At 71.6% G+C, this 57671-nt stretch carries 5 protein-coding genes (1 of these 5 running past the window's edge); all 5 read right to left on the bottom strand.

The annotated features are described in order from the left end of the window. Tightly spaced (at most 13 nt apart), the 5 genes in view from AC30NL_RS10690 to AC30NL_RS10670 form a layout consistent with a single transcriptional unit that may run on beyond the window. A protein-coding gene (locus tag AC30NL_RS10690; RefSeq protein WP_489463985.1) for an amino acid adenylation domain-containing protein crosses the window boundary here: on the bottom strand, window positions 1-7498 show its 5' portion. Its footprint begins 1700 nt before the window's first position; the window shows 7498 of its 9198 coding nt (coding positions 1-7498); its start codon is at window positions 7496-7498; its stop codon lies beyond the left edge, outside the window. A 13-nt stretch (window positions 7499-7511) separates the two neighbouring features. Beyond that, window positions 7512-15086, bottom strand: coding sequence for an amino acid adenylation domain-containing protein (locus AC30NL_RS10685; RefSeq protein WP_489463984.1), 7575 nt, complete (start codon window positions 15084-15086; stop codon window positions 7512-7514). Continuing rightward, complete coding sequence (locus AC30NL_RS10680) at window positions 15083-26098, bottom strand: SDR family NAD(P)-dependent oxidoreductase (RefSeq protein ID WP_489463983.1); 11016 nt, start codon at window positions 26096-26098, stop codon at window positions 15083-15085. The genes AC30NL_RS10685 and AC30NL_RS10680 overlap by 4 nt, the downstream gene beginning before the upstream one ends. Then, window positions 26086-48138, bottom strand: coding sequence for an amino acid adenylation domain-containing protein (locus AC30NL_RS10675; protein ID WP_489463982.1), 22053 nt, complete (start codon window positions 48136-48138; stop codon window positions 26086-26088). Before AC30NL_RS10675 ends, AC30NL_RS10680 begins: the two co-directional genes overlap by 13 nt. Before the next feature lie 2 nt (window positions 48139-48140). Continuing rightward, entirely contained in the window at window positions 48141-57563 is a 9423-nt protein-coding gene (locus AC30NL_RS10670; protein ID WP_489463981.1) for a beta-ketoacyl synthase N-terminal-like domain-containing protein, read from the bottom strand. Between the last annotated feature and the right edge of the window lie 108 nt (window positions 57564-57671).

Below are 57671 nucleotides of genomic sequence, written 5' to 3'. Positions count from 1 at the left end.
TCAGCGGCAGTGCCTCCAGCACCACGAAGATGTTGGGCACCATGTATTCGGCCAGCGTGCGCGACAGGTGCTGCTTCACGCCACGCGACAACTCCTGGCCCAGCCGGGCGATCTGCGGGTGGTTGGTCCAGTAGGTCTGGGCATAGGGGCTGCGCGCCTGCACGGCGGGCAGCTCGCTGCGGCCGAAGAGCAGGTCCACGCCATCGGGAACGTCCTGCGACCAGGTGGCTTCGCAGCGGTAGCCTCGGGCCGCGGCATGCTCGATCAGCGCGTCGAAGGCCTCGACCTCCTGCCTGGCCTGTTCGGACCAGCGGCTGGGCCCCAGCGGATCGACCCGTTGGCCCGCCGGTGCGCGGCCCGGCACGTCGGCGGCCGCCACGTCCTCGCGGATGCGGGGGTTGCGCAGCCCATGCACGCCAAAGCGCTCGGGGGCGCCGCGCTCCAGCAGCTGGCGCACGTCGTCGGGCGAAGACGCCGGCAACCAGGCCAGTGCCGGGGCCGGCTGCGCCGCGCCCTTGGCGAGCACCACGTCATAGCGGTAGCTCAGCATCTCGTTGTCGCCGAGGCCACGCTTGAGCAGGATGTCCGTGCGGCCGGCGCCGGCAAGCCGCCGCGCCAGGTGCATGAAGAAGCTCGGGCTGACGAGCAGCTCGCCCTCCTGCATGCGGCGGCGGTACAGGCGGCCGGCCAGCGTGGCGGCGGGCACCCCGCCCACCATGCGACTGCGCTCCACCGCGCACAAGTGGGCCGACATCAGGTCGGCGTTGCGCACGTCGCCAATGAAGATGCGGCCACCTTCCTCGATATAGGGCCACAGCCCCTGCAGCGCCTGCTCCAGGTAGGCCCGGCTCGGGTAGTACTGCACGACCGAGTTGATGACCACCGTGTCGAAGGTGCGGCCCGCGAGCGCCGAGAAGTCCAGCGCGTCGCCTTGCGACAGGCTGACGTGATCCCACCGCCGGCGGCTCAGCTCGCGCTGCACGCCGGCCAGGGCCGCGGCGGAGATGTCGCTCGCATGCACCGATTCGCACTCGCCGGCGTAGCGCAGCAGCAGCAGGCCGGAGCCGCAACCGATCTCCAGCACGCGGCGCGGCCGCAGCGCCCGGATGCGCTGCACCGCGCCGTCGACCCATTCCTCCATCTGCGCCTGGGGGATCGCCTCGCCGGTGTAGCTGCTGTTCCAGCCCACCAGGTTCAGGTCGCCCGGCGCGGCATCGTCGTGCCGGCCGCGGGCGTACTCGTCCTCGAACAGCTCGTTCCAGCGCTCCAGGCTGTCGGGCCGCAGCGTCTGCGCGGCGCGCTCGAGGTAGTCCTCGTTCGGGCAGATGTAGGCCACCAGGCGCTTGCTGTCGGAGCCCTGCGCGGCCTCGGTGGCGACCACGGCGCTCCTGAGGTCCGGGTGGGCCTGCAGCGCGCTCTCGATCTCGCCCAGCTCGATGCGGAAGCCGCGCACCTTGACCTGGTCGTCCACGCGGCCCACGAACTCCAGCAGGCCATCGGGCCGCCAGCGCACGATGTCGCCGGTCCGGTACAGGCGCTGGCCCTCGCTGCCCTCGAAGGGCGAGGGCACGAAGCGCTCGCGGGTCAACTCGGGATGCCCGAGATAGCCCCGCGCCACGCCCACGCCGCCCACGCACAGCTCGCCCACCGCGCCGCAGGGCAGCAGGCGCATCCGGCGGTTCACCACATAGGCGGTCGACTGGGCGATCGGGCGGCCGATGGGGATCGGCGCATCCGGCGCGATGTCCTGCGGGATCACGTGGCAGGTGGAGGCGATGCTGTTCTCGGTCGGCCCGTAGCCATTGACCACCGACAGGCCCGGATGGCGCTCGTACAGGGCCAGCACGTCGCGCGCGGAGAAGGCCTCGCCCCCCACGCACAGGCATTGCAGCGGCAGCCGGCGATGGGCCGCCTCCTGCACGAAGGCCGGCAGGAAGGCGGCCGACAGGCACATCATGTTCACCTCGTGGCGCTCGACGTGGTCGAGCAGCTGCACGATGTCCTTGGTCTCGCCTTGGTGCAGCACCAGGCGCCCGCCGTTGAGCAGCGGCCCCAGCACTTCCTGCGAGCCGACGTCGAACGAGATCGACGAATGCTGCAGCATGACCGTGTGCGCGCCGGACGGGCAGTAGTCCGGGTTGCGCACCAGCCGCACCACGCCGCGCTGCTCCACCATCACGCCCTTGGGCCGGCCGGTGGAGCCGGAAGTGAAGATCACGTAGGCCAGGTGGTGCGGCTGCAGCCCGACGTGTTCGCGCGGCAGGTCGTGACCGGGCTGGTTCACCAACACCTTGGCGCCGTCGCTGGCGCGCACGCCCGCGTCGAGGTGGATCACCTCGCCGTCGAAGTCCGGCAGCGTCAGCGCCACCCGTGTCTGGCTGAGCAGCAGCGAGATGCCTGAATCCTGCAGCATGCCGGCGATGCGCTCGCGCGGGTAGGCCGGGTCGATCGGCAAGTAGGCGCCGCCAGCCTTGAGGATGCCGAGCAGCCCCGCCACCATGTCCACCGAGCGTTCCATGCACAGGCCCACCACGGTGTCCGGCCGCACGCCGGCCTCGTGCAGGAAGTGCGCGACCTTGTTGGCCCGCGCATTGAGTTGCGCGTAGCTCAGCTGCTGGGTGCCGAAGACCAGCGCGATCGCGTCGGGCGACCGCAGCACCTGCTCATCGAACAGCCCGGGCAGCACCTGGTCTGCGGGATACGGCGTGTCGGTGCGGTTCCAGTCGACCAGCTGGCGCCGGCGCTCGTCCGCCGGCACGACGTCGATCGACAAGGCCGGCAGGGCTTCGGCGCGCCCTTCCTGCAGGGCATCGGCCAGGCCTTGCAGCGCGGCCTGGAAGCTGCCCGTCACCGTCTCGGTGGAGACGGCTTCGTCGACCTGCACGTTCACCGAGAACGCCGTGCCCAGGTCGTCGACCGACACGCCCAGCGGGTAGTTGGTGCGGTCCACCGAACCGAGCACCCGCACCCCGCTCTCCTGCAGCGGCTCGCCCTCGCCGCCCTCGAAGTGGCGCACGTTGATCATCGAGGTGAACAGCGGCACGTCGCTGCCGAGGCCGCTGCAGCGCTGGGCCATGATCAGCGAGCTCTGCTCGTACTCGATCAGTTCCTTCAGCGCGGCGTCGGTGTCGAGCACCAGCTGCAGGGCGCTCCGGTCCTTCAGCACGACGCGCAGCGGCAGGGTGTTGATGAAGTTGCCCAGCATGCGCTCCACGCCGGGCACGCCCTGCAGCCGGCCCGACAGCACGGTGCCGAACACCACATCGTCGCGCCCGCTCGCGCCGGCCACCACCAGCGACCAGGCGGCATGGAAGAGGCTGGCCGGGCTGATGCGCAGCCGCTGCGCCTGCCGGCGGATCGACGCATCCAGCGCCGCCGGCAGCGAGCGCCGCAGGTCGCGGATGGTGCGGCCGTCGCCGTGCACGTTGGCCAGGCGGAACGGAATCGTCGGCTCCGACACCTCGGCGAGCCGGCGGCGGAAGAAGCCTTCGGCGTCGTTGGTGCGCACCTGGTGCAGCGTGTGGGCCACGAAGTCCCGGTACGGCACCGGCACGGGCCCGATCTGCTCGAGCCGCCCCGCCATCGAGGCGCGCAGCTCGGCAAAGATCAGGCGCAGCGAGCTGGCGTCTTCGATGAGGTGGTGCACGTTCAGCAGGATGAAGCGCCGCTGCGAGGCGGGATCGGCCGCGATCGTCAGCTGGAGCAGCGGCGCCCGGTCGAGCGGCATCCTGCGCGGGCGCTCCAGCAGCGCCTGCGCCTGGGCCATCGCGTCCCGGCCCGGCTCGAGCACCAGATGCTCGATCGGCAGCTCGGCCTGCCGGTACACCACCTGCACCGGCTCGAGCAGGCCGCTGGTGACGACGGCGGTGCGCATCACGTCATGGCGCGCCAGCAGCCGTCGCAGCGCGTTCACGAACGCGTCGCAGGCAACGGGGCCGTCTGCGGCCAGCAGCACCGGGATGATGTAGGGGTCGTTGTCCGGATCGATGAGGTGGTGGAACAGGATGCCCTGCTGCGAGGGCACCAGCGGATAGATGTCCTGCACGTTGGCGGCGCCGTCCGGCACGGTGCCCGCCACGGCATCCAGCTCGCGCTGGTCGAGCGTGACGAGCGTCAGCATGTCGGGCGTGAGCCGCTCGCAGCCGGCGGGCACGCGGTGGGGCGGCACCACGTAGGCCTCGCTCGAAGCGCCCTGTTCGATCTGCGACGCCAGATCCGCCAGCGTGTCGCTGCCGAAGACGCTGCGCACCGTGGCGTCGTAGCCCTTCTCCTTCAGGCGTGCGACCAGCACGGTGATCAGCAGCGAATGGCCGCCGAGTGCGAAGAAGTTGTCGCGCGCGCTGATGCGGCCCGGCTCGAAGCCGAGCAGCTCGGCCCACAACGTGGCCAGCACCCGCTCGGCCTCGGTGGCCGGAGTCACGTACTCGTCGGCCGCGTACGCGGTCTTGTCGGGCGCCGGCAGGGCGCTGCGGTCCAGCTTGCCGTTGGACGTGAGCGGGAAGGCCTGCATCACGACGAAAGCGGTCGGCACCATGTAGTCGGGCAGCCGCTCGCGCAGGTGGCGGCCGAGCGCCTGGTGCAGGTCGTCCTGCAGCGGCTCCCTGGGCACGACGTAGGCCACCAGCTGCTTCTGCCCGGGACGGTCCTCGCGCACCAGCACGACGCAGGACTGCACCTGCGGGCTCTGTGCCAGCTGGGACTCGATCTCGCCGGTCTCGATGCGGAAACCGCGGATCTTCACCTGGTGGTCCGCGCGGCCGATGAACTCCAGGTTGCCGTCGGGCAGCCAACGCGCCAGGTCGCCGGTGCGGTACAGCCGCTCGCCCGGCTGCGCGGCGAAGGGGTCGTCAACGAAGCGCTGCGCCGTCAGCTCGGGGCGGTTCAGGTAGCCGCGGGCGACGCCGGCGCCGCCCACGTACATCTCGCCCGTCACGCCCACGGGCAGCGGCTCCATGTGCTCGGCCAGCACGTACAGGCGCAGGTCGGGCAGCTTGCGGCCGACGATGCTGCGCTGGCCGGCCGCGTCGCCGGCCGACAGCAGCTTGCAGGTCACGTGCACCGTGGTCTCGGTGATGCCGGACATGTTCACCATGTCGATCGACTCGCCATGGCGCTCGAACCACGGCGCAAGGATGGCCGGGTTGAGCGCCTCGCCGCCGAACACCACGGTGCGCAGGCTCAGCCGGCCCCGCTCGGCCTGGTCGACGGCCACCAGTTGCTCGAAGGCCGAGGGCGTCTGGTTCAGCACCGTGACACTCTCGTCGACCAGCAGGCGGTAGAACTCCGACGGCGACTGCGCCACCGTCTTGGGCACCACCACCAGCCGGCCGCCATGCAGCAGCGCGCCCCACAGCTCCCACACCGAGAAGTCGAACGAGAAGGAGTGGAACAGCGTCCAGGTGTCCGAGGCGCCGAAGCGGAACGTCGCCTCGGTGGCATGGAACAGGCGCGCCACGTTGTCGTGCTGCACCAGCACGCCCTTGGGGTGGCCGGTGGAGCCGGACGTGTAGATGACGTAGAGCAGGTTCGAGGGCCGCAGGCCGCTCTCGGCCACCGGGATGTCGGTCTCCGGCTGGCCGGCCAGCAGGTCCTCGCCGCCCTGCCCCGTCCCGTCCAGCAGCACCACGCGCTGCGTGGCCAGGGGCAACCGGGGCGCCAGCGCGGCCTGCGTGAGCAGCAGGCCGGCGCCCGAGTCCTCCAGGATGTAGCGGATGCGCTGCGCCGGATAAGCCGGATCGACCGGCACGTAGGCGCCGCCCGCCTTCACGATGCCCAGCAGGCCCACCACCATCTCGAGCGAGCGCTCCACGCACAGCGCCACCAGCGTGTCGGGCTTCACGCCGAGCCCGCGCAACGCATGGGCCACGCGATTGGCGCGTCGGTTCAGCTCGGCATAGCTCAGCTGCGCGCCGTCGCAACTCACCGCCACGGCATCCGGCGTGCGCGCGACCTGCGCCTCGAAGAGTTCGTGCATGCCTTGCGCCGGCGCATGGTCCGCGCAGGGGTTCCAGGTGCGCACCACCTGCTCGCGCTCCTGCGGGCCCAGCCAGACCAGCCGCGAGACCGGCGCCTGCGGCTCGGCCACCACCGCCTCCAGCAGCGCAACGTAGTGGCGGATCATGCGCTGGACAGTGGCGCGGTCGAACAGGTCGCAGTTGTATTCGATGCTGCCGGCGAGTCCGTCGGGCGTTTCGCGCAAATCCAGCGTGAGGTCGAACTTGGTGATCTTGTAGTCGAAGTCGACGAAGGACACCTCGAGGTCGGCCAGCCGATGGCTGCGCTCGGCCTGCGCCTCCTGCAGCGCGAACATCACATGGAACACCGGCGAATGGCTGAGGCTGCGCTCCAGCTGCAAGGCATCGACCACCGCCTCGAAGGGAACGTCCTGGTGGCCGTAGGCTTCCAGCGCCGTGCGCTTCATGCGGGCCAGCAGCTGCGCGAAGCTCGGCTGGCCGTCCAGGTCGGCGCGCATCACCTGCGTGTTCACGAAGAAGCCGATGAGGTTCTCCACCTCGGGCCGGTTGCGGTTGGCCAGCGGCGTGCCGATCGCGATGTCGGTCTGGCGGCTGTAGCGGTGCAGCAGCACGGCCCACACCGACAGCAGCGTCATGTACAGCGTGCTCTCGTGCGCGCGGCCCAGCGCCTTCAGGCCCTCCAGCAGCGCAGCGCTGCACTGCAGCGGTTCATGGGCGCCGGTGTAGGTCTTCACCGGCGGGCGCGGCCGGTCGGTGGGCAGCATCAGCTGCGGGTCGACGCCGGCGAGCTTCTGCTTCCAGTATTCGATCTGTCGCTCCTGCACCTGCCCGGACAACCACTCGCGCTGCCAGTGCGCATAGTCGGCGTACTGGATCGGCAAGGGCTGCAGCGGCGAAGGCTCGCCGCGCGAGAAGGCACCGTACAGGCTCACCAGCTCACGGAAGAACACGCCCAGCGACCAGCCGTCGGACACGCTGTGGTGCATCGTCACCAGCAGCACGTGCTCCTCGGGCCCGCAGGCGACGAGGCGCATGCGCACCAGGCTGCCGGCGCCGAGGTCGAAGGGCCGCAAGGCCTCGTCCTCGCAGAGGGCACGCAGGTCGGTGCCTTCGGGCAGGGTTTCCTCCTGCACGGCGAAGTTCACCGCCGGCTCGGTGCGCTGGTACGGCACGCCGTCCACCTCCACGAAGCGGGGGCGCAGCGCTTCGTGGCGCTCGACGATGGCCGACAACGCGTGCACCAGCGCCGGCCGGTCGAGCCGGCCGGCCAGCCTCAGCGCCATCGGGATGTTGTAGTGGGCGCTGTGGCCTTCCAACTGCGCCAGGAACCACAGCCGTTGCTGCGCGAACGACAGCGGCGCCGGTTCCTGCGATGCCGGCCGCCGGCCTATCGCCTGCGCCGAGGAAATGTCGACGCCCTGCTGCTTGAGCATGCGAACCAGCGCCTGTTGTTGTTTGGGCGGCAGCGACCGGATGCGTGCCAGCACCGCCTGGATGTCTTGTTGTGTCATGTTCATGTTCATGTTCTTCCCCGGGTCAGATCCGCAAAGAGTCCAGTTCGTCCTCGGACATGTTCTCGACCAGCGCCAGGCTGGCGAGGACGGCGTCGACGTTGTCGGCGATGGCCGCCGGCACCGATTGCGACAGGCGCTCCAACTCGGTGGCCATCTGTTCGAGCGTGGGCAGCTCGAACGCGCACTGGATCGGCAGATCGACGCCGGTGCGCTGCGCGATGCGGTTCACCAACCGGGTGACGAGCAAGGAGTGGCCGCCGCAGGCGAAGAAGTTGCTGTCCGCGCTGAGGCGGGACGGCTCCAGCTCCAGCAGATCGGACCAGATCTCCTGCAGCATGCGCTCCAGCTCGGTGGCGGGTGCGCGGCGATCCGGCGCGCACCCGGCCTGCGTCCCGGGCGCCGGCAGCGCACGCAGGTCGAGCTTGCCGTTGCCGGTCAGCGGTAGTTCGTCCAGCAGCACATAGGCCCCCGGCACCATGTGGGCCGGCAGGCCCGCCCGCAGGCGAGCCTGCACGTCCTCCAGCAGCGCTGCCTCCGACAGCCACGCCGCCGAGGACTGCGCAACGACAACGGGCGCTGCCGCCCCGGCCGGCTCGCGCACCGCATAGAGGTTGTACAGCCGCGTGTCGCGCAGCAGCCGGTTGTCCTGCCCATGGCACACGCGGAAGCCGCGCGAGGCCAGCATGCCCTCGATGAGCGCGAGCCGTCCATCCACGTCGTGCACTTCGACGACCAGCTGCCGGATCTTGGGCCAGTCGTGCTCGCGGATGCCCTGCAGCACCTGAAGCTCGGCGTTCTCCACGTCGACCTTCAGCAGGTCGATCCGCGTGACGCCGCTCTCGGCGATGACATCGGACAGCGGACGCAGCGCGCAGCGGAACTGCTCGCTGTCCAGCCGGGCATCGACCAGCCGCTCGACGTCGGTCTCGCTGACTGCCGCAGGCGCGGTTGCGCTGCCCTCTCCACCGCCGGCGGCCTGCCGGTTCATCAGGAAGGACTTCACCACCTCGTGCGCCTGCTGCGCGGTGGTCATGCTGCTGGAAATCACCGTGTTGTGGCGATAGAAGGTGAAGACCTCCTCGCCCGCCTGCGCGGCCAGGCCGCAGGCGTGCAGCCGGCCCTTCCAGCCGTGCAGTTCGCTGTTCAGGCGCAAGGTGTCGAACACCGGGGGAATCGGCTCGAAGGCATGGATGGTGGCATCGTGGCAGCGCTGGTGCACGAACAGGGAGAACAGGCCGATGTTGGCGCCGGCGTCGAACACGCAGGCACCGTCGGGAAGCGTCACGCCGTGCTTCAGGTAGTCCAGGTGCGTGAAGATCTCGTCGTAGACGAAGTCCGTCTCGCTCTTGTTCTGGTGGAACACCGGCAGCCCGCCGGGCAGGTGGTACAGCCGTGCCATCGCCTGCGGCTCGGTGCGCCGCAGCCGCGCCAGCCGCCGCACGGTGCCGGCCTGCTCCATGCCGGGCACGAGGTACGCGACGAGCCGCTTGTCCTGCTCGCCATGGTCGCGCGCAACCACGCGCGCATCGTCCAGCGCCGGATGCTCGGCCAGGCGCGCCTCGATCTCGCCCAACTCGATGCGGAAGCCGCGGATCTTCACCTGCTGGTCGTTGCGCCCCAGGTACTCGATGGCGCCGTCTGCGAGCTGGCGCCCCAGGTCGCCGGAGCGGTACATCCGCTCGCCCGGCACGCCGCAGAACGGGTCCGCCAGGAAGCGCTGCGCGCTCAGCTCCGGCCGGTTCAGGTAGCCGCGGGCGACACCCGCACCGCCCACGTAGAGTTCGCCGACCGCGCCCAGCGGCACCGGTTGCCGCTGGGCATCGAGCAGGTACAGGCGCAGGTCGGGGATGCGGCGGCCGATCGGGCTGGGGCCTCCGCGCTCGATGTCCTCCAGCGTGATCGGGCGGTAGGTCACGTGCACCGTCGTCTCGGTGATGCCGTACATGTTGACCAGCTGCGTCGCGCGATTGGCCTCGCGCTCGACCCAGGGCTTGAGGCTGGCCAGCTCCAGCGCCTCGCCGCCGAACACCACCACGCGCAGGCGATGCGCGGGCCCCTGCTCGTGCTGCACCGCCGAGAGTTGGCGGAACGCACTGGGCGTCTGGTTCAGCACCGTCACGCCCTCGCGGCACAGCAGGTCGAAGAACGCGCGCGGGTTGCGCGCCACCGCCTGCGGCACCACGACCAGCCGGCCGCCGTGCAGCCAGGCGCCCCAGATCTCCCAGACCGAGAAGTCGAAGGCGACCGAGTGGAACAGCGTCCACACGTCCTGCGGGCCGAGATGGAACCAGGCGTCGGTGGCGGAGAACAGCCGCGTCACGTTGCAGTGCTCCACCATCACGCCCTTGGGCTTTCCGGTGGAGCCGGAGGTGTAGACGATGTAGGCCAGGTGGTGCGGCTTCAGGCCCGTTTCCATGGACGAGAGGTTGCCGGCCGGCAGGCCGGCCCAGCGACTCGCATCGGCCGAGAGGTCCAGGCACGGCACTTCGCCCGCGTCCAGCCCTTCGGCCAGCGGCCCGTCGGTGAGCATCAGCAGCGGAGCGCTGTCTTCCAGCAGGTGGTTCAGCCGCTCGACGGGATAGTCCGGATCCATCGGCACATACGCGCCGCCTGCCTTGAGGATGGCCAGCAGGCCCACCAGCAGCCGCTCGCTGCGCGGCGCGCAAAGCCCCACGCGGGACTCCGGCCCCACGCCCACCGAGGCGAGGTAGCGCGCCAGGCGGTTGGCCTGCGCGTTGAGTTCGCCATAGCTCAGCTGCCGCGATTCGCACACCACCGCCACCGCCTGCGGGTCGCGCGCGACCCGGCGCTCGAACAACTCGTGCAGGCCATGGGGGCCGGCATGGTCGCTCGCCCGGTTCCAGCCGAGCAGCACCTGCTCGCGCAGCGCCGGCGGCAATACCTCGATTTCCGTGGCCGGCCGGGCGCTGGCCTGCTCGTCTTCCAGCGCGGCCACCAGGCCGGCCATCGCATGCAGCACGTAGTCGATCACCAGCCCCGCATCCTGCGACTGCTCGACCTGTGCATCGATCGAGAAGGCATCGCCCAGGTCGTCCACCGACACCGCCAGCGGATAGTTGCTGCGCTCGAGGATGCCGGTCAGCGAGCGGATGCCGAAGGCGGCCAGGTCCGCCTCGTCGATGCGCTCATGGCGTTCGAGATGGCGGTAGTTCAGGATGGTGTTGAACAGCGGCACGCCATGGGCCACGCCGCTGCAATCCTGTGCCAGCGACAGCGGCGCCTGCTCGAAGCGGATCAGTTCGCGCAGCGAGCGCGCGGTGTCCATCACCAGCTCGCGAACGCTGCAGCCTTTCAGCCGGACGCGCACCGGCAGGGTGTTGATGAAGTTGCCCAGCATCCGCTCGATGCCCGGCGTGCCCTGCAGCCGCCCGGACAGCACCGTGCCGAACACCACGTCGTCGCGCTGGCTGCAGGCGGCCGCCACCAGGGCCCATCCTGCATGGAACAGCGCTGCCGGGCTGACCTGCAGGCGGCGAGCCGAAGCACGGATCTGCCGGCCCAGGGCACCGTCCACCTCGCGGCGCAGGTCCAGCACGCGCCGGCCGTCGCCATGCACGTCGTGCAGGTTGAAGGCGATGGTCGGCTCCTCGACGTCGCCCAGCGCTGTGCGGAAGAAGGCACGCGGATCCTCCTGCTGCGACTGCGCGCGCGCAATGAACTCGCGGTACGGCGCGGACGGCGGCAGCCCGCCCTGCCGGCCCGCCAGGTGTGCCACCAGTTCGTGGAACAGCAGGCCCAGCGAGGTCGCGTCGTCGATCAGGTGGTGCATGTTGAAGATGGCGTAGCAGGTGCCGCTGTCGCGGTCCTCGGCCACCTTCAGGCGCATCAGCGGGGCCTGCTCCAGCGGCATCGCCTGCGAGCCCGCCAGCCGCGCCCGTGCCGCGTCCTCGGCACGCTCGCCGGGCGCGACGGCCAAGGCATCGACCTTCAGCCGCGCCTGCCGGCACACCACCTGCACCGGCTGCGCGAGGCCGGCACTGACCACCGCGGTGCGCAGCACCTCGTGCCGGTCGATCACAGACTGCAGCGCCTGGGCAAAGCGCTCCAGGCACGCACGGTCCGCGAAGGAGAACAGTCCGCTGAGCACGTAGGGGTCTCGGCTGTGGTCCTTCAGGTGGTGGAAGAGCATGCCCTCCTGCAAGGCAGCCAGCGGGTAGATGTCCTGCACGTTGGGGGCGCGGCCGGGAATGGCGGCCACGATGCGGTCGATCTCCTCCTGCGACAGCGCCAGCAGCGGCAGCATGGCCGGGGTGATGCGTTCGCAGTCCGCGGGGATCGCGCTCGGCGGCACGGCCTGCGCCTGCTGCGCGCCGCCGCGCTCGATGGCGGCGGCCATGTCGGCCAGCGTCGGGGCGTCGAACAGCGCGCGCAACTCGCAGGCCAGCCCCTGTTGCGCCAGCCGCGCGGCCAGCCGGGGCACGAGCAGGGAGTGCCCTCCCAGCGCGAAGAAGTTGTCGCCGATGCCGATCTGCTGCGCGTCCAGTCCGAGCAGCGCGGCCCAGGCCTGCTGCAGCCGGCGTTCGGTGTCGCTGCGCGGCGCCACGTGCTCGCTGCGCGCGAGCGCCTGCAGGTCCGGCGCGGGCAAGGCCGCGCGGTCGATCTTGCCGTTCGAGGTGAGCGGCAAGGCCGGCAGCACGACGAAGGCGCTGGGCACCATGGTGTCGGGCAGCAGGCCCGAGAGGTGCTGCGCCAGCCGTGCCTGGCAGCCCTGCGGCTGCGCCCCCTCGGCCAGCACCACGTAGGCGGCCAGCTGCTGGCCACCGGCATCGCGGCGCGCCAGCACGACGCAGGCGCGCACGTCGGGGTGCTGGGCCAGCGCGGCCTCGATCTCGCCGAGTTCAACGCGATGGCCGCGGATCTTCACCTGGCCGTCGATGCGGCCGAGGAACTCGAGCTGGCCGTCCGGCAGCCACCTCACCAGGTCGCCGGTGCCGTACATGCGCGACCGTGCACCGCCGAACGGGTTGTCGATGAAATGCAGCGCGCTGAGTTCCGGCCGGTTCAGGTAGCCGCGCGCCAGGCCGTCGCCGGCAATGTAGAGCTGGCCGGCGCATCCGGGCGGCTGCAACTGCCGCTGGTCGTCGAGCACGTAGAGCTGGATGTTCTGGATGGGCTTGCCGATCGGCACCACGCCGCCCGCATGGTCCCGCGGGCAGGGCCAGTGGCTCACGTCGATCGCCGCTTCGGTGGGGCCGTACAGGTTGTACAGCGGTGCCGGGTTCAGCGCGTGGTGCCGCTGCGGCAGCTCCGGCGGCAGCGCCTCGCCACTGCAGAAAATGCGCCGCAGCGTCGTGCAGGCCGACCAGCCGGGCTCGGCGACCGCCAACTCGAGCATCGGCGGCACGAAGTGCAGCGTGGTGACACCCGCCTCGCGGATCAGGGCGAGCAGGCGGCCGGGATCGCGGTGCACGCCCGGCGGCGCCATCACCAGCCGGGCGCCGGCCAGCAGCGGCCAGAAGAACTCCCACACCGAGACGTCGAAGCTGAACGGCGTCTTCTGCAGCACGACGTCGGAGCCGTCCAGGCGGTACTCGTCCTGCATCCACTCGATGCGGTTCACCGCCGCGCGGTGCTCGATCATCACGCCCTTGGGCTGCCCGGTGGAGCCGGAGGTGTAGATCACGTAGGCCAGGTGGCGCGAATCCAGGCCGATGTCGCGCGGCGCGATGTCGGCGTCCGGCTCGGTGGCGAAGAAGTCCGACGCCGGCGCGCCCTGGGCGCCCAGGTCCACGTCCAGCCGCTGCACCGCATCGGCCCAGCGGCCGGCCGCGGCCTTCGGCTGGCACAGCACGAGCCGGGCGCCCGAGTTTTGCAGCATGTAGGCGATGCGCGCCTCCGGATACCCAGGCTCCAGCGGCAGGTAGGCACCCCCGGCCTTCACGATGCCCAGCAAGCCCACCACCATCTCCAGCGAGCGCTCCATGAAGAGACCCACCACGGTGTCCGGCCCCACGCCGTGGCGGCGCAGGCGGTGGGCCAGCTGGTTGGCGCGCTGGTTCAGTTCGGCATAGCTCAGCCGGCCCTCACCGTCGACCAGCGCCGGGCGCTCGCCATGGCGCTGCACCATGCGCTCGAACAGCTGGTGCAGGCAGGCGTGCCCGCTGTAGGCGCGCACCGGGCCGGCAGACAGCGCCAGCAGCTCGCGCCGTTGCGCCTCGGACACCATGGCCTGCGAGCCGACCGGCCTGGCCGGCGCCGCCAGCAGCCCTTCCATCAGCACACGGTAGTGGCCGGCCAGCCGCTCGATGTCGTCCGCGGAGAAGCGCTGCGCGTCGTACTTGAAGCACAGCTGGAAGCGGTCGGGGTGCTCGCAGACCTCGAGCAACAGCTTGAACTCGCCCTCCTGAGACACCTCGTCGATGAACTCCACCGCCTGGCCGAGCGCGGGCCTCGCCTGGCCGTCGGCCGCGAGGTACATCATGTTTTTGTTCTGGAAGGTGTAGGCCACCTGGAACACCGGCGACGCACTGCTGCTGCCTGACGGCAGGTTCAGGTCCTTCACCATGCACGGGAAGGGATAGGCCGCATGGTCCATCGCATCGGCCATCGCGAGCTTCAGCTCGCGCAGGTGGGACGCGAAGTCCTTCTGCCCATCGACGACCTGGCGCACCGGCATCATGTTGACGAAGTAGCCGACGGAGTCGGCCCAGTCGAGGTCCGGCCGGCCCATCGAGGGCACGCCGACGATGATGTCCGACAGGCCCGAGTAGCGTTGCAGCAGCAGTTGATAGACCGCCAGGAAAAACACCGCCGGCTGCACGCCCTGGGCCTGGCAGAACCGGCCGGCCGCGGCCTTCGCGTCGCCGTCGAGCAGGCTGCACCAGGTGGCGCCTTGCGGCCGGGCCCCGGGGGCGGCACGCTCGATGTCCAGCGTGAGCACCGGTAGCGCCTGCGCGCCGCCCAGCACGCGGCGCCAATGCCCGCGGCAGCGCTCGCCTTCCTCGCTCGCGAGGAAATCCGACTCCCAGGCCGGAAAGTCGTTGGCCCTGTCCACCACCGAGGGCAAGGGCCGGCCCTCGGCCAGGGCCTCGTGGCTGGCCATCAGGTCGCGCAGCAGGACCGGCGCGGAAGCGCCATCGAACACCAGGTGGTGGAACACGAGCAGCAGCACGTGCTCGTCGGGCGCGACGGCGAACAGCCGCACCCGGTGCAGCACGGCGCCCAGGTCGAAGGGCCGCCGGGCCTCGGCCTTCAGGAAGGCCGGCAGCTGCCCGGACGGCAGTTCCAGCGGCTGGTGGACGAACTCGGCCTGCCCGCCGCGCTGCACCAGCCAAGGCTCGCCGTCGTGCTCCTGCACCCGGCTCGTGAGCTGCGGGTGCATGGCGAGCACATGCTCGACCGCGCGGCGCAACACGTCGGCCCGCAGCGGGCCTTTCACGCGCAGGCACACCGGTACGTTGTAGATGTCGGACTGCGGGTCCAGCTGGTGCAGCAGCCACAGGCCCTTCTGGCCTTCCGACAGTGGCAGGCGCTGCGGCTCGGCCGCCGCGCGCGTCCGGTAGAACTCCAGCACCTTCTCCGCGCTGTAGCGGCCTTGCTTGAAGCCGGCCAGGATCTCGTTCTCGTTTTTGTTCATGCAACCATTCCTTCGTTCATCAGGTTCTTCACGGCCTCGAGGTCCAGCTGTCCCAGCTTGAACCGCTCCAGGGCCATTCGCTTGAGGGCGTCCATGTCGCCGGGCTGCAGCGTGGCGGCCTCGGGCGCGGGCGGCGGAGGCGGCGATGCGGGCACCTGCGCCCCGGGCGCGTCCGGCTCCGTGACGTGCCGCTGCACCAGCCGTCGCGACAGCGGCGCGATGGCGTTGGCCTCGGTGATGTCCCGCGCACTGAGCCGCATCCCGAAGCGCTTGTGCACCGCACGCTGCAGGCGCGCCCACACGATGGAATCGACGCCCAGGTGTTGCAGGTCGCGGTCCACCGGCACCTGCGGCGCGGGCACGCCCAGGGTGGAGGCGATGAACTCGGCCATGAAGCGCTCGATCTCCGCAGCGGCGGCACCAGGGCCCGCGGCCTGCGAATCGGGCCCATCGGCCGACTGCGATGCAGCGGCTTCACCCGCGGACGTCGCGTCCGCCAAGTCCGCCACGTCGCCGACGGACGGCAGCGACGAATCGAGCCAGCATCGCCGACGTTCGAACGGGTACGTGGGCAGCGCCTGCAGCACGGGCCGGCCCGTGCGCAGCAACTCGTCCCACGGCACTGCGCCGCCCTTGGCCCAGAAGGCGCCCAGGCGCGCGAGGTCCGCGTCGCGGACCAGCGCAGCCACATACTGCGCGGCGTGCGGGCCCGACAACAGCTCGTCGAGCAAAGGCCGGTCTTCCTCGGCGTGGCCTGCATGGAAGGTGCCCGACACGGGCTCGCCCCGACCCTCGCCGGCCGCCAGCCAAGCCTGCAGCCGTTCGCACAACTGCGGCACCGAGGCGGCGACGAAGGCCAGCCTGCAGGCCAGTGCCTCGCGGCCGACCTGCAACGTGCAGGCCACGTCCGCCAGCGCGGGCGCCTCTGCGGCCTGCAGGTGTGCCAGCAGGCGCTGCGCGACCGCCCTCAGCGCCGTCGCTGTTTTGGCGGACAGCACGATGAGCTGCGGCTGCGCGGGCGCGGCGGCCTGCGGCACCGGGGTCGGCAACGCAGGCGGTGCCTCCACCACCAGGCAGACGTGGCTGCCGCCCGCGCCCACCGAGTTGATCAGCGCGCGCTGCGGCACCTCCCGCAGGCCGTGCCCGGTGTCCACCTGGCGCGGGCGCCATTCGGTGAGGCGTTCGCACAGCCGCAGCGGCGTCTGCGCAAGATCCAGGTTCGGGTTGCGAGGCCCGTCGAGCAGCAGCGGCGCGACCTGCCCGTGCTTCAGCTGCAACAGCACCTTGGTGAGCTGGGCGATGCCCGAGGCCGACTCCGGATGGCCGACGTTCGACTTCACCGAGCCCAGCAGGACCGGCTCGGCCGACGCGCCGAACACCTGCGCCATCGCACGCAGCTCGATCGAGTCGCCCAGCGCCGAGCCATTGGCCGCTGCCTCGATGTAGCCGATGGTCTGCGGTGCGGCGCCGGCGCGCTCCAGGCAGCGCTCGATCACCTGCACCTGCGTCTTGAAGCTGGGGTTCATGAAGCGGTTGGCGCGGCCGCCATGCAGCGAGGCGCTGCCCTTGATCACGCCGAGAACCGGATCGCCGTCGCGCAAGGCGGCGGCCAGCGGCTTCAGCAGCACGGCACCCACGCCCTCGGACGGCAGGTAGCCATCGCCGTCGAGGAAGCTGCGCGACTGCCGGCTGCTGCCGAGCAACTGCCCCATGCCGAGCGCCAGGTACTTGTCGGGATGCAGCGTGAGGTTCACGCCGCCGGCCACGGCCAGCAGGCAGTCGCCCCGCGCCAGATCCACACAGGCCTGGTGGATCGCCTGCGTCGACGACGAGCACATGGTGTCGAGCGCGACGCTGGCCCCTTCCAGGCCGAAGAAGTACGACACCCGGTTGGCGATCAGGTTGAACGAGGCCGCCGACGTCAGCGCATGGCGCACGACGTCGCTCTCGCCGGCCCGGTACATCTGGTACATGGCACCGACGTACACGCCGACCCGCCGCGCGTACTGCTTCTCCAGCCGCGCCTGCGTCACGCCGCAGCCTTCGAACAGTTCCCACACGGTCTCGAGGAACAGGCGCTGCTGCGGATCCATGGCCTCGGCCTCGCGCGGCGACACCTGGAAGAACAGCGGATCGAACTGGTCCACACCCTCCAGGAAGCCGCCCCAGCGGCCATAGGTCTTGCCGGGTGCGTCGCGGTCGTCGTCCAGGAACTGGCGATGGTCCCAGCGCTCGGCAGGCACCTCGTCGATGCAGTCCACGCCGTCGCGAAGGTTGTGCCAGAAGCGCTCCAGCGTCGCCGAGTGTGGGTAGCGGCCCGCCACGCCGACGACGGCGATGTCGGCATGCTGCGCGCCGGGCGCGGCGGCGGCCGGCAACTGGGCATTCGGCTGCGGCGAGGCGCGCAGGAGCGAGCGAACAACCGGCTCGGGGGGCACGGCCGCCGGTGCCGCAGCGGCCACCGCAGGCTGGCCCAGCAAGCCCGCCAGCGCCTCGCGATGCGTGCCGAGCAGTTGCTCGGCCAGTGCTCGCAGCGTCTGCACTTCGAAGAACAGCGTCTTCGACATCGGCCCCAAGGTCTTTTCCAGTTCGCCGGTGATGTTCATCGCGATCACCGAGTCCATGCCGTAGCGCTCCAGCGGCGTGTCGGGGTCGATGCGCGCGACGTCGAGCTTCAGCGCCTGCGACAGCGCCTGCCGGAAGAAGCGCACCGCGCGGTCCAGCAGCGCTGCGTCGCCGGTGTCGTTCGACGACTGCGGGGGCATCGGCACTTCCGCCGGCGCCTGCACGGGCACCTTCCGCTGCGACGGGAGGGCGGCCTCGTGCTGCCCCGCCGCCGCCATCCAGGGCGCCAGCAGCTGCGACAGCACGCTGCGCCGGCCGGGCACCACCAGCAGCTGGCCGGCCTCGGGCTGCGTGCTCAAGGCCTGCAACCCGGCTGCCAGCGCACGCAGCCCGTCCTCGCGTTGCAGCGGCACCAGGCCCGTCTCGCGGATGCGCGCCAGCGTCGTCTCGTCGACACGCATGCCGCCCTCGGCCCACAGCGGCCAGTTCACCGACAGACACACACCCTGACGCAGGCCCTGGGCGGCGAGGCGGTTGCGCTGCGCGGCGTACGCGTCCATGAAGGCATTGGCGGCCGAGTAGTCGGCCTGGCCTGCGTTGCCGAACAGGCCCGTCATCGACGAGAAGCACACCAGGAAATCCAGCGGCTGTCCGGCCGTGGCCCGGTCGAGGTGCACCAGGCCCTGCACCTTGGGGGCCAGCACCTGCTGCAACTCGGCGGCGGACTTGCGGATGACGAAGTTGTCCCTCAGCACACCGGCGGCATGGACCACGCCGGCCAGCGCGCCATGGCGCTGCTGCACCTGGTGCACCAGGCCGTGCACCGCCTCGCCGTCGCAGACGTCCAGCGGCAGGAACTCCACCTTGGCGCCGAGCTGGCGCAGCGCGTCGAGTGCGTCACGCCGCGCGTCGTCCGGTGCGGATCGCGCGGTCAGCACCAGCGTGACCCCCGCAGTCGACCGGGCGATGGACTCGGCAACCGCCAGGCCCAGCCCGCCCGTGCCGCCGGTGACGAGGTAGACACCGCCCTCGCGCCACGGCAGGGTGGGCGGAGCCTGGAGGAGATGATCCATCGACGCCAGGCGCCGCACTTCGCGCACGCCGCCGTCGATGCGCAACTCGGCCTCGTCGGCCTGCTGCGCCTCATCGGCCAGGCGCTGCACCAGCGCGCCCGGGTCGGGGGTGTCCATGCACAACAGGCTTTGCACCACCAGCTTGGGGTTCTCCTTCGCGGCGCTGCGCAGCAAGGCCGCGAGGCCGCCGAAGCAGGCGTCCTCCTGCGTCGCCCCGCCCACCACCGCCAGTTGCAGCAGCACCTCCTGCCGCGGCCGGCCTTGCAACAAAACCTTCACGCGCTCGAAGGCGGCGACGGCAGCCTGCTGGTAGGCCTCAGGCAGGTCCAGCGCGCTGGTGTCCACCAGGTCGCAGCCGATGCCGTCGCCCAGGGCGGACCGCCAGCCGGCCTGCCAGGCCTGCGCCAGCCGGCCCACGACCATCACATGGCGGGCGCCGAAACGCGGCGCCCCGCCCGCCGGCGAGGCCGGATCGAGAGGCCGCGCCTCCCACACCGGTCGCATCAGCATCAGGCCTTCGTCGTCGCCGGGCCGGCCGGCCGCGGCCGACTCGCGCACCGGGCGCGACACCAAGCCCTTCACGTCGAGGCAGGCGCGGCCGGCCTCATCACACAGCGTGATGTCGACCTTGCCGCCGGTCCCCTCCACGACCGCATCGGCATCAAGGCGCACCCAGGCCAGGCAGCTGTGGGGCAGCGGCGCATGGATCGCCAGGTGGTCGATCGCGAACGGCAAGGCTGCCGGTTTTCCGGTCGCCTCGCCGAGCACCAACCCGATCGTGGCTTGCAAGGCGCCGTCCAGCAGGCTGGGGTGCAGGCCGAAGCCGTCGTCCGACTTCCAGGTGCTCGGCAATGCCAGCACTGCCAGGGCCTGCGGACGGCCGCGGCCGTCCTTGCCGACTGCCAGTTGCCGGATAGCACGCTGCGCCGGCCCGTAGGCCAGGCCCAGGCCGGCATAGAGCGCGTACACCGCGTCCGCCGGATGCACCGCATCGGCACACTCCGCTCGCACTGCGACCAGGTCCACCCCCGGCGCCGGCTCGTCGGCAGACGCCAGCACGCCTTGGCCCTGGCTGCACAGGGTCTCCACGCCATCGGCGCCGATCGCCAGCACCTGGTAGCTCGCCTGCGAGGCGCTCTGCGCCTGTACCTTCACGCGCAGCGCCAGCGCACCTTGCGTGACGATCGCAGGCCGCAGCCAGGTCACGCCGGACAGCGTCACGCGCGACCGCTCGCCGGCATCCAGGCAGCGCGCCATCGCCTCGCGCCCCATCTCGAGGTGCGCGACGCCGGGCAGCACGCGCTGCCCGTTGACCACGTGATCGCGCAGGAACGGCTCCGAGCCATCGAAGGTGCTGCTGAACCGCAACTCGAAGGCGGTGGAGTCGTTGCGATGCAGCAGCGGGTGCAGCACGGCCGCGGCGGCCGTCGACGGAGCGCCGGCCGTTGCGGCCTCGAACCAGCAACGCTCCTTCGCGAACGGATAGCCGGGCAGGCTCAGCCGCCGCATGCCCGCGTCCGGGCCGTAGAGCTGCAGCCAGTCGACGCGCAGGCCCTGCACCCACAGGTTCAGCAGCTTCTCGTACTTGCCGCGCTGCAGCCACTTGTGCACCGCTTCCTGCAGTTCCTCGTCGCCGGCAAAGGCCGACCACGCCTCGTGGCCGGCCTCGGCCGTGCCGCGCCAGGCGGCGGCGATGCCCTGGATCCGCTGGGGCTCGTCGACGAAGGCCTGCAGGCGGGCGGCGAGTTCCTGCAGCGATCCGACCACGAACGCGAGCCGTTCCTTCATCGCGTCGCGGCCCACCTGCAAGGTGAAGGCCAGGTCGTGCAGCGCGTCCCCGGGCAGATCCGGAAGCCGCGCCAGCAGGCGCCGGGCACGCTCGACCAGGGCCCGCGCGTCCTGTGCCGACAGCACGATGGCCGCCGGCCGGCCCTGCCAGCGCGCACGGCGCCAGGCCTCCGACGGATCCTCCACATGCTCTTCGATGATGACGTGGGCGTTCGAGCCGCCCGCTCCGAAGCTGGACACGCCGGCGATGCGGCGGCACGCCACGGGCTGGCCGTCCTCACCGATGCGCACCGGCGGCTCCCAGGGCTGCAACTGCTGCTGCACGGCGAACGGCGTGCGGTCGAAGTCGATGTGGGGGTTCAGGGTCTGCGAATGCAGGCTGGGCACGAGCTGGCGGTGCTGCATTTGCAGCAGCACCTTCGTCACCCCCGCGACGCCGGCGGCGCTTTCGCAGTGGCCGATGCTGGACTTCACCGAGCCGATGGCGCAGCGTTGCGCCGGCTGGCCGGCGCCCGCGGGCTGGAAAACCTTCATCAGGCCGGCGATCTCGATCGGATCGCCCAGCGAGGTGCCGGTGCCGTGCGCTTCGATGTAGCTCAGTTCCGCAGGCGACACGCCCGCCTCGCGCAGCGCGGCCGCGATCACCTGGCCCTGTGCCACGAGGCTGGGCACGGACACGCCGTTGGTCTTGCCGCCATGGTTGAGCGCGCTGCCGCGGATCACGCCAAGGATGTGGTCGCCGTCGGCCAGTGCACGCTCCCGGGGCTTGAGCAGCAGCGCGCCCACGCCCTCGCCGGGCACGTATCCGTTGCCGCCGGCGCCGAAGCTGCCGCAGCGCCCGAGGCTGGAGGCGAAGCGCCCCTGGCTCAGCATCAGGTACTTGTTGGGATGCACGGTGACGTTCACGCCGCCGGCGATCGCCGCGTCGCACTGGCCGCTGCGGATCGCCATGCAGGCCAGGTGGATGGACGTGAGCGACGACGAGCACATCGTGTCCACCGCCATCGAAGGGCCGTGGAAGTTGAAGAAGTAGGAGATGCGATTCGCGATCGACGAGGGGCTGCCGGCCAGCGCCACCGCCTGGCCGCGCGCCTGGGCCTGTGCGCCGTAGAGCTGGTACTCCTCGTACATCACGCCGACGAACACGCCCACCCGGTGCAGCTGCGACGCGCCGGCCTGCCGGCTCTGGCGTCCGAGCGACTCGCCGGTGTAGCCCGCGTCCTCCAGCGTCTCGTGCACGCATTGCAGGAACAGGCGCTCCTGCGGGTCGAGATACTCGGCCTCGCGCGGGGAGATGTTGAAGAACAAGGGATCGAACTCGTCCACGCCCTCGATGAAGCCGCCCCACTTGCAATAGCTCTTGCCGGCAGCGCCCTTGTCGGGGTCGAAGTACAGGCCGTGGTCCCAGCGCTCGGCCGGCACCTCGGTGATGCAATCGCGTCCCGAGCGCAGGTTCTCCCAGAACTGCTGCAGCGTGGGCGCCTGCGGATAGCGCCCGCCGATGCCGACCACGGCAATGTCGGCATGGCCAGCAGGCGCCGGACTCGTCCATGCGGCCTGCGGCGCCGGCACCGAGGTGTCGGGCCATTCCACAGGCCCAGCGGGCAGCGCCGGCGGCTCCACCGGCACGCCCTCGCCGAGCAGTTGCTGCAGGACTTGCGGATGCTCGGCGACGAAATACTCGGCCAGGGCACGCGGGGTCTGCACCTCGAAGAACAGGGTCTTGGGCAGCGGGCCGAAGCTCTCCTCCAGGTGCCGGGTGAGTTCCATCGCCATGATGGAATCCATGCCGTAGCGCTCCATCGGCGCATCGACGTCGAGTTCGCCGACCGACAGCTTCAGCGCCACCGCCAATTGCTGCCGGAAGTAGTGCAAGGCGCGGTCGCCGACTTGCGCCGGGCGCGGTGCCCCCGAAGCCGTGGCCACTTGCGGCGCAGCGGCCACAGGCACGGCGGCCCGCGACACCGGCGTGGGCCCGGTCGCAGGCTGCTCGCCACGCGCGAGGGCGCGCACGCTGAGGCCGCTCAGTTCGGCGCACAGCCGGCCCTGCTCATCGCACAGGCTGATGTCGAGCTTGTGCACCGCCCCGGAGACACGACCGGCCGTCGAAGGCCGGATCCAGGCGTACACGCGTGACGGCGTCGCACCGAGCACTTGCAGCCCGCCGAGGGCGAAGGGCAGCGCCGGCTGCGATGCCGCCGGCGACTGCGCGGTCCATCCCAGGCACACGGTGGCCTGCAGTGCGCCGTCGACGAGGCTGGGATGAAGGCCGTGGCGATGCCCCTGCACAGTCGCCGGCAGCGCAATCTCCGCCAGCACCTCGGGCTGGCCCTGCGCCCCGCGGCCCTGGAGCAGGCGCACGACGCTGCGGTGCGCCGGGCCGTACGCCATGCCGGCCGCGGCGTACAGCGCATAGAAATCCTCGGCTGGCATCAGCGGCTCGCGGCAGCGCTCGCGCAATGCCTGCAGGTCGACCGGCCGGGGCATCACCCCGGCGTCGAGCCGGACGCGGGCCTGGCACAGCAGCAAGGGCTGCCCCTCCCCGCCCTGGGCCGTGACCTCGAAGCCCAGCAGCCCCTCGGCCTGGGGCGTCAGTGTGGCCGCCAGCTCCAGGCCCGCACGGCAGGTGGCTGGCCGCAGCCAGACCAGGTCCTGCAGCTGCATGCGGGCCACCGCTTCCTCACCGTGAACACGGGCCACCGCCTCGCGCGCCATCTCGAGATAGGCGGCGCCGGGCAGCACCTTCTCGCCCTGCACGCGATGGTGGTCCAGGAAGCTTTCCGTGCCATCGAAGGTTGCGCTGAACCGCGCCTGCGACGCAGTGGATTCGTCGCGGTGCAGCAGCGGATGCAAGGGCAGCCAATGCCGCTCGCGCGAGAACGGATAGCCCGGCAGGCTCAGCAGCCGCTGCCGGCCGTGGGGGAACAGCGCCTCCCAACGCAGGGAAGCGCCGCGCACGTACTGCTGCGCGGCCTCGGACAGCCCCGGCGTCTCGACGGCAGCGCCGCTTTGGCCCGGCTGGGCCTCGCCCTGGCACACGGCCGGGTCGCTGCCCTGGTCCAGCCACGCGCGCAGCGAACGCTGCAGCTGCGCCAGGTCGCCCGCGACGACCGCCAGGCGATGGCGCCAGTGCTTGCGTCCGTGCAACAGGGTGTGGGCCAGGTCGCCGAGGGCGACGTCCGCATGGCGTTCGAGGTGCGCCGACAAGCGCTGCGCCTGCTCCTTCAACTGCGCGGCAGTGCGCGCCGACAACACCACCAGACACTCGCCCTGCGGGGCCTGCATCGGCGGCTGCAGCGGCGCCTCGGCGATCACCAGGTGCGCATTGGTGCCGCTGTAGCCGAAGGAGTTGACCACCCCCATGCGGGGCCGGCCCCGGCCGGCCCAGGGCGCCGGCCCGGCCTGCACCCGGAACGGCGTCGAAGACAGGTCGATGTGCGGGTTCATCCGCTCGAACAGCGCGGTGGGCGGCAGGACCCGGTGCTTCAGCGCGAGGATCACCTTCAGCGCGCTGGCCACGCCGGCGGCGCTGGCGGTGTGCCCGATGTTGCTCTTGACCGAGCCGAGCGCGCAGTCGCCCACCCGCGGCGTGAAACGCCGGAAGCTCGCGGTGAGTGCATCCACCTCCACCGGGTCGCCCAGCGAGGTGCCGGTGCCGTGCGCCTCCACCAGGTCGATGTCCGCGAGGTCGATGCCGAAACGCCGGTACACCCGCTCCTGCAGCGCCGCCTGGGCGTCGCCGTTCGGCGCGGTAATGCCGTTGGACTTGCCGTCCTGGTTGACGCCCCAGCCGGCGATGACTGCATGGATGCGGTCGCCGTCGCGTTGCGCATCGGACAGCCGCTTCAGCATCAGGAAGCCCACACCCTCGGCCGGTACGAAGCCGTTGGCGCGGTCGTCGAAGGCGCGACAGCGACCATCGGGCGACAGTGCGTTGAGCTGGCTCATCGCAACGTGCACGCCCGGTCCGGGGATCACCCACACGCCGCCGGCCAGCGCGACCTCGCTCTCGCCCAGCAAGAGGCTGTCGCAGGCGCTGGCGATGGCCACCAGCGAGGACGAGCACGAGGTGTCGATCGACAGGCAGGGCCCGCGCAGGTTCAGGAAGTAGGCGATGCGGCTGGCCAGGATGGCACTGTTGCTGCCCAGGTTCTGGTGCGCGTTCCAGTCGCGCTCGTCGACCTGCTCACCGTAGCCGTTGGACGAGCAGCCGAGGAAGACGCCGCAGGCGGTGCCGGCCAGGCGATCGGGGTCGCCGCCGGCATCCTCGATGCAATGCCAACTCTGCTGCAGCACCAGGCGCTGCTGCGGGTCCATGAACTGCGCCTCGGCCGGCGAGATGTTGAAGAACAGCGGGTCGAACTCGGCCGCGCGATCGAGCACGCCCATCCACTTGCTGTACGACTTGCCGGGCCGCGGCGCGCCGGACTGGAAATGCCGGTCGATGCGCCAGCGCGATGCCGGCACCTCGCTGACGCAGTCCTTGCGCTGGAGGATGTTCTGCCAGAACGCTTCCAGGTCGTCGGCCATCGGGAACTGGCCTGACATGCCGATCACCGCGATGCCGGCCGGCACGGGCGGCGCCTGCGCGAACAAGGCCGGCCCTGGTGCCGCTTGCAGCGCAGGCGGCCCGGCTTGCGATGCCGGGGATGCGGGTGCAGCCCGCGCGCCTGGTGCGGCGGCAGGCCGCTGCGTCGCCTCCGGCGGGCCGGCACTCACGCCCTGCTGCACGATGAACGCCGCCAGCCCGGCGATGGTCGAATGGCTGTAGACCTTGGCGACCGACAACGCCAGGCCGAAGCGGGTGTTGATCTTGCGCATCCAGGTGACGCCAGTGATCGAGTCCAGACCCAGCTCCAGGAACGGCATGGCATCGTCGATGCCGCGCTCGTCGGCATCCAGCTCCTGCGCCAACAGGCGGCGCAACACGGCAGCCACCGGTGCCACCGCATCGCCCGGCACGGCGTCCCCGGGCTGCGCGGGTGCAGGTGCGGGCGCCGCCTCGGCCTTCCCCGCATGAACCGGCGCCTTGCCATTCGGCTCCTGCCCGGCGACCCCCGGGATGAGCTTCGCGGTCGATACCGCGATGTGGGCAGCCAGCGCCCTCAGCGTCGGGTGGCTGTACACCTTGGCCACCGACAGCGAGAGCTTGAAGTGCGTGTTGAGCTTGCGCGTCCAGGTGACGCCGGTGATCGAATCCAGCCCCAGTTCGAGGAACGGCGTGTCGTCTTCCAGGTCGGCTTCCGGCCGGTCGAGTTCGACGGCGAGGCTGTGCCGCACGCAGGCCAGCACCTCGTCGGCCGCACGCCCTTCCCCCGCCGTCGCTCGCGAGGCCAGCGCCGCGTTGACGCGCTGGCCCACCGCGCGCAAGGTGCCGCATTCGCACACCTCGGCCACGCTGAGCGCCACGCCGTACTGCTGTGCGATCAGGCGGACCCAGGCCGCGCAGGGCACGGAATCGAGCCCCAACTCCACCAGCGGAAGGTCATCTCCGGCGCGCGCGAGGTCGCTGTCGAGCACCTGTGCGAGGGTCTCGCGCAAGTACTTGTGGATCGGTTGGTTGTCGTTGGCAATCAGGCTGGACATAGCATCTCCCCGTTTTTTGATTCGTCTTTCAGGAACGGCCGGATGGCTTTCTCGATGAGGGCATTGAGCGCCTGCGGCGCCTCCAGCATCGGGAAATGGCCCACGCCGTCAAGCAGCTCCACCGTCACGCCGCGCCGGCGGGCAGTGTCCAAACTCGTGGGCATCCAGCCGGACGAGTTGATCAAGGTCAGCGACCCCGGCAGCCGCGGCGGCAGCGCCTGCATGTAGAGGATCATTTCGCGCATCGCCGAATGGATGACCTCGGCGCCTGTGGCGGCGCGCGTGCGCCGTACCCGCTCGACCAGGGCCGGGTCGACGCCCGCGGCAAACATCTCGCGCAGGTCGAGCGGATGCGCGAGGTAGGCCTGGAGCCAGGCGTCCAGCCGCGCCGGGTCCATCGGCCGGGGCTCGAGGTTGTGCAGCGTGTCGACGCCCACCAGGCCACGCACCCGGGCGCCCACCCGCGCCGGCAGCTCCAGCATCACCGGGCCGCCCAGCGAATGGCCGACGACGATCACCTCTTTCAATCCGGCGTGCTCGATCGCCGCGGCGACGTCGTCGGCGAAGGCCTGGACCGTCCAGCGCGCGCGCTCGCGGCCGGAGCCGCCGTGGCCGGCGAGGTCCAGGCACAGCACCGTGTGGCGGCTGGCGAAATGCTGCACCTGCGCGTCCCAGTAGCTGCCGTCGCAGCCGAGGCCGTGGATGAAGACCAGGGCGGTCTCGCCGCTGCCGCGCACCTCCAGGCGCACCGCATTGCCGTCGCGCGACGTGGCGAACCGCGGGCCGGCAGGCGGCTCCCGGCGGCCCGCCGGCTTGACGGCGATCACGCCGGCATGCTCCATGTCGGGCCCGGGCGCCAGGTGGGCCTGGCGATCGACGCCCACCGCGCCGAAGAAGTCGGCACGCTCGACGACGAAGCCGGCCGCTTCGCACTCGCGCGTGAAGACATCCGGGTCGAGGGCGTTGATCTGGTTCGGCCCGCCCATCACGTCGGCGGGCGGGAAATGCGCCTGGACGTCGTCGATGAACCCGGGCCAGGGATCGCCCTGGCGCTTGCGCTGCTCGTACTCCGTCGCCTTGGCCGCCCAGTAGCCGAAGTACGGCGAGTCCGAGCTGAGGAAGATGCGCCCGCCCGGCTTGAGCCAGCTGAACATCTTGCGCAGCGTCAGCTGCACATCCTGCGGGCGCAGGAAGTGCAGGACGCGGCTGGCGTGGATCGCCGCGAAGCGCCCCGGCTCGAAGTCGATGTCGGGCAGCACGCCCTGCATCAGCGACAGGCGACACCGCGCCTCGTCGCTGACGCGCTGCGCCAGGATGTCGAGGTGGGCCTGCGCCATGTCCACCGCCATCACCCGGGCGCCGCACTCCAGCGCCGCGATGGTCGCGACGCCGTAGGCGCATCCGAGGTCCAGCACCTCGGCGTCGCCGTGCCCGGCGTAGTCGGCGAAGTCCGACGAATACGGGATGAGGCACTCCACCATCACGCCGGTGCGGTTGAGCGTGGCGACCATGCCGCCGAAGCCGATGTCGGCCGCCGACTTCAGGTCCTCCAGCACATCGTGCGGGCGCAGCGCACCGCCCGTGAGGGTTGGCGCCTCGGGCAGCGGTGAAAGGCCGATGCCTGTGGGCTTGGCCCCCGGCGCAGCCGCGCCCGAGGGCGCAGGCCAGTCGCTGGTCGCAGGGTCGGCAAGGGTCAACGGCTGGCGCGCGGGCTTGCCGGCCTGCGGCATGGGCGCCGATTCATCTGCGTGCGGCGTGGGCCGCCGCTGCAACGGCTGCTTCGACGCGACCCGGCTGTCGGCCTGCACGGCAGCGGGCTGGCTGTGGCCGAGCGCCGCATCGGCAGCGGTGGCCGGGGCTGCTGCGTCCCGGGTCGCCTGCAAGCGGTCGTCGACCCAGTGCCGGTCCGCCGCGAACGGATACGCCGGCAGGCGCAAGCGCAGCGGACGGCCAGGATGGAGCCGCGCCGCATCGATGGGATGGCCTTGCACGTACCAGCGCGCCAGCTCCGCCAGGGCCGCCTCGTGGGCGGGCCGCGGCAGGGAACCGGCGCCGGCCTGCGCCAGCAGGGCATCGACGGCTTCGTGCGACGCCGCGCTCGGCTTGAAGGACCGGTCCACCGAGGCCCGGAAGCACCCGGCATCGTCCTGGCCCGCGCGCAGGTCCGACCAGCGCTGCAGCGCTTGCGGCACGCTGGAGGCGATGATCGCGCTGCGATGGCGGAAGTGATGGCGCCCATGCCACAAGGTATGGCTCAAACGCGCCAGGTCCTCGTCGCGCAGCGCCGTCTCCTGCAGCCAGCCGGCCAGCCGTGCCAGCGCGCGTTCGAGGGCGGCCTCGGTCTTGGCCGACACCGGCAGCAGGTACGCCGGCAACGCTGCCGCAGCGGCCAGGGCCGCAGGTGCCGGCGCTTCGGCCAGCACCACGTGCGCGTTGGTGCCGCTCATGCCGAAGGCGCTGACACCGCCCATGCGGCGCCGGCCCGCAGCCGTCGGCCAGGGGCCGGCCTTCTTGTTCACGTAGAACGGACTGTCGCGCCACTCGATGTAGTCGCTCTCCTCCTCGCAATGCAGGCTGGCGGGCAACACGCCGTGCGCAAGCGCCTGCGACAGCGCGGCCAGGCTCACCAGCCCGGAGGCGGCGAAGGTGTGGCCGACGTGCGTCTTGGTCGATGCCAGCGCGCAGCGGGCGCCGGGCGGCATGCGCGGACCGAACACCGCGTTCAGCGCCTGCACCTCCACCGGGTCGCCCAGCCGGGTGCCGGTGCCGTGGGCCACCACGAGGCCGATACCGGCAGGGTCCACGCCCTGCCGCACGTAGATGTCCTCCAGCAGCGCTTGCTGCGCCGGGCCGGCGGGCGCGGTGATGCCGTTGGTGCGGCCGTCGCAGTTGATGGCGCTGGCGACGACCACGCTGTGCACCGGGTCGCCTTCGGCCTGGGCCCGGGCCAGCGGCTCGAGCACCAGCGCCACCACGGCCTCCCCGGGCACCATGCCGTCGGCGTGGCGGTCGAAGGTGCGGCAGCGGCCGCTGGGTGACAGCATGCCGGCCCGATCCATGGCCACGAAGGCGCCGGGCGTGCACAGCAGGTTGGCTGCGGCGACGACGGCGATGTCGCACTCGCCCTGGCGCAGGCTCATGCACGCCTGGTGCAAGGCCACCAGGCCCGAGGAGCACGCGGTGTTGAGGGCCATCACCGGCCCCTTGAAGTCGAGGAAGTAAGACAGCCGGGCCGCCAGCACCCCGTCATGGTTGGAGGTGACGTTGCCGCCGTCCTGCACCAGGTACTGGTAGTCGCCCTGCTCCACGCCGACGAAGACGCCGACGCGCCGCTCGCCGAGCAGCTGCGGCCCGAGGGCCGCATCGTCCAGCGCCTTCCAGGCCTCCTGCAGCAGCAGGCGCTGGCGCGGGTCCATGACGCGGGCCTCCTTCGGCGCGATCTCGAAGAACTGCGCGTCGAAGGCGTCGACCGCATCGAGGCAGCCCATCCACCGGCACCGCAGCTCCGACGTGCTGTCGGCCGCATGCCAGCCCCAGCGGGCCGCGGGCACCGGCCCCACCGCGTGCTGCTGCCCGGCAACCATCTGCCAGAACGCCGGCACCGAATCCGCCTGCGGGAACAGGCCGCTCATGCCGATGATGGCGATCGGCTCATGCAGGGCCGTCGCGTGCTCCTTGGAAGGCGATGAGGCCGGCGCGGGCGGCGCCGTGCCGTCCTGCCCCGCCCCGGCGGGCGCCGAAGCCGGCTCCTGCGGCGCGCGCAATGCCGCCGCCGGCCACCGGGCGGCCAGCGCCTCGGCGTGGACCGCGGCCACGTGGCCAGCGATCTGGCCGATGGTGGGGTGGTCGTAGAACAGCGCCGGCAGCAGCTTCACGCCCAGGCGTTCGGACATCCGGGTGGCCAGCTGCATCAGGCGGATCGAATCGAAGCCCAGGTCGACGAACGGACGGTCTTCGTCCAGCGCCTGTTCCGGCTGCTTCAGCAGCTGCTGCGCGAGCGAATGCAGTTCGGCCGCGAGGGCTTGCTGCAGGGGATCGCCGACGGGCGCCGCCACGGCTGGTCCGGCCACGGCAGGTGCCATCCCGCCAGTGGATTTCAGCAGCGCGCCGGCACGCACCGGGTCGGCGTTGATCACCAGCGGCTGCACATGGCCCTCGCCCAGCAGGCGCTCCAGCAGCGCGAGCGCGGTGCGGGTCGGCAAGGGGGCCTGGCCGCTCGCGGCCAGGTAGGCCTGCAGCGCCTGTGGCTGCAGGCGCTGGCGCGTGGCCGCGCCCATGCCGCCCTCCTCCCACAGCGGCCAGCCGATGGCCACCATGCGGCTGCCCTCTCCCTGCCATTCGCGCAGGGCCCTGGCATAGGCCCACTGGAAGCGGTTGGCGACGGCGTAGTCGCAGCCGCCGAAGTCGCCCTGCACGGCAGCCGACGACGAGAAGGCGCACATGAGGGCCTGCCCTTGCGCGCCGAACACGCGCTCGAGGGCCAGCGTGCCCGGCACCTTGGGGCGCAGCACGCGCTCGAACGCCGCGGCATCCTGCTCCAGCAGTGAGGCCGGCTGGTCCACGCCGGCGACGTGGAGCACTCCGTCGACCTGTCGCCAGGCCGGCGGCAGCGCGGCATGCACCGCCTGCAAGGCCTGCAGGTCCGCCACGTCCACCGAGGCGTGCTGCACCTCGCAGCCCGCGTCGGCCAACCCGGCGATCCAGGCGAGCTCTTTCTCGCCCGGCACCGACCGGCCCAGCAGAACCAGCTTTGCCTGGTAGCGGCGCGCCAGGTGCTCGGCCACCCGGCGGCCGAGGCCGCGGAAGGCGCCGGTGACCACGTAGGTGCCGCCCCGCTTGAACGCGAAGCCGGTGCCCGGCGCGGCGCCGTCCATCGGCCTCACCCGGCAGGCCAGGCGGCGCCCGTCACGCACCATCACGCTGGCGTGCCCTCCATGGTGTAGCTCGCGGTGCAGGAGATGAACCCATTGCTCGGGCGTGGCTGTGCCGGCGTGCATGAGCACCCGCACGACACTCCCGGGCCACGCCCGGGCGACGGAGCGCTCATAGCCGACCAGCGCATCCAGCAGCGCCTGCTCGACCGCATCGGTGAAGCTGCCGGCCAGCAGCACCTGGCCGGCCGAGAGCCCGGCGCGCTGCAATGCGCGCAACAGCACGCCCGGGAACGCCAGGTCGTGCAGGCAGCCGGCATCCTGGACGGGACCCAGCCAATAGACGGCATCGACCTGCGCACCGTCGCGGGCGACGGTCTGCAGCGCCGTGTCCAGCCCGTGCTCGCCGCCTTCGACGGCGAGGCATCCCGCCTCGGCGCCCGCTGACGGATCCTGCGCGAGGAAGAGCAGTTCGGCCTGCGGATTCAAGGCCTGCAACGCCTGGCGCAGGTGCTGCCGCCCGGTCGCGTCGTCGAACAGGCAGACGATGCGCTCGCGGCGGCCCTGTGCGGCGGCCACCTGCACGCCCTCGGGCAAGGGTGCCTCCACCCAGCGCTCCTCGAACAGGGTTGCCTCCGAGGGCTTCACCATGGTGTCCTGGGCGGCCGACACAGGCTGCACCTCGCGGGCGATCCAGTGGGCGTCCTCGCTGAAGGCGTAGGCCGGCAGGTTCACACGGCGCGGGCGATCATGCGGCCCATGGAGGCGGGCCCAGTGCACGGTGCCGCCGGCTTGCCAGAAGCGCGCCAGCTTGTCGAGCCGGCCTGCGGATATCCAGCGCTGAACCAGTTGCTGCCGGTCCTCGTCGTCGAGCAGGCCGGCCTCGGCCAGCGACTGCGGCGGCGCCATGGCGTCATGCCCGCCGGCCAGTCCACGCAGCGCCGCGACCAGCTCGGGCAGCTCGTGCACCACGAAGGCCGCACGCACCGGCTGTGCGAGGCGGCCCACCTGCAAGGTGAAGGCCACGTCCGCCAAACGAGGCGCCGTGCCGCTGTCCATGCCACGCTGCAGCTCATCGGCCAGCTCGCGGGCCATGCACCGCAGGTTGGCCGGCTTGCGGGCCGACAGCGGCACCAGCCGGGCACCGCCAGCCTGCGCGCCGCCGCCCACAGCGGGGGCAGCCTCCAGCACGGCATGCACGTTGGTGCCGCCGATGCCGAAGGAACTCACCGCGGCCCGCGCCGGGCCGCCATCGCTGCGCAGAGGCGTCACCCGGTCCAGCACCTGGAACGGCGTGGCCTCGAAGCGCGCCTGCGGGTTGGGCGTGCGGAAATGGATCGACGGCGGGACCTGCCCTTCGCGCAAGGCCAAGGCGCACTTGACCAGGCCGGCCAGGCCGGCCGCCGCGTCCAGGTGGCCGAGGTTGCTCTTGACCGAACCCAGCCCCACGGCCCGCGCATCGCGATAGGCCTCGGCCAGCGCACTGACCTCGATGGGGTCGCCCAGCCGCGTGCCGGTGCCATGGGCCTCGACATACTGCACGGTGGACGCGTCCACGCCGGCGCGGGCCAGCGCCGAGCGGATCACCGCCGTCTGGCCGGCCACGCTGGGGGCATAGAACCCTGCCTTGTCACCGCCATCGTTGTTGATCGCGGCGCCGCGGACGATGGCGTAGATGGCGTCGCCGTCGGCCAGCGCCGCGGCGGCGTCCTTCAGCAGCACGACGGCCACGCCCTCGCCCCCCACCATGCCGCTGGCCTGCGCGTCGAATGCACGGCAGTGGCCGTCGGCCGAAAGGTTCATGCCCTCCTCGTGCAGGTAGCCGATGCTGTCGTGGGCGTAGATGCTGGCCCCGCCGACCAGCGCATGCCGCACCTGGCCCGACGCGATGGCCTGGCAGCCCAGCGCCAGCGCGGCCAGCGAGGACGAGCAGTTGCTGTGCACGAAGAGGCTCGGGCCCTTGAGGCGCAAATGGTGCGAGACCATGGCCGCAAAGGTGCCCGGCTGCGACAGCATGAAGCGCACCAGCGTCTCGGAATCCTTGTGCTGCAGGTCGTGGACCAGCGGCGCGAGGTAGTGCGAGTTGGACGCCGACAGGTACACCGCCGCGTCGGCGATGTCCTCGGCCAGGTAGCCCGCGTCTTCCACGGCCTTCCACGCGTTCTGCAGCAGCAGCCGGGCCTGCGGGTCCATGAGCTCGGCATCGCGCGCCGAGATGCCGAAGAACTCGGCATCGAAGAAGGCCTTGCCGGCCATCGTCGATTGCACCGGCACGAAGCGCGGATGCGCCGCCAGCCAGGGCGCGACCCCGCGTTCGTGCAATTCGTCCGCGGTGTAGAGCGTCACGCTCTCGTGGCCGGCGAGCAGGTTGCGCCAGAACGCCCGATGGTTGCGCGCCCCCGGCACCTCGCACGACAGGCCGACGATCGCGACGGCCCCTTGCAGGCCGGTCGCGGATGCATCGGCTGCGGCGCCCGAGGCGTGCGCCGGGGCCCGCGCACCCTGCGCGTCTTGCATCCCCGGTGCGCCCTGCGTGCTTTGCAGCTCCTGCGCAAAGGGCACGCTGGCCCGCGCGGCCGGCGCCGTCCGGCAGGCCGCTGCCGGCACGGCGCGCAAGGCGTTCAGCCGCGCGTGCACCTGGGCCGCGGTGGGATGGCGAAAAACGTCGGTCGCGGTGAAGACCACGCCGAAGCGCTGCGCGATCCGCTCCGCCAGCACGGCGGCGAGCACCGAACTGCCGCCGGCATCGAAGAAGCCGTCGGACGCACGGATGTCCTCCACCATCAGCACCTCGCGCCAGAGCCCAAGCACCTCGTCGAGGGCCACCGCTGCGGCCGGCGCCATCGGTGCCGGCGTGGAAGCCGGCGCGTCGGCGTCGCCGTGCAGGCGCAGCGGCCGCTCCGACAAGGACTTGCGGTCGACCTTTCCGTTGGGCGTGCACGGCAGCGCCTCCAACTGGATGAAGAAGGCAGGCACCATGTAGTCGGGCAGCCGGCCCGCCAGGTGCTGCTGCAGGGCCTGCGCGCCGTCCGCGCCATCGCCCTCGGGGGTGTAGTAAGCCACCAGCAGCTTGTTCTCTCCCTGTGCCCTGGCCACCACCGCGCCGTCGCGCACGGCAGGGTGGGCCAGCAGCAGCGTCTCGATCTCGGCCAGCTCGATGCGGAAGCCCCGCACCTTCACCTGGCTGTCCATGCGCCCCAGGTATTGCAGCGAACCGTCGGGCGCCCAGCGCACGAGGTCGCCGGTGCGGTACATCGACGCACCGGGCACGAAAGGATCCGCGCAGAACTTCTCGGCGCTCAGTTCCGGCCGATTCAGGTAGCCGCGCGCCAGGCCGTCGCCAGCGATGCACAGTTCGCCCGGCACGCCGCTGGGGCTGAGGCGGCCCTGCGGGTCGACGACGTAGACGCGGGTGTTCGCGATCGGCGTGCCGATGCTCACCGGCTTGCCGGGTTGCACGCGCTCCACCAGCGACCACACCGTGGTCTCGGTGGGCCCGAACATGTTCCACACCTCGGCCCCGGTGGCGAGCAGCCGGTCCTTCAGCGGCTCGCTCATGGCCTCGCCGCCGCAGAGGATGCGCAGGCCCTGCCCATCGCGCCAGCCGGCATGCAACAGCATGCTCCAGGCCGACGGCGTGGCCTGCATGACGGTCGGCCGCACCGCCTCCACCAGCGACTTCAGACGCTGTGCGTCCTTCACCGTCGCGGCGTCGGCGATGTGGCACACCGCGCCGGCGACCAGCGGCAGGAACAGCTCCAGCGCCGCGATGTCGAAGCTGTGGGTTGTCACCGCCAGCAAGCGGTCCGTGGCCGCCAGGCCCGGCTCGCGGGCCATCGAGCAGAGGAAGTTGGTCAGCGCCCGGTGCGACACCATCACGCCCTTGGGGCGCCCGGTGCTGCCGGAGGTGTAGATCACATAGGCCAGATCGTCGGGCGTGGCCGCCAGTCGGGCGTCCGTGCCTGCCTGCGACGCAGGCTCGATCCACTCGCCATCCATCGCCACGACCACGTCGTCACGGCCGTCCATCGCGTCCCGGCACATGCCGCGCACCGACGCCTGCAGCGCCTGCTGCGTCAGCACCACCTGCGGTCGCGCGTCGCCGAGGATGTCGACCAGCCGCTCGCGCGGGTAGCCCGGGTCCAGCGGAATGTAGGCGCCGCCGGCTTGGAGCACGCCGAGCAGGGCTGCCACGAGGTCGGTGCAGCGCTCCATGCACACGGCCACCAGGCGACCAGGCCCGACGCCGCGCCGGCGCAGCCCCGCCGCCAGCCGCTCGACTCGTGCGTGCAGCTCGCCGTAGCGCAGCGCCTGTTCCCCGAAGACGATCGCCGGCGCCTGCGGCGTGCGCTGCGCCTGGGCCGCGAACAGGGAAGCCGTCGTCATGTGGGCGGGGTAGGCGACCTCGGTGCGATTCCGGTCGCGGACCAGTCCCAGGCGTTCCTCGGCGCACACCAGTTCGCAAGCGGCGACCGGCGTGTCCGGCCGCTGCATGACCATCTCCAGCAGCACGGCGAAATGCCGGTGCAGGCGCGCGAGCGTCTCGTCCTCGAACAGTCCAGGGTCGTACTTCCAGTTCAGCACGATGGGCTGCGAGGCCTGGGCCGGCAGCACCACCTCCAGCACCAGGTCGTATTCGCCCTGCTGCTGCACGCCCGGCAGGTGCTCGAATCGAGCGGCCGCCGAGGAGCGGTCCTCGTGCCAGTCCTGCACCATGAAGGCCACGTTGAACAGCGGGGCGCTGCCGTCGGCCTGTGCCAGGCCGAGCTCGCGCACCAGCGCCGGCAGCGGATAGGCGCAGGCCAGGTCCTGCGCCAGCTGGCGCTGCAACGCGCGGCAGAAGTCCTGCACGCCAAGCTCCGCGGCCACCTGGCTGCGCACCGGCACCATGTTCACGAAGTAGCCCACGGTGCGTTCGAAGCGCGGGCCGGGCCGGCCGCTGGCCGGCATGCCGACCACCACGTCCTCCTGCTGCGTGTAGTGGCGAAGCAGCACCTGGAACAGCGCCAGGAACACCGTCGACGGATAGAGCGCCTGCGCCTCGCAGAAGCGCCGCAGCGCCTCGCCCAGCGCCACCGGCAGCGCGGTGGCACGGCTGCGGCCATGCACCGCGTGCGCGGCGCGCCGCGGGTGATCGGTGTGCAGCGCCAGCGGCATGGCCCCTTCGAGGCGGCGGCGCCAGTGCGCGAGCCGGCGCTGCCCTTCCCCGGACGCCAACAGCCGCGCCTCCTCGGCGACGAAGTCCGCGTGGCTCGCGGCTTCCGGCCGCGCCTGCGGCTGCCGTCTGGCGGCCAGGGCGTCATACGCCTGCTCCAGGGTGCCAACCAGCACCGCGAGCGACGCGCCGTCGATGACGACGTGGTGGGCCTCGATCAGCACCAGCGCGCTGCCGTCACCCAGGCGATAGACCGCGGCGCGGCACAGGGGGCCGCGCTCCAGGTCGAACGGACGAAGCACGTCCCGCCGGATACGTTCCAGCACCTGCGGCTCGTCCAGCGCACGGGCATCGTGCTCCGGCACTCCCGCGGCCTGCCCGCAGGCCTGCTGCACCAACCGGCCTTCCGCGATGGCGACCACCACGTCGAGCGCCGGATGCTGGCGCAGCGCGAACGCGAAGGCCTCGGCGAACAGGCCGGTGTCCAGATCCCGAGCCCTCAGGCACAAGGGCACGTGGTAGGCGGTGGTGGCCGGATGTGTTTTCTGCAGCATCCACAAGCCCTGCTGCCCTTGCGACAGCGGATGGCGACCCGCAACCTCCGGGGCGACGCCTGCCTCCGGCGAGGTGTCGTCCACGTCGAGGGAGGCGGCGTCCACGCCGCGCTCGTTCACCAGATGCGAGGCCAGGCGGTCCAGCGTGGCGTGCTCGAACAGCGTTGCCGCATCGAAGTCCGGCTCCAGCTTCCGGCGAATCTCTCGGGCCAGCTGCACGAGCGCCTGCGACGACAGGCCCGACTGCACGAAGTCGCGCCCGGCATCGATCTCCCCGGCCTCGATGCCCAGGCCGCGGCCGAGTTCACCCGCCAGCCAGGCGCGCACGCGCTCCAGCGGAGCCGCCGGCGCCGAGCTGCGGGACGGCTGCCGGCCCTCGGCTGCTGCGCGCGAACCGGCGCCTGTCCGGGCGGGGCCGCCTTGCGGCGGCTGGTGCCAATGCACCGTCTTCTCGAACGGATAGCCCGGCAGGCTGACGCGGCGCGGCCGAGGGCCCAGCACCATGGCCTGCCAGGACGCCTCGGCGCCCTGGAGCCACAGCGCGAGCAGGCCCGGCATGTCGTGCCGCTCGATGCAGGCGGCCTGCTCGGCATGCCAGCGGCGCTCCGTCTCGCTGGAGCGCGACAGCTGCCGCAGGTCGCTGGCCGGCGCCGATGCGTCGCCGTCGATGAAGGCCGCGAGCTTGACGCACAGATCGTCGATGGAGCGCACCAGCCAGCCGGCACGCACCGGCAGGGCTTCGCGGCCCACTTGCAAGGTGTACGCCACGTCGCGCAGCGCGGGCACCGGGCCGCCTTGGCGCAGCAAGGCGAGCAGGCGCCGCGCGAGTTCGCGCAGCCGCTCGGGATGACGAGCCGACAGCGGCACCGCATGCCACGCGCCATCGGCCGGGTCCTCGGCATGGCCGGTGGCGGGTGCGACGTGCTGCTCGACGAGCAGGTGGGCGTTGGCACCGCCGGCGCCGAAGCAGGAGACCGCCGCGCGCCGCGGCACCGCGCGGCCTTGCGCGTCCTGCGCCGGCCATGGCGCGAGCGAGCGGTTCACGAAGAACGGCGTCTGCCCGAAGACGATGCCGCTGTTCAGTTCCTCGGCATGCAGCGAGGGGGCGATCTGCCCGTGCTTCATCTGCATGAGCACCTTGATGAGGCCCGCCATCCCGGAGGCGCTCTCGCAGTGCCCGATGTTGGACTTCACCGACCCGATTGGGCAGGACCCGCGGGGCCGCCGGCCGGCGCGGTCGTAGGCCCGGCCGAGCGCCGACACCTCGATCGAGTCGCCGAGCAGCGTGGCCGTGCCATGCGCCTCGACGTAGCCGATGGTGGCCGGGTCGATGCCGGCCTTGTCCAGCGCCCGCTCCACCAGCGCGCGCTGCGCATGCAGGTTCGGCACGCCATAGCGGTTGCTGCGTCCGCCGGCGTTGACGGCGCTGGCCTTGATGACGCCATGGATCTGGTCGCCGCGGGCCAGTGCGTCGTCCAGCGGCCGCAGCACGACCGAGCCGACCCCTTCGGCGGCGACGAAGCCGTCGGCCCGCTCGCCGAAGGCGCGGCACTCGCGGCCGGCTGACAGCAGCTTCATCTCCGACAGCAGGTCGAAGTGGTCGAGGTCCAGGATCAGGTTCACACCTCCGGCAATCGCGCAGTCGTTGTCGCCGCTGTAAAGGCTCTCGAGCGCCAGGTGGATGGCCGTCAGCGACGAGGAGCAGGCGCTGTCGACCGCCAGGCTCGTCCCCTGGAAATCGAACAGGTAGGAGGTGCGGTTGGCGATGGAGGAATAGGCAACGCGCTGGCTGTAGGTGGCGTTCATCACGCCGACGAACACGCCCACGCGCCGGCTGTCGGCCAGCGTGGCGGGCGTGTAGCCGGCGTCCTCGATCGCGTGGTAGGTGGTCTCGATGAACAGCCGCTCCTGCGGGTCCAGCAAGGCGGCCAGCGTGTCGTCGATGCCGAAGAAGGCGGCATCGAAGCACGCCACGTCCCGCAGGAAACCGCCCCAGCGCTGCTCGCCGGCGCGCGGCGGGCACCACCAGCGATCAGCGGGATAGGCGCTGACGCAGTCCACGCCATCGCGCACCTGCGACCAGAACTGCTGCACGTCCTGCGCACCGGGGAAGTGCCCGGCCAGGCCGACGATCGCGACGTCGCGCGAGCGCACCGATGCGGCAGGCCTCGCCGGCTGCGCTGCCGCGCAGACGCCGGCGGCCGCCGCGGCGGCCCGTTGCAGGGTCGCGGGGGACGCAGCCGCCGTTGCGGGCACCGTGGCGCCCACCCAGGCCACCACCTCGGCCGCACGGTGCTGCAGCAGGTGCTCGGTGGCGGCCGCGATCGTCGGGCAGTCGAAGAACAAGGTGCTGCCCAGCCCTTCGAAGGGTCCCGCGAGGCGGTTGTTGAGTTGCGTGACCAGGATGGAGTCCAGACCGCAGTCGAACAGGTTGCGCTCCGGCGCTAGCTCGGCCTCGGACATCTTCAGCACCTCGCAGACCACGCGCCTCAGGCGCGCATGGAGGGCGTCCTGCAGCGGGGCCCCGGCGACCTGCCCGGCAGCGGCTTCGCCACGCTCGTGCAGGCCGAACCGTTCCATCAGCGCCGGCCGCTTGCAGACGACGAAGTAGTCCACCAGGGCATCGATCGTTTTCATCTCGAAGAACAGCGTGCTCGGCAGATCGTCGAAGTCCTGCGCCAGGGCGTTGTTCAGGTTCGCGACCAGGATGGAGTCGAGCCCGTACTCGGCCAGGTCGCGCTGCGGGTCGACCTGCTCGAGCTTGAGGGCGCGCGCCACGATGTCGCCCAGGTGGGCCTGGGTGCGGGTGCGCAACAGCGCGGCATCGTCGGTGCCGGCCTCAGCGGCCGGCGCCATCGCGGCGGGCGCCATTGCGGCCGGCATGCCCTCGTGCGGCAGGCGGACGATGCCATCGCTTTCCGCGACGATGACCTGCTGGCCCAGGGCATGGGCTTCCGGATGGGGCAGCCAGCCTGGCGCGAGGCCCGCGTCGGCCAGCAGGTCGATCCAGCGCGCGGGTGCCAGCAGCGGACCTCCGGGCAACCGCAGCGCGGTGTCGTCGCAGGCCCACCAGCCGTCGAGCAGCCCGAAGGTCAGGTGAGACAACAGCGCATTGCTGCTCATCTCGTTGAGCAGCAGCAGGCCTTGTCGCCGCATCGTCGCCTTCACGTGGCGCAGCGTGCGCGCGACGTCCGGCGTGGCGTGCAGCACGTTGGTCGCGATCACGATGTCGTAGCTGCAAGGCGCCACGCCCTGCGGCTGCCCCGGCCGCGACACGTCGAACAGCCGGGTGCGCAGGAAGGGATGCTCCGCGGCCAGCCGCTCCTGCGCGGCGAAGAGGAAGGCCTTGGAGACATCGGTGAAGCAGTACTCCTCGATGGCGCCGGCCAGCGGCCTCAGCGCCTGCAGCACGCGCCGCGTGGAGGCGCCGGTGCCCGCACCCACCTCCAGGATGCGCACGCGGCGCGCCGGATCGTGCTGCCGCCAGGCAGCGACGGCCTGCGCCGCCAGGTCGCCGAGTTGCAGGTTGAAGTGGTCCACCACCGGGTGGTGGCGGTACATTGCTTCCACCGCGGACGTCGAACCGCCGGGGAACAGCACGTCGGTGGCCGGGCGCCGACCTGCCAGCACCTCGGGCATCGCTGCGAGGCAGCGCTCCAGCAAGTCGACCTGGCCGCGCTGGAATTCCTGTTGCACCCACTGCGGCCGCGCCGCGTGCCATTGCGTCCAGAGGTCGTCCGTCCGCAGCGCGAACGCCTCGGGCGACCCAGTGCCGTCGCCGAGCATGAGGCCGCTGCGCTGCAACTCGGCACGGCTTTCGTCGAACCACCGCTGGTACTTCGGCAGGAGGCCGCCCTGCACGCGCAGCGAGCGTCCGTCGCCCGCGATGTCCCGCAGGGTCGCCGCCAGGAGTCGGCGCGACAGATCCAGCATCCGCGGCTGGGGCAGCGCGGGCAGCAGTTGCGCCACCGCCTCGTGGCGGGGCGGGGTCGCCGCCCGGCATGCCTGCAGCACGGACGGCCCCGCGGCCGGTGCGACGAGAACCTGCTCGTCGCCGCACCAGGCCTGCAGCGGCTCATGGCCGAAGGTCTGCACGAATGCCAGCTGGCCGAAGCCGCTGGCGACGAAGCGCTCGAGCTGCTCCATCGCCTGCCGTGGATCGAGCGAATCGATGCCGGCCGACGCCATGCGCTGCCGGTAGGCGGCATCGCTGACCACGCCGGCGGTGCCCCAGTAGCCCCAGTGGACCGTCTTGACGGCCGGCGCCGGCAACCCGGCGGCGGCGGCCCGGGCGCCGCGCACCCGCGCCAGCGCCTGGGCGAACGCATCCTTGAAGGTGCAGCCGGCGGCGTAGTTGGCCTGGCCCGGCGAGCGCGCAAAGCCTTCGAGCGAGGAGAAGAACAGCACCTGCTGCAACGGCTCCTCCGCGAACACTTCGGCGAGGTGGATGCTGGCATCGACCTTCGGGGCCAGGGCGAGTTGCAGGCGCTGCTCGTCCATGTGGGCCACGCTGCGGTCGGCCAGCACGATGGCCGAATGCACCACGCCGTCGACCCGCGCATGGCGCTGCCGAATCGTGCGATGTGCTTCGCGCAGCGAGGCCAGGTCCGCCGCATCGGCCGGCACGTACATCGGCTCGGGCGCACCGTGCCGGCGTGCCAACTCGGCCAGCGACTGCAGCTTCGCAACGATCGCCTCGTCCGCAGCACGCCGGCCGATCCACACGATGCCTGCCTGGTGGCGTTCCACCATGAACCGGCTCCACACCTCGCCGATGCCTCCGGCTCCGCCGACCACCACCTGGACGCTGCCGCACTGCGGCAGCGCCGCGGCCTCTGGCAGCGCCTGCACGGGCAGCAGGCGCTGCCGGTGCCAGCGGCCATCGCGCAATGCCAGCGTCTCGCCGGACGCCACCGGGGACTGCCGATCCGGCAGGGCCGGCAGAGCGAGCGACGGCGATGCGTCCGCCGGCAGGTCCAGCAGCCGGATGCGCCACTGGCCGTACTCCTTGGCCAGGCTGCCCATGAGGCCGTGCACGCCGGCATGGGTGGGATCCACCGCGTCGCGCTGGTTCACCGCCTGGGTGCCGAAGGTGATGACCGTCCACGTGAGCCCACGCTTGCCATGGCCCAGGGCCAGCACCGCCTTGACGATGCGGAAAAGCCGGCGCAGGCCATGCGCCTGCGCAGCCCGCATGGCCTGCAGGTCGCCGGCCACCCCCAGGCCGGCCGGCGGCGCGAACCACACCAGGTGGTCGATCGCCGGCAGTCGTGCCAAGTGGTCGCGGATCTCGTCTTCGCTGATGTTGGCAGGCAGCGCCACGCTCGCGGCCGGGTGGGCGCGCAGCTCGCCGGCCCAGGCGGGCGGGAGGTCGAGCCAGGCGGTGGCCGAATCGTGGTCCACCGCCAGCGCGCCGGCGGGGGATGCCGGGAGCGGTAGCCATGCCGGCTGCAAAGCGTTGAACACCGAGGCCCGCGGCGCCACGCCATCCGCGGGCGCGCCCAGCGGACGGAAGGCCAGGCCGCGCAGCCGCGCACAAGTGCGCCCCTGCATGTCCAGCAGGTCGATGTCGAGCACGCGGGCATCCTGCTCGTCGGGATGCATCGCGTCGCTGCGCACCCAGGCCTGCATGCGGGGCTGGAAAGGCGCGAAGTACTCGAAGCTGTCCAGCGCGAACGGCACCGCAGTGCGCGCTGCCGCGCCGGCCGGTTCCACCGGCACGGCATCACCAGCCACGGCGGCCAGCAGCGCGTCTTCCAGGCCCACCGACGCGTGGATGGCCGCATCCATCAAGCTGGGATGCAGCGTGTACTCGTCCATCGTCGCCGCCAGCGCCTGGGGCAGCCGCAGCTCGGCGAGTACTTCGCGCGGCGCAGACGGTCCGCTGCGGTGGAGCTTGTCGATCACCCGGAAGCCGGTGCCGTAGTCGATGCCGACACGGCGGATGTGGGCATAGCAGGCCTGGCCGTCGACGGCTTGCGGCGACATGCGCGAGCGCAGTGCCGCCAGGTCCACCCGCGGGGCCGACGTGGCGGGGTGCAACTGCGCGCGCCCCTGCATGTGAACGACCGGCTGTGCACCCTGCCCGCGCAACTCGAACGTCGCCGACGCAGGTGCGTGGCCCGACGCAGCTTCCCATTGCACCGACAGTTCCAACGCCAGGCCCTCGGCACCGTCGAAGGCCACCGGACGAAGCCAGCTCAGGTGCTTGAGCACCAGTCGGTGGCCGGGGCCGGCCGGCTGCGGCATCGAGCGCCGCAGCGCCTCGAAGGCCATCTCCAGCGCACCGACTGCCGGCAGCAGGCGGCGTCCAAGCACCACGTGGTCCCGGACGACGAATTCCTCGCCGGACAAGCGGGCATGGAACCGCCAGGGCGCATCGCCCACGCACGTCCCCTGCATCAAGGGATGGCCGCCCGCGACCGGTGCCGCGGCACCGGTGGCCTCCGGCCGAGGGTGCCCGGCCCAGGGATGACGGGTGCGGCTGAAAGGATAGGTCGGCAGGCTGACCCGCCGAGCCGTGGTGTCGTGCAAGGCCGGCCAGCTGAGCGGCTCGCCGGCGACCCAACCCTGGGCCAACTGCAAGAGGTCCGCGGCGGCCGGCACGTCGCCCTCCTGACCGGCGCTGCCCGCCCGCGACAACGCTTCACCCTCGAAGCGGTGCTCAGACGCCCGGCCGTCGACGAAAGCGGCCAGCTCCAGCGCCAGCTGCGCCACGTCGTCGACCACGAAGGCCACGCGTGACGGCATCGCAACCCGGCCCCGCTGCAAGGTGAAGGCAATGTCCTCGATGCGCGGCGCATCGGCAGCGCCGTCGGCCGGCGCGAGCCGCTCCAGCAGGTCGCCCGCGTACTGCAGCAGGTTGGGCCGGCGTCGTGCCGACAGCGGCACCAGGTGCGTTCGGCGCGGTACCGGGTTGGCCGCCGCCGATGCCACGAATTCCTCGAAGATAGCGTGCGTGTTGCTGCCGCCGATGCCGATCGAGTTCAGGGCGGCGCGCCGTGGCGTGTCGCCGGCGGTCCAGGGCGCCAGCGTCGTGGTCACATAGAACGGCGACTCCTGCAACGCGAGGCGGGGGTTGGGCTGGCTGAAGTTGATCGACGGCGGCAGCTGGCGATGGTGAAGGCTCAGCAGCACCTTGATGCATCCGGCCAGGCCGGCCGCGGTGTCGAGGTGGCCGATGTTGGGCTTGACCGATCCGATGCCGCAGAACTGCTGCGCGACGGTGTGCTCGCGATAGGCCTCGGTCAGTGCGCCGACCTCCACCGGGTCGCCCAGCTTGGTGCCCGTGCCGTGCGCCTCCACGTAGCCGATGGTCGACGGATCGATTCCCGTCTCCTGCAACACCTGGCGAATGGCCCGGCCCTGCCCTTGCATGCTCGGGCTGAAAAAGCCCGGCGACTGGCCGCCATCGCTGGTGCTGGCGATGCCGCGCAGCAGGCCGTAGACGTGGGAGCGCCGGCGCATCGCTTCGCCGGTGCGGCACAGCAGCAGCGCCGCCACGCCCTCCCCGCCCACCATGCCGTCGGCAGCAACATCGAAGGTCTTCACCCGGCCGTCGCTGGAGAAGTTCAACCCCGGCTGGTGCACGTAGCCGAAGCGCTCCGCGCTGCGTGCCGAGGCGGCCGCCACCAGCGCGAAGTCGGTCGCGCCGGAGCGCACGGACTTGAAGGCGAGGTCCAGCGCGCTCAGCGAGGATGAGCAGTTGGAATGGACCGAAAGGCTCGGGCCTTCCAGGCCCAGCTGGTAGGAAATCATCGCGGCCACGCTGCCGCTCTGGTTCAGCACCCAGGCCAGGTACTGCTGCGAGTCCTCGATGACCGGCGAGGCGTCGCCTTCGGTGCGGTAGCCGTGGTTGCCCACCGACACGTACACCGCCGTGCGCGGAATGTCGCGATGGTCGAGGCCGGCGTCTTCCACCGCCTTCCACGCCTGCTGCAGCACCTGCCGGAACTGCGGGTCCATCATCTCGACGTGGTTCGGCGAGAGCTTGAAGAACTCGGCGTCGAAGCAGTCCTTGTCGGCCAGGCCCAGCTGCATCGGCACATAGCCGGGGCGGCCGATGAGGCGCTCGGGCACCTGCGCCTCGCGCAACTGCGCCTCGTCGAGGAACCTCGTGGCCTGCCGGCCCTCGCAGAGGCTGCGCCAGAAGGCCCGCAGGTCCGGCGCCCCCGGGAACTGGCACGAGATGCCGATGACGGCGACGCTGTCCTCGTCGTGGGCAGGCCCGGCTGCGGGCGCAGCAGCGCACACGGCTGCAAGCAGGCCGGCATAGGCCGGCAGCGCCTGCTGCAGCCAGGCAGCGAGGGCGCTCACCGTGGGGTGCTTGAACAGCTCGCCCGCGGTGAAGGGCACGCCGAAGGCAGCCGTGATGCGATCGGCCAGCACGACGGCGTTCATCGAGTTGCCGCCGGCGTCGAAGAAGGGGTCGTCGAGCTCGACACCGTCGACGTGCAGCACCTCGCACCACAGCTCGAGCAGACGCGCCTCGAGCGCCTGCCGGCCGGCCGGCGGTGTGGCCATCGGTGCGGCGCCCAGCGCCACCGGCCGTTGCATCAGCGCCTGCCGGTCCACCTTGCCGTTGGCCGTCAGCGGGATGCGGTCGATCGCGACGACGAGGTCAGGGACCATGTAGTGCGGCAGGCGTTCGCGCAGCCAGGCCCTCAGCGCCGCCGGCTGGAAGGCCGGCACCGCCCCTGCACGCGGCACGCAGTACGCCACCAGCTGCCGCTCGCCGTCGGCGCCGCGCGCCACGGCCACGCATTCCTGCACCTCCGCGCGTTGCAGTAGCGGGTGTTCCACCTCGCCCAGCTCGACGCGGTGGCCGCGGATCTTGACCTGGAAATCCATGCGGCCGAGGTACTCCAGCGAACCGCCCGGGCCCAGGCGCACGAGGTCGCCGGTGCGGTACAGGCGGCCGCCCGGCACCAACGGGTGCTCGATGAACTTCTGCGCGGTGAGCTCCGGGCGGTTCCAGTAGCCCCGCGCCACGCCCGCACCGGCAATGCACAGCTCGCCCTCGCCGCCCTCGGCCACCGGACGGAGCTGGTCGTCCAGCACGTGCAGCACGGTCTCGCCGATCGGCTCGCCGAGGCACACCGGCCGGTCCGCGTGGACCTGCGCGACCGTCGACCAGATGGTCGTCTCGGTGGGGCCGTACATGTTCCAGGCCTGCGTATTCGTCTCGACGAAGCGCTGCTTCAGCGATGCCGGCATCGCCTCCCCGCCGCACAGGGCGCGCACGCCTTCGGCATTGCGCCAGCCGGCCAGGAACAGCATCGTCCACAGGGCCGGCGTCGCCTGCATCACCGTCGGCCTCACCTGTTGAATGCAGCGCATCAGCTGGCTGGCGTCGCGCACCGTGGCGGCGTCGGCCACGTGACAGCGCGCGCCTTGAACCAGCGGCAGCCACAGCTCCAGGCCGGCGATGTCGAAGCTGATGGTCGTCACCGCGAGCAGCACGTCGTTCGCGCCGAGCCCGGGCCGGCGCATCATCGACGTCAGGAAGTTGGCCAGGGCCCGGTGCGGGACCATCACGCCCTTGGGCCGGCCCGTGCTGCCGGAGGTGTAGATCACATAGGCGAGGTCTTCCCCGTCGAGCACCACGGGCTCCTGCGGGGACTGCGGGGACTGCGGGGACTGCGGCGCGGCCACCGGGCCGTCGATCAGCATCACCGAGGCCGCTCCTGGCGCATCGACCAGCAGCGACTGCGCCTGTTCGTGCAAGGCCGCCTGCGCCAGCACGACGCGCGCGCCGCTGTCCTGCACCACGTACGCGAGCCGGTCCGCCGGATGGGCAGGATCCAGCGGCACATAGGCCGCGCCGGCCTTGAGCACCGCGAGCAAGCCCACCACCATGTCGAGCGAGCGCTCCGCGAGCACGGCCACCAGGTCGTTCTTCTTCACGCCCTGCGCGCGCAGCTGCGATGCCAGCCGCGTGCTGCGTTCGCTGAGTTCGCGGTAGCTGAGCGCCTGGTCGCCGAAGGAGACGGCCACGCGGTCCGGAGCGCTTTGCGCCTGGGCCTCGACCTGCTCGTGCACCCAGTGCGCCGGCGCCTGCGGCGCGCCGCGCTCTCCGGTCAGCGCGAACAACTCGCGCAAGGGCCGGCCGGCATCGCCGGCCACCGCCTCGAGCACACGCTCGTAGGCCGCGGCCAGAGCCGCGACGTCCTCCGCGCTGTACAGCTCGGGGTGGTACTTCCAGTTCAGCACCAGGCCCTGGCGGCGCCGGATCAGCTCCAGCGACAGCTCGTACTCGCCCTCCTGGTGCAGCTCGCCGACCAGTTCATAGGGACGGTCGTCGATGCCTTGAAGCACGTCCTGGAACATGAAGGCCGTCTGGAACACCGGCGAGCGTGCGGCCGACGGCGACGATCCCAGCGCACGCACCAGCGCGCCGAACGGATGGCTGTGCGCCATCGCGTCGATCATGTCCTTCTGCACCTGCGCCAGGAAGTGCCCGAAGGCGAGTTCCTCGTTCAACACGCTGCGGATCGGCACCATGTTCACGAGGAAGCCGACCGCGTGCTGCAGCGCCGGGCTGCGACGCTCGTTGACCGGCATGCCGACCACCAGGTCGCGCTGGCCGCTGCGCGCGGCCAGCAGCACCTTGTAGGCCGCCAGCAGCAGCGACGACAGGAAGCTCCCCTGCGACTCGGCCATGGCCACGATGCGGTCGACGGCCGGCTGGGCAAGCAGCTGCATGTGGGTGGCACCGGCAAACGCGTCGCGCACCGGCGCCGACTGGCGGGCCAGTTGCAGCACGGGCAGCGGCCCGGCCAGCCTGGCCTGCCAATACGCCAGCGCAGCCTGCCCTTCGGCGAGCCGGCGCTGCTCGTCCCGCACGAAGTCATGGAAGCCGGCGGCTGCCACCGGCAGCGCCGGCACGCCGCCGTCACGCAGGGTTTCGCAGGCGGAGAACAGCGCATCGAGCACGATCGGCCCCGAGGCACCGTCGAAGACCAGGTGGTGCACGAGCAGCAGCACGATGGCCTCGCCGCCGGCCAGCGCGAAGACGTGCACCGCCGCCAGCGGAGCGTCTTCCACGGCGAAGACCTGCCGCGCCTGCGCGCGCAGCGCCGCGATCACTTCCGCCTCGGTGGCGCGCGAGAGGTCATGAACGTGGAACGGGACCGGCTGCTCGGGCTCCTCCCATTGCAGCAGCCTGCCGTCGGACTGCTGGCGGATGCGGGTGGACAGGATCGGATGCCGGCGCACGACCCAGCCCATGGCGTCGCGCAGCACCTGCGCATCCAGCTGCGCCACCCGCACGCACACGGGGATGTTGTAGGCAGTCATCCCGGGGTAGGACTTCTGCAGGATCCAGAGCCCCTGCTGGCCTGCCGACAGCGGGCGCCCGGCCTGCCCGGCCTTCAGATCGGCCAGGGCCCGGGCGACCTGCTCGCCGCTCAGGTGGCCGGCCTTGTATTGCGCAATCAGGGATTGGATCGTCGTTTTCATGGTCAGTCTCCTCCACGCAGGGAGGCTGGGACATCGGCGAGGGCGAGCGAGCCGTTCTCGAGGGCTTCGAGCATGGCCAGCAAAGTGGGGTCGACGGCCTGTGGCTGGCCGGCGGGGGTCGGAATGGGCGGCACGCCGGCCTCTGCGGCACGCGGCACCTTCACCGCCTGCAGCCGATCCAGCGCCGGGCCGTACGCCTGGGCGAGGTGATCGGCCAGCCGCGCGACCGTGGTGTGCTCGAAGAGCTTGCTGGGCAGGAAACGCGGGTCGATCTGCCCGGCGATCTTCTGCGTCAGGCGCACGACGTCGGCCGATACCAGGCCCAGTTCGAGGAAGCTGGCCTGCGGCGCGATGTCCTCCAGCGGCCGGGCGATCTGCGAGGCGAGCCACTGGCGGATGAACAGGCGCGCCTTGTCCTGCGCCGGCATGGGTTCGGCGCCCGGTGCCGGTTCGGCGTCGGTGACGAAGTGCCACTCGAAGCCCGGCGTGGCGGCATCGCCCAGGGACGAGCGCGCCGATGCCGCGGTGCCGCGCGCAGCGCTGGAGGGCTGCGTCTGGGGCAGCCCATCCTGCGCCAGCCGCATCCAGTGGCGCACACGCGCGAAGGGATAAGTCGGCAGGTGCAGCCGCTGCGGACGCTGCGCGCAGAGCGCCTGCCAAGCCACCGCATGGCCTGCGGCCCACAGCTGCGCCAGCTTGTCCCAGCGGCCCGAACCGGCCCACTTGCGCGCCAGTTCCTGGACCACCTCGTCATCGTCCAGCAATTGCGCCGAGGCGCTGCGCTCGCCCGCGCGGCCCGCCCAGCAGCGTGCCCCCGGCTGGCCGTCGACGAACTGCCGCAGCCGCTGCGCCGCCTCGTCCAGCGTGCGCGCCTGCACGATCACGCGATGCTCGAACGCGACGCGGCCGGTCTGCAACGTGTAGGCCAGGGACGCCAAATCGAGTTCGGGCTGCCCGTCCAGGAAGGCGAGCAGCTTGTGCGCGGCCTCCTGCAGGCGCTCCGGGCTGCGGGCCGACAACGGCAGCAGCACGCCGTCGCCAGGCACCGGCAGGCTCGTGGGCACCGCCGGCGGCGGCGCTTCCTCGAGGATGACGTGCGCGTTGGAGCCGCCGGCGCCAAAGGCGCTGATGCCGGCGCGGCGCACGCCGCGCTCCACGGTCCACGGCTGCAGCGCCGCCTGCGGGTGGAACGGCGAACTGGCGAAGTCCAGGTAGCGGTTGAGCTCCTGCGCATGCAGCAGCGGCACCAGCGTGCGGTGATGCAGTTGCAGCGCCGTCTTGGTCAGGGCGCTGACGCCGGCCGCCGACTCGGCGTGGCCGATGTTGGACTTCACCGAGCCGAGCGCGCAGAACTGCGTCTTGCCGGTGAACGAGCGATAGGCCTCGGTCAGGCCCTGGAACTCGATCAGGTCGCCGATGGAAGTGCCGGTGCCGTGGGCTTCCAGGTAGGTGATGGACTCGGCCTCGACGCCCGACTTGGCCAGGCAGTCGGCGATCAGCGCCGTCTGCGCCACCGGCGACGGCACCGTGACGCCGCCGGTGCGGCCGGCATGGTTGATGGTGCTGGCCTTGATGACGGCGTAGATGCCGTCGCCGTCGGCCAGGGCTTGCGACAGCGGCTTGAGCACCACGCAGCCAATGCCATCGGCCGGGCCGTAGCCGTCGCCCCCTTCGCTGAAGGAGCGGCAGCGGCCGTCGGTGGACAGCATGTCGAGGAAGCCATAGGTGAGGTACTTGTTCGGGTGCAGCGACAGGTTCACCCCGCCGGCCAGCGCCACCTTGCATTCGCCCAGCGCGATGCTCTCCACCGCCAGGTGCACCGTGGTCAGCGAGGAGGAGCACAGCGTGTCGACGGCCATCGACGGGCCGTGGAAGTTGAAGAAGTGCGACACGCGGTTGGCCAGCGGCGCGCAGTTCAGGGAGACCGCGAAGGTCTGGCCCTGCTGCACCGCCTCGTTCTGGAGGACGGTGTAGTCCTTGTGCATCACGCCCACGTACACGCCGATGGCGCGGCAGCTGCCCGGCTCGGCCGGAAGCAGCGTCTCGGGGGTGTAGCCGGCGTCCTCCACCGCCTCCCAGCAAACCTCGAGGAACTGGCGCTCCTGCGGGTCCAGCGCATCGGCGTCGTCCGCCGCGATGCCGAAGAACTCGGCGTCGAAGCAGTCGGCATCCGCCAGGAAGCCGCCCCATGCCGGGATGGGCCGGCCGGTGCGGCTGCTGCGGCCCTCGAAGCGCTCCAGCGGCCAGCGCGCCTCGGGCAGCGGCGTGATGCAGTCACGGCCTTCCTTCAGGTTGCGCCAGAACTCGTGGATGTCGCGGGCCATCGGGTAGCGGCCCGCCATGCCGACGATGGCCACTTCCCGCACGCCTGGCACCGCCGTCCCGCCCGCCGCGGCTTGCGGCACCGCCAGCGGCGCGTGCGTGGTCCGGGCCGAAGGACGGGCGGTGGCGGGCGCCGCAGGCAGCGTCACGCGCGGCGCGGCAACGGCCGCCGCCTTCGCGGCGCCCGGCAGCGCGTGCCGGGACTGGAGGTGCTTCGCCAGGCTGCCAAGCGTGGTGTATTCGAACAGCAGCGTCGGCGACAGCCGGGTGGCCAGGGCCGACTCGATGGCCTTGACCACCTCCAGCAACTGGGCAGAGGCCAGGCCCAGCTCGTAGAAGCCGAGCGACGGGTCCAGCGTTTCCACCGGCTTGCCGGCCTGCGCCGCGATGATCTGCGTCACCAGCGCCTCGACCGAGCCTGCCGACGCGGCATCCGGCACGGCCGCGGCCGGTGCAGCGACTGCGGTGCGCAGGGCCGGCCGCCCGGCGTCACCGCGCAGGCGATGCGGGTTGATGAGGCCGGCATCGCGCACCAGCTTGCTCTTGAAGTTCAGCAGCTCGGCGATCTTGCGGCCGGCCAGGTCGAAGAACTCCATCGTCATGACGAGCAGTTCTTCCTTCACTTCGACGCTGGAGGACTGGATGCGCGTGTAGCAGGCGTGCTGAAGCGGCTCGCTGGCGTAGAACGACTCGTAGAACAGCGGCAGGAACAGGCGCGACTCGCCCTGCAACAGCTCCATCGTGGCGCCCCCGGCCCCGACGGCGCTGCCATCGACCAGGGCAGGATGGAAGAGGTAGTCGCCGGCATCCCCGGCATGCGCCGGGTCGACCGCCACCCGCAGCCACCACCCGGCCGGCACCGAATACAGCGCGCCCTGGGCCTTCATCAGACCGGAATGCACCAGCTCCTGCGAGCGGTAGCTGGCATACAGCCCGTCGAAATCCGTGGCCTGCAAGGGTGCCGTCAGGGACGGCACGTCGACCACTTCGTCGAAGCTCCGGGGCACGACCTGCAGCATTTCCGCGCTCACGCAGGGCGCATCGCCGTCCGCGTCCGTCACGCTCACCCGCCAGCCATCGGCCTGCGGCTCGGCACGCAGCCGCAGTTGCACCGGACGGTCGGGCTCCACGGCCAGCGGCCGGTAGATCGACAGGTTGCACAGTTGCAGTCCACGCAAGCCGAAGCCGGCCTCGGCGAACCACTGGTACAGCACGTCGATCCAGGCCAGGCCCGGCAGCAGCCGCTGCCCGTACACCACGTGGTGGTCGAGGATCGGGTGGTCGGCCGCGAGGGTCTTCGTCCACACCCTGGACTGCGAGAAGCCATGCTCGAGCACGGCGCGGACGGCACCGGCATCCAGCGGCTGCAAGGTTCGCGCGTCCACCCGCCGCATGGCCGGCAGCGGCAGCGCATGGCGGTTTGCGGCCTGGGCAGCGGCGTGCCGCCGCACGATGACGTGGGCATTGGTGCCGCCATCGGCAAAGCAGTTGAGCGCCGCATGCGACAGCGCCATCGGCCGGGACTCCCGAGGGAACGAGAAGCCCGCGGCCGCCATGTCGACGTGCTCGGGCGGTTCCTGCCCCGACAGGAAAGGCAGCAGCGACTGCCGGTGCAGCATCAGCACCACCTTGATGAAGCTGGCGATGCCCTCGGCCGAGGCCGGATGGCCGATGTTCGGCTTCATCGAGCCCAGGTACAACGGCTCGTCGCGCCGGACACCGTAGACCGCCTCGACGCCCTTGATCTCCAGCAGGTCGGTCACCTCCGACCCCGAGCCGTTGACGTCGAGGTAGCCGACTTGCGCCGCGTCCGCGCCCGCGGCCCGCAAGGCCTCGCGCATCACGCGCTTTTGGGCCTCGAGGCTCGGCGTGGCCGGCCCGGCGGTGCGGCCGTCGTTGTTGACCGCGATGCCGGCAATCACGCCGTACACCATGTCGCCGTCGCGCAGCGCCTGCGACAGGCGCTTGAGCACGACCACGCCGGCGCCCTCGCCGAGCACCACGCCGGAGGCCCGGCGGTCGAAGATGTGAAACTGCCCCTGCGGCTGCAGCAGCTTGCGGCGTTGGAACAGGTCGTGCGCCGCGGGGCTGGTGAGCAGGCTCACGCCGCCGACCAGTGCCATCTCGATGCTGCCGCCGGCCAGTGCGTCGGCCGCGAGCTTCATCGCCACGAGCGACGAGGAGCAGGCCGTGTCGACCACCAGGGAAGGCCCCTGCAGGTTGAAGAACTGCGAGAGGTTGGCCGCCAGGTAGTTCTGGCCTGCCGCCATCATCGGGTTGCGCGTGCCGTCCAGCAGCGCCATGTCCGACGCCGCACGGCTGCGCGCGCCGATGTACACGCCGGTGTGGGTCCCGCTCACCTCGTCCGTGCGGTAGCCCGCATGGTGGAAGGCCTTGAGGCTTTCCTCCAGCAGCACCAGCGCCTGCGGATCCATGGCCTTCACGTCATCCGGATGCAGCAGGAAGAACGCCGGATCGATGCCATACACGTCGTCAAGCAGCGCGGCGTGGTATGGCGTCTGCACACCCCAGCAGTCCTCGGACACCGGCCGGATCGCCGAGCGACCGCTGGCCAGCAGCGTCCAGTACGACGCCAGGTCCGGCGCGCCCGGCAGGCGGCAGGCCATGCCGACGACAGCGACGGCATCGGCGGGCTGCGGCAGCGGCTGCGGCACGTGAACCGGGGTCTGGTTTTGCCGCGCGAGCGGCTGCATGGGGTCGCCGAGCCTGGCCTCCGCCTCACGCGGCGCAGGCATGACCGGCGCCTCGCGAGCCGGTGCCTGCGAAGACACCAGGCCCAGCCATGCCGACACTGCTGCCGCGTGCTCACGCACCAGCCAGTCCGACAGTTCGCCGATGCTGGTGTGCTCGAGCAGCGTCGAAGGCGGGAGCGGCAGGGCCAGATCCTTCTTCAGTTTCTGGAGGATCTGCGCCAGCATGATCGAATCGGCGCCGTAGTCCGCATACGGCTTGCCGGGCTCCAGTTGCCCCGGTTTCAGCGCAAGCTCGGCCTCGAACAGCGCGCGCAACCGGTCGCGCAGCAACGGCTGCACATCGGCCGCGGCGGAGGCCATCATGGCCGGCGTGTCGCGGTCTTCGCTGCCCTGCGAAGGCACGGCGGCCAGCACCTCGCGCGGCCGCGGCACCGCGAGCAGCGCGGCAGCGTCGAAGCGCGCCGGATCCACGACCACCGGCATCAGCACGGGCGGCAGGCCGCTGCCTTCGAGCACGCGGTCCAGCAGGGCCAGGCCTTCTTCGTCGGACAGGCTCAGCAGGCCGGTGTCGAGGTAGGCACGGCTGGTCGCCTCGCCCATGCCGCTGTCGCGCCAGCTCGGCCACTGGAGGCTGGTCACGCGGGCCGACCGGCCCTGAGCCTGCGCCACGTGGTCCAAGAAGGCGTTGGCCATCGCATAGTCGCTCTGCCCTGCGCCGAGCGACGGGACAGCAGCCGCCACCGAGGAGAACAGCAGCATGAAGCGCAGCCGGCCGGCGTCCACGCTCTCGAGCAGCGAACGCGTGCCCGGCACCTTGGGCGCGGCCACGCGCGCGATGCCGGCCGGCGACTTGCGCACGAAGGCCGGATCGTCCAGGTCGACCAGGCCCGCGGCATGCACGATGCCGGCAAGCGGCCCGAAGGACGCCTCGATGTCGCACACGGCCGCACGCACCGCCTCCGGGCGGTCCAGCGACCAGGCCGCCGTCCTCACCTCAGCGCCCAGCGCCTCCAGCGCCTGCACCGCGCGGACCTTGGCCTGCATGGCGGCCGGCAGGCTTTCAAGGCACGCCCATTCCTCGCGTGCAGGCAGCAGTTCACGGCCCGTCAAGACCAGCCGGCGCACACCATGGCGCTGCACAAGGTGCCGCGCGCACAGCAGCCCCAGGCCGCGGGTGCCGCCGGTGACCAGCACCACATCGCCCGCATTCCAGCGCATCGGAACGCGTTCCTCGCCGGCCGGCAGCGCCTGCAGCGCCGGCGCGAGGCGCTGGCCGCCGCGATGGCACACCCGGGTCGCATCCGGCACCGCGCGAAGCTCGTCAAGCAGCAGCACCGCCTGCGCCGCGGGAGACGACATGGCGGGATCCAGGTCGACGTGGCGGGAGACCGCCGCGCCGTGCTCGGCCTGCAGCATCCTGTACAGGCCCACGCCCGCGGCGCCCTGCAGCCCGGTCGGCACGTGGCCGCCGGCCGCTTCCAGGCCCTGGGTGACGTACAGCAACCGGCGCAGGCCGACGGTGCGTGCAGCAAGCAAGGATTGCAGCAGCACCAGCACGTCGTCACGCAGCCCGGGCTCGCACAGCCCGGTGAGGTCGATCCACGCCGTGCAGGCCAGCACCTGCGGCTGCACCGACGCCACGTCGCAACGGCCGGCATCGATCAGCACCGGCGTGCCGGCGAGCCGTTCCGCGAGCGCCTGCGCCAGCCCGTGTTGCGCCGGCAGGTACACCACCGCGGTGCGGTCCGGCACGAACTGTTCCTGCACGAGCGGGGCGGCTTGCCAGGACATGGCCAGAAGCTGCTGCTGCCGCTGCGCCGTCGAGGGCGCAAGGACCGCTGCCGCGGGCGAACCCGCGGGTTCCACGCGTTGCGGCGTCACGGGCGCCTGCGGCACCCAGTAGCGCTCGCAGGCGAACGGATAGGTCGGCAGGCTGATGCGCCGCGGCCGCGTGTCGCCATGCAGGCCATGCAGGCGCGGCCAGTCGATCGCCTGACCGCCCACCCAGGCCGCCAGCAGCCGTTCATGCTGGCCTTGGGCCAGCCACTGGTCGAGCGCCTCGGGGGCCACGGCCTGTGCCGACGCGGCGTCCGCCGGCCCGCAGTACCGGGGCGTGGGAGCGGGTGCGCCATCCACGAAGGCCTGCAGCTGTGCGGCCAGGTCCTGCATCGAGTGCGCCAGCAGGCCCAGCCGTTGCGGCATTGCATCGCGGCCCACCTGCAGCGTGTAGGTTAGGTCGGCGAGTTGCACGGCCGGGTCGTCCTGGTGGCGTCGCACGAAGTTCAGCAGCCGCCGCGCCATCGCCTGCAGCCGGTCGGCGTTCCTGGCGGACAACACCACCGGCGCGGGGCCCGTGCTCGCTGCCTGGCATGTATGCAGGCCATGGGCGGGGATGTGTTCCTCGAGCACCGCGTGCGCATTGACGCCGCCGATGCCGAAGGAGCTGACGCCGGCACGGCGCGGCAGGCGGCGGCCGCCGGCGTCGGCCATGGCTTCCCAGGGCCGCAAACTGGTGACGATGTAGAACGGGCTCGCGGCGAGGTCGATGTAGGGATTCAGCGGCTGTGCATGCAGGCTGGACGCCAGCAAGCGGTGGCGCAATTGCAGCAGCACCTTCACCAGGCCCGCCATGCCGCTGGCCGGCTCAAGGTGGCCGATGTTGGTCTTGACCGAACCCAGCCCGCAATGCGGCTCGGCGGGCGCGGCATGGCCATGGTCCTGGTACAGCGCGTGGAACGCCTTCTTCAGGCCGTTCACCTCGATCGGGTAGCCCAGCTCGGTCCCCGTGCCGTGCACCTCGATGTAGCCCACCGTGGCCGGGTCGACGCCGGCCCGGCTGTAGGCCTGCACGAGCAGCCGGGCCTGCGCATTCGGGTTGGGGGCGGTGAACGACGTCGCCCGCCCGCCGTGGTTCTGCGCCGTCCCGAGGACCAGACCGTAGATGTGCGCGCCCTCGCGCTCGGCGTCAGCCAGCCGCTTGAGCAACAGCATGCACACGCCTTCGCCGCGGCCATAGCCGTCGGCCTTGCTGGAGAAAGTCTTGCAGCGGCCGTCCTGGCTCAGCATGCCGGCCTTGTCGAAGCCGAGGTGGAAGTCCGGCGTGATCATCAGGTTGATGCCGCCGACGATGGCCTGGTCGCACTGGCCCGCCTCGATCGCCGAGACGGCCTTGTGCAGGGCCACCAGCGACGACGAGCAGGCGGTGTCGATCGGCTCGCTCGGGCCGTGCACGCCCAGCAAGTAGCTCAGGCGGTTGGGGCCCATCGACGGCACGTTGCCGGTGGCGCTGTAGCCCTCGATCGGCAGGCCCGCCTGGCTGATCAGCGATGCGTAGCCGCTGCCGGTGGTCGCAATGAAGATGCCGGTGTTGCTGCCTGCCAGGCTGGAGGGCGCATATCCCGCGTCCTCCAGTGCCGCCCAGGCATGCATCAGCAGCAGCCGCTGCTGGGGATCCATCAACACCGCCTCGCGCGGCGAGAGGCCGAAGAACAAGGGATCGAAGTCCCCGACGCCATCGATGAAGGCGCCCCACTTGACGCGGGTCTTGTTCGGCTCGCTGCGGGCGTCGCCGAAGCAGGTTCGCCAGTCCCAGCGGTCCGGCGGCACTTCGCCCACGCAGTCGCGGCCGTCGCGCAGGTGTTCCCAGAACGCATTGAGGTCCTCGGCCATCGGGAAGCGGGCACTGACCCCGACGATGGCCACCGGCTCGCGGGTCGCCGGCGCCGTCTCGCGCGCATCCCCGGCGTCCGGGGCAGCGCGGGCGGTCGCGAAGCGGCCCACGGGCACCGCCAGGCGGTCGGTGCGGCGCTGCTCGGGCATGGCACGCTGCGTGGCTCGGGCCGGTGCGGCATTTGGGGCCGCGAACGCGCCCGCATGGTCGCTTGCCAGGAAGTCGATGAAGGCACCCACCGTGGGGTGCTCGAAAAACACGGTGGGCTGGAGCCGCAGTCGGTGCTCGCGGTTCAACCGGTTCGCCAGGGTGGTGAGGGAGATCGAGTCGGCGCCGTAGCGGCTGAACTCGGTTTCGGGCTCGAGTTGCGACGCCTGCAGGCCGAAGACCTCGGCCAGCGTGGCGTGCACCGCGTTCTGCACGGCCTGATGCACGGTGCGGGCCGCGGGACGGCCTTCCTCGGCCGCGGCATCGCCGGCCGGCCTGGAAGCGATGGAATCGCGAGGCGCCGGCGCGGCGGGCTGCGGCGCGAAGGCCGCGCCATGCTCGCCGGCCAGGAACTCGGCCAGGCGCCGCACGGTGGGGTATTCGAAGAACACCGTCGGCGCGAGCCGCAGGCCGTGGCGGCGGTTGAGCTTGTTCGCCAGGTTGGTCAGCACCACCGAGTCGGCCCCGTGCACGCTGAACTCCGCGTCGATGTCGAGGTCGGCGGGCGGCATCTGGAGTAGCGCGGAAGTTTCCGCCACCAGGGCCGCGAGCGCGCCGGCCGGCGCGTCCGCCGCCGGTTGCGGTTGCGGTTGCGGTTGCGGTTGCGGTTGCGGTTGCGG

Origin of the sequence: Rhizobacter sp., assembly GCA_021153565.1 — a bacterium.
Taxonomy (GTDB): Bacteria; Pseudomonadota; Gammaproteobacteria; order Burkholderiales; family Burkholderiaceae_C; genus Albitalea.
Note: the sequence above shows the minus strand (reverse complement) of the source record. Positions and strands in the feature narration are given on the sequence as shown.

Bases quoted from the DNA above. Each gene is read 5' to 3' on its own strand.
- AC30NL_RS10675 (WP_489463982.1), bottom strand. From the start codon at position 48,138: ATGAAAACGACGATCCAATCCCTGATTGCGCAATACAAGGCCGGCCAC.
- AC30NL_RS10685 (WP_489463984.1), bottom strand. From the start codon at position 15,086: ATGAACAAAAACGAGAACGAGATCCTGGCCGGCTTCAAGCAAGGCCGC.
- AC30NL_RS10680 (WP_489463983.1), bottom strand. From the start codon at position 26,098: ATGTCCAGCCTGATTGCCAACGACAACCAACCGATCCACAAGTACTTG.
- AC30NL_RS10670 (WP_489463981.1), bottom strand. From the start codon at position 57,563: ATGCCGCCCGCCGACCTCGACATCGACGCGGAGTTCAGCGTGCACGGG.